This is a genomic window from Pantoea sp. M_9 (genome assembly GCF_008631385.1).
Classification (GTDB): Bacteria; Pseudomonadota; Gammaproteobacteria; order Enterobacterales; family Enterobacteriaceae; genus Pantoea; species Pantoea eucrina.
In genome coordinates this window covers 1-57,671 of record NZ_VWUF01000001.1, presented here as the reverse complement: position 1 = coordinate 57,671, position 57,671 = coordinate 1, and the positions used below count along the sequence as shown (strand labels likewise).

General features: G+C 60.6%; 48 protein-coding genes (1 of these 48 running past the window's edge). 19 read left to right on the top strand and 29 right to left on the bottom strand.

Annotated elements, in window-relative coordinates:
- The 10 genes from F3I15_RS00240 to F3I15_RS00195 form a co-directional block, all read right to left on the bottom strand.
- On the bottom strand, positions 1-220 hold the 5' portion of the coding sequence (locus F3I15_RS00240; RefSeq protein WP_150016106.1) for a DsbA family protein. It extends 500 nt beyond the left edge of the window; 220 of the gene's 720 nt are visible here — the first part of the coding sequence; the start codon lies at positions 218-220; the stop codon falls past the left edge of the window.
- Positions 220-2,223 carry a protein-disulfide reductase DsbD gene (locus F3I15_RS00235; RefSeq protein ID WP_150016105.1) on the bottom strand — a complete coding sequence of 668 codons (2,004 nt, stop codon included), beginning with the start codon at positions 2,221-2,223 and terminating at the stop codon, positions 220-222. The genes F3I15_RS00240 and F3I15_RS00235 overlap by 1 nt, the downstream gene beginning before the upstream one ends.
- 49 nt (positions 2,224-2,272) lie before the next feature.
- Positions 2,273-2,632 (bottom strand): hypothetical protein, encoded by a 360-nt coding sequence (locus F3I15_RS00230; RefSeq protein ID WP_150016104.1) that lies wholly within the window; start codon positions 2,630-2,632, stop codon positions 2,273-2,275.
- Positions 2,633-2,742: 110 nt separating this feature from the next.
- Positions 2,743-5,058: a pyrroloquinoline quinone biosynthesis protein PqqF gene (gene pqqF, locus F3I15_RS00225; RefSeq protein WP_150016103.1), complete on the bottom strand. Its 2,316-nt coding sequence runs from the start codon at positions 5,056-5,058 to the stop codon at positions 2,743-2,745.
- Between the two features lie 2 nt (positions 5,059-5,060).
- Entirely contained in the window at positions 5,061-6,200 is a 1,140-nt protein-coding gene (gene pqqE, locus F3I15_RS00220; RefSeq protein WP_150016102.1) for a pyrroloquinoline quinone biosynthesis protein PqqE, read from the bottom strand.
- Positions 6,187-6,465, bottom strand: coding sequence for a pyrroloquinoline quinone biosynthesis peptide chaperone PqqD (pqqD, locus tag F3I15_RS00215; RefSeq protein ID WP_039384271.1), 279 nt, complete (start codon positions 6,463-6,465; stop codon positions 6,187-6,189). The genes pqqE and pqqD overlap by 14 nt, the downstream gene beginning before the upstream one ends.
- A 5-nt stretch (positions 6,466-6,470) precedes the next feature.
- Positions 6,471-7,232: a pyrroloquinoline-quinone synthase PqqC gene (gene pqqC / locus F3I15_RS00210; RefSeq protein WP_150016101.1), complete on the bottom strand. Its 762-nt coding sequence runs from the start codon at positions 7,230-7,232 to the stop codon at positions 6,471-6,473.
- A complete protein-coding gene (gene pqqB, locus F3I15_RS00205; protein WP_150016100.1) occupies positions 7,226-8,152 on the bottom strand; it encodes a pyrroloquinoline quinone biosynthesis protein PqqB in 927 nt (308 codons plus the stop codon). Before pqqB ends, pqqC begins: the two co-directional genes overlap by 7 nt.
- 55 nt (positions 8,153-8,207) lie before the next feature.
- Positions 8,208-8,279, bottom strand: coding sequence for a pyrroloquinoline quinone precursor peptide PqqA (gene pqqA, locus F3I15_RS00200; RefSeq protein ID WP_010617686.1), 72 nt, complete (start codon positions 8,277-8,279; stop codon positions 8,208-8,210).
- A gap of 139 nt (positions 8,280-8,418) precedes the next feature.
- Positions 8,419-9,444 (bottom strand): dipeptidase, encoded by a 1,026-nt coding sequence (locus tag F3I15_RS00195; RefSeq protein WP_039384263.1) that lies wholly within the window; start codon positions 9,442-9,444, stop codon positions 8,419-8,421.
- Positions 9,445-9,594: 150 nt separating this feature from the next.
- On the opposite strand from F3I15_RS00195, the gene leuA reads away from it, so the two are divergent.
- On the top strand, positions 9,595-11,307 hold the full coding sequence (leuA, locus tag F3I15_RS00190) for a 2-isopropylmalate synthase (protein WP_150016099.1): 1,713 nt from the start codon (positions 9,595-9,597) through the stop codon (positions 11,305-11,307).
- On the opposite strand, the gene F3I15_RS00185 is transcribed toward leuA, so the two are convergent.
- Positions 11,228-12,010 carry a helix-turn-helix transcriptional regulator gene (locus tag F3I15_RS00185; RefSeq protein WP_150016098.1) on the bottom strand — a complete coding sequence of 261 codons (783 nt, stop codon included), beginning with the start codon at positions 12,008-12,010 and terminating at the stop codon, positions 11,228-11,230. The genes leuA and F3I15_RS00185 overlap by 80 nt on opposite strands.
- Positions 12,003-12,875: an NAD(P)-dependent oxidoreductase gene (locus F3I15_RS00180; protein WP_150016097.1), complete on the bottom strand. Its 873-nt coding sequence runs from the start codon at positions 12,873-12,875 to the stop codon at positions 12,003-12,005. Before F3I15_RS00180 ends, F3I15_RS00185 begins: the two co-directional genes overlap by 8 nt.
- Before the next feature lie 205 nt (positions 12,876-13,080).
- On the opposite strand from F3I15_RS00180, the gene pqqU reads away from it, so the two are divergent.
- A complete protein-coding gene (pqqU, locus tag F3I15_RS00175; RefSeq protein ID WP_190314857.1) occupies positions 13,081-15,189 on the top strand; it encodes a TonB-dependent receptor PqqU in 2,109 nt (702 codons plus the stop codon).
- 37 nt (positions 15,190-15,226) lie between these two features.
- Here pqqU and F3I15_RS00170 read toward each other — a convergent pair whose 3' ends face one another.
- Positions 15,227-15,784, bottom strand: a complete 558-nt coding sequence (locus F3I15_RS00170) for an isochorismatase family protein (RefSeq protein ID WP_150016096.1) — start codon at positions 15,782-15,784, stop codon at positions 15,227-15,229.
- Positions 15,765-16,346 carry a helix-turn-helix transcriptional regulator gene (locus tag F3I15_RS00165; RefSeq protein ID WP_150016095.1) on the bottom strand — a complete coding sequence of 194 codons (582 nt, stop codon included), beginning with the start codon at positions 16,344-16,346 and terminating at the stop codon, positions 15,765-15,767. The genes F3I15_RS00170 and F3I15_RS00165 overlap by 20 nt, the downstream gene beginning before the upstream one ends.
- Positions 16,347-16,441: 95 nt before the next feature.
- Here F3I15_RS00165 and F3I15_RS00160 point away from each other — a divergent pair, with 95 nt between their 5' ends.
- From F3I15_RS00160 to F3I15_RS00145, 4 genes are all read left to right on the top strand, one after another.
- Entirely contained in the window at positions 16,442-17,620 is a 1,179-nt protein-coding gene (locus tag F3I15_RS00160; RefSeq protein ID WP_370513318.1) for a benzoate/H(+) symporter BenE family transporter, read from the top strand.
- A gap of 150 nt (positions 17,621-17,770) precedes the next feature.
- The gene (locus tag F3I15_RS00155; RefSeq protein ID WP_150016093.1) at positions 17,771-19,087 is read left to right on the top strand and encodes an SrfA family protein; all 1,317 of its coding nucleotides are present in this window, start codon (positions 17,771-17,773) and stop codon (positions 19,085-19,087) included.
- Positions 19,088-19,089: 2 nt separating this feature from the next.
- Positions 19,090-22,032, top strand: a complete 2,943-nt coding sequence (locus F3I15_RS00150; RefSeq protein ID WP_150016092.1) for a virulence factor SrfB — start codon at positions 19,090-19,092, stop codon at positions 22,030-22,032.
- Positions 22,029-24,395, top strand: a complete 2,367-nt coding sequence (locus F3I15_RS00145) for a virulence factor SrfC family protein (protein WP_150016091.1) — start codon at positions 22,029-22,031, stop codon at positions 24,393-24,395. The genes F3I15_RS00150 and F3I15_RS00145 overlap by 4 nt, the downstream gene beginning before the upstream one ends.
- Here F3I15_RS00145 and F3I15_RS00140 read toward each other — a convergent pair whose 3' ends face one another.
- From F3I15_RS00140 to F3I15_RS00130, 3 genes are all read right to left on the bottom strand, one after another.
- A complete protein-coding gene (locus F3I15_RS00140) occupies positions 24,396-24,665 on the bottom strand; it encodes a barstar family protein (RefSeq protein WP_150016090.1) in 270 nt (89 codons plus the stop codon).
- 2 nt (positions 24,666-24,667) lie between these two features.
- Positions 24,668-25,129, bottom strand: coding sequence for a ribonuclease domain-containing protein (locus tag F3I15_RS00135; protein ID WP_150016089.1), 462 nt, complete (start codon positions 25,127-25,129; stop codon positions 24,668-24,670).
- Between the two features lie 87 nt (positions 25,130-25,216).
- Positions 25,217-25,564, bottom strand: coding sequence for a helix-turn-helix domain-containing protein (locus F3I15_RS00130; protein WP_039384236.1), 348 nt, complete (start codon positions 25,562-25,564; stop codon positions 25,217-25,219).
- A gap of 288 nt (positions 25,565-25,852) precedes the next feature.
- Here F3I15_RS00130 and F3I15_RS00125 point away from each other — a divergent pair, with 288 nt between their 5' ends.
- Both F3I15_RS00125 and F3I15_RS00120 read left to right on the top strand, forming a co-directional pair.
- The gene (locus F3I15_RS00125; RefSeq protein WP_150016088.1) at positions 25,853-27,004 is read left to right on the top strand and encodes an efflux RND transporter periplasmic adaptor subunit; all 1,152 of its coding nucleotides are present in this window, start codon (positions 25,853-25,855) and stop codon (positions 27,002-27,004) included.
- Positions 27,005-27,019: 15 nt separating this feature from the next.
- Positions 27,020-30,172, top strand: a complete 3,153-nt coding sequence (locus tag F3I15_RS00120; protein ID WP_150016087.1) for an efflux RND transporter permease subunit — start codon at positions 27,020-27,022, stop codon at positions 30,170-30,172.
- Positions 30,173-30,254: 82 nt separating this feature from the next.
- Here F3I15_RS00120 and F3I15_RS00115 read toward each other — a convergent pair whose 3' ends face one another.
- Together F3I15_RS00115 and F3I15_RS00110 are read right to left on the bottom strand one after the other, a co-directional pair.
- A complete protein-coding gene (locus tag F3I15_RS00115; RefSeq protein ID WP_039384233.1) occupies positions 30,255-30,740 on the bottom strand; it encodes an Rrf2 family transcriptional regulator in 486 nt (161 codons plus the stop codon).
- 159 nt (positions 30,741-30,899) lie between these two features.
- Complete coding sequence (locus F3I15_RS00110; protein ID WP_150016086.1) at positions 30,900-32,099, bottom strand: MFS transporter; 1,200 nt, start codon at positions 32,097-32,099, stop codon at positions 30,900-30,902.
- A gap of 201 nt (positions 32,100-32,300) precedes the next feature.
- Here F3I15_RS00110 and tus point away from each other — a divergent pair, with 201 nt between their 5' ends.
- Positions 32,301-33,230, top strand: a complete 930-nt coding sequence (tus, locus tag F3I15_RS00105; protein WP_039384232.1) for a DNA replication terminus site-binding protein — start codon at positions 32,301-32,303, stop codon at positions 33,228-33,230.
- 23 nt (positions 33,231-33,253) lie between these two features.
- Here tus and fumC read toward each other — a convergent pair whose 3' ends face one another.
- The gene (fumC, locus tag F3I15_RS00100) at positions 33,254-34,651 is read right to left on the bottom strand and encodes a class II fumarate hydratase (RefSeq protein ID WP_150016085.1); all 1,398 of its coding nucleotides are present in this window, start codon (positions 34,649-34,651) and stop codon (positions 33,254-33,256) included.
- 191 nt (positions 34,652-34,842) lie between these two features.
- Here fumC and manA point away from each other — a divergent pair, with 191 nt between their 5' ends.
- From manA to add, 3 genes are all read left to right on the top strand, one after another.
- The gene (manA, locus tag F3I15_RS00095; protein ID WP_150016084.1) at positions 34,843-36,027 is read left to right on the top strand and encodes a mannose-6-phosphate isomerase; all 1,185 of its coding nucleotides are present in this window, start codon (positions 34,843-34,845) and stop codon (positions 36,025-36,027) included.
- 119 nt (positions 36,028-36,146) lie between these two features.
- Positions 36,147-37,646 carry a YdgA family protein gene (locus F3I15_RS00090; RefSeq protein WP_150016083.1) on the top strand — a complete coding sequence of 500 codons (1,500 nt, stop codon included), beginning with the start codon at positions 36,147-36,149 and terminating at the stop codon, positions 37,644-37,646.
- 154 nt (positions 37,647-37,800) lie between these two features.
- Positions 37,801-38,799, top strand: a complete 999-nt coding sequence (add, locus tag F3I15_RS00085; protein ID WP_150016614.1) for an adenosine deaminase — start codon at positions 37,801-37,803, stop codon at positions 38,797-38,799.
- Between the two features lie 37 nt (positions 38,800-38,836).
- Here add and F3I15_RS00080 read toward each other — a convergent pair whose 3' ends face one another.
- The 5 genes from F3I15_RS00080 to F3I15_RS00060 all read right to left on the bottom strand — a co-directional run bounded on the left by F3I15_RS00080 (position 38,837) and on the right by F3I15_RS00060 (position 44,487).
- The gene (locus tag F3I15_RS00080; protein ID WP_150016082.1) at positions 38,837-39,877 is read right to left on the bottom strand and encodes an oxidoreductase; all 1,041 of its coding nucleotides are present in this window, start codon (positions 39,875-39,877) and stop codon (positions 38,837-38,839) included.
- A gap of 65 nt (positions 39,878-39,942) precedes the next feature.
- Positions 39,943-40,866, bottom strand: coding sequence for an arabinose operon transcriptional regulator AraC (araC, locus tag F3I15_RS00075; protein WP_150016081.1), 924 nt, complete (start codon positions 40,864-40,866; stop codon positions 39,943-39,945).
- A 54-nt stretch (positions 40,867-40,920) separates the two neighbouring features.
- Entirely contained in the window at positions 40,921-41,907 is a 987-nt protein-coding gene (gene araH, locus F3I15_RS00070; protein ID WP_039384220.1) for an L-arabinose ABC transporter permease AraH, read from the bottom strand.
- 17 nt (positions 41,908-41,924) lie between these two features.
- Entirely contained in the window at positions 41,925-43,445 is a 1,521-nt protein-coding gene (gene araG / locus F3I15_RS00065; RefSeq protein WP_150016080.1) for an L-arabinose ABC transporter ATP-binding protein AraG, read from the bottom strand.
- A 58-nt stretch (positions 43,446-43,503) separates the two neighbouring features.
- The gene (locus tag F3I15_RS00060) at positions 43,504-44,487 is read right to left on the bottom strand and encodes an arabinose ABC transporter substrate-binding protein (RefSeq protein WP_150016079.1); all 984 of its coding nucleotides are present in this window, start codon (positions 44,485-44,487) and stop codon (positions 43,504-43,506) included.
- A 367-nt stretch (positions 44,488-44,854) separates the two neighbouring features.
- Here F3I15_RS00060 and F3I15_RS00055 point away from each other — a divergent pair, with 367 nt between their 5' ends.
- Together F3I15_RS00055 and araA are read left to right on the top strand one after the other, a co-directional pair.
- Positions 44,855-46,540, top strand: coding sequence for a ribulokinase (locus tag F3I15_RS00055; protein ID WP_150016078.1), 1,686 nt, complete (start codon positions 44,855-44,857; stop codon positions 46,538-46,540).
- A 12-nt stretch (positions 46,541-46,552) separates the two neighbouring features.
- Positions 46,553-48,055, top strand: coding sequence for an L-arabinose isomerase (gene araA / locus F3I15_RS00050; protein WP_150016077.1), 1,503 nt, complete (start codon positions 46,553-46,555; stop codon positions 48,053-48,055).
- A gap of 593 nt (positions 48,056-48,648) precedes the next feature.
- On the opposite strand, the gene yjfF is transcribed toward araA, so the two are convergent.
- From yjfF to ytfQ, 4 genes are read right to left on the bottom strand one after another with little or no spacing between them, the layout of a single operon-like run.
- Positions 48,649-49,635 (bottom strand): galactofuranose ABC transporter, permease protein YjfF, encoded by a 987-nt coding sequence (yjfF, locus tag F3I15_RS00045; protein ID WP_150016076.1) that lies wholly within the window; start codon positions 49,633-49,635, stop codon positions 48,649-48,651.
- Complete coding sequence (ytfT, locus tag F3I15_RS00040) at positions 49,632-50,633, bottom strand: galactofuranose ABC transporter, ATP-binding protein YtfT (protein ID WP_370513317.1); 1,002 nt, start codon at positions 50,631-50,633, stop codon at positions 49,632-49,634. The genes yjfF and ytfT overlap by 4 nt, the downstream gene beginning before the upstream one ends.
- Positions 50,634-50,640: 7 nt before the next feature.
- Positions 50,641-52,161: a sugar ABC transporter ATP-binding protein gene (locus tag F3I15_RS00035; RefSeq protein ID WP_150016074.1), complete on the bottom strand. Its 1,521-nt coding sequence runs from the start codon at positions 52,159-52,161 to the stop codon at positions 50,641-50,643.
- Positions 52,162-52,215: 54 nt separating this feature from the next.
- A complete protein-coding gene (gene ytfQ / locus F3I15_RS00030; RefSeq protein WP_071668782.1) occupies positions 52,216-53,172 on the bottom strand; it encodes a galactofuranose ABC transporter, galactofuranose-binding protein YtfQ in 957 nt (318 codons plus the stop codon).
- Positions 53,173-53,790: 618 nt separating this feature from the next.
- On the opposite strand from ytfQ, the gene ydgT reads away from it, so the two are divergent.
- The 5 genes from ydgT to rsxC form a co-directional block, all read left to right on the top strand.
- Positions 53,791-54,006, top strand: coding sequence for a transcription modulator YdgT (gene ydgT, locus F3I15_RS00025; protein ID WP_150016073.1), 216 nt, complete (start codon positions 53,791-53,793; stop codon positions 54,004-54,006).
- Between the two features lie 2 nt (positions 54,007-54,008).
- Positions 54,009-54,452 (top strand): DUF2569 domain-containing protein, encoded by a 444-nt coding sequence (locus F3I15_RS00020; protein ID WP_150016072.1) that lies wholly within the window; start codon positions 54,009-54,011, stop codon positions 54,450-54,452.
- Positions 54,453-54,575: 123 nt separating this feature from the next.
- A complete protein-coding gene (gene rsxA / locus F3I15_RS00015; RefSeq protein ID WP_065649440.1) occupies positions 54,576-55,157 on the top strand; it encodes an electron transport complex subunit RsxA in 582 nt (193 codons plus the stop codon).
- Between the two features lies 1 nt (position 55,158).
- Positions 55,159-55,737: an electron transport complex subunit RsxB gene (rsxB, locus tag F3I15_RS00010; protein ID WP_150016071.1), complete on the top strand. Its 579-nt coding sequence runs from the start codon at positions 55,159-55,161 to the stop codon at positions 55,735-55,737.
- A partial coding sequence (gene rsxC / locus F3I15_RS00005) for an electron transport complex subunit RsxC (RefSeq protein WP_150016070.1) occupies positions 55,730-57,671 on the top strand: 1,942 nt, incomplete at its 3' end. The genes rsxB and rsxC, both read left to right, overlap by 8 nt.

Sequence of the window (57,671 nt, the reverse complement as noted above, 5' to 3'; positions counted from 1 at the left end):
GCATATCGCGATTCTTTTCAACCATTTGAGCTACTACGTTCTGCTGCTGTCGCGCGGCTTCCTTATCAAAGGCATCGGCGGCCTCAGCCAGTATGGCGGGATTCTGTACCAGCGTTTCGCGGATCAGCGCTTTGATGCGCGCTTCCTGCTCCGGCGTAAAAGGAGCGGCAGCCAGTACCGGTGCGCTCAGCAGCAGCATTGCAAACAGTGATTTTTTCATTATTTTTTCGCCTTACTCAGTGTGGAAAGCACCGCGTCGCGACTCAGCAGCGGTGACAAAATCTGACCCTGCGGCAGCGCCGGGCCATAAATCTGATTAAACGGAATCGCCGCCCGATCGCGCTGGCGCAGAAAGTCGCCAATGGCCGGATCCGGCTGCGTCCAGTCGCCGCGCAGCAGCACGATATCGTCCGCACTCAGCGCGGCGCGAACGTCAGGCTGGTTCAGCACCCGGGACTTATTGACCTTGCAGGTAATGCACCAGTCAGCGGTGATATCGACAAACACACGCCGGTTCTGCTGCAGCGCCGCGGCGATAGCCTGCTCTGACAGCGGCTGCCAGTGCAGTTCACCGGCATCCTCTGCCGGACGCATCAGCAGGAACAGTGCACCCGCTATCGTCAGCGTGATAGCGACCGCGCCCGCCTGCTGCAGCGCGCGGCGGCGCAGCAGCCAGGTTAGCAGCAGCAACAGCAGCGCGGCAGCCAGCAGGCCTGCTGCACCACGGCCCCAGTGCGGGATCAGCAGTGTAACCAGCCAGAGCGTCGCCAGCAGCATCAGAATGCCCAGCAGCGTACGCAGATGCACCATCCAGCGTCCCGGACGCGGCAGCCAGCGCGCGACGCCCGGCAGCGCGGCCACCAGCAGCCACGGCACGCTCATGCCGATACCCAGCGCCGCAAACAGCAGCCAGAGCTGGGGCAGCGGCGCGGTCAGCGCATAAGCCACCGCCGTGCCGAGGAATGGCGCGCTGCAGGGCGTTGCCAGCAGAGTGGCAAACGCCCCCTGCGCAAAATGCCCCGCTAATCCGTTCCCCTGGTGCGTGGCCAGCCGGGTGTTAAAAGCGGAGGGCAGACGTAAATGCAGCAGATCAAACAGGCTGGCGCTGAACAGAAACATGACGCCGGTCATCAGCAGCAGGAATCCGCTGCTCTGGAACTGTATGCCCCAGCCCAGCGCCTGACCGCTCAGGCGCAGCGCGCTCATCAAAAGTGCCAGCAGCAAAAAGGAGAAGAGGATCCCGGCGCTGGAGGCCAGAAACTGCAGGCGCGTCTGACGGCGTGTCTGACCCTGCTGCTGCACCAGACCGCTGAGCTTGATCGCCATAACCGGCAGTACGCAGGGCATCAGATTCAGCACCAGGCCGCCGAGCAGCGCCAGCAGCAGCACCGACCAGAGCGTTGCGCGCGTCCCGCCGCTCAGCAGCGGCTCCGCACCGAGAGTGACGTGGCTCTGCTGCGCCAGATCCTTATCGCTGATCACCAGCGACAGCTGGCGGCCGCGCAGGTCGGGTGCCGCATCGCCCCATTCATCGGTCACGGCCACGCGCGCGCTGAGCGTATTGCCCTGCACGCTGATCACCGGTGCTGCCAGCATGCTGCCCGCCGGATAGTCAAAGAAGAGTGCCGGGGTGCTCCAGCCCGCCTGGCGTACCGCGCGGATCTGCAGCTCACCGTTAACAAAACTGGCGTTGAGCTGGTCAGTCAGGCCGGAGTCAGGCGGAACCTGCCCCATCGCGCGGGCAAAGTCGCGGTCAAACGCCGCCGCGGCCGGCCGGGTCAGATCGAGGCTGAACGCAAAATCCGTCAGAATACAGACGTCGCTGCACGCAGAGAGCGTCAGCGTGCCGGTAAGCGTATCGCTGCCGGGCGGGCGCTGCAGCACGATCGGCAGCGTGACAGTGCCTTTATAGCCCTGAGTGGTCAGCCCGCTGACGTCAAAGCGCGCCGGTACAGGCCAGAACCACTGAGCGCTGATGCCGGGCGTCTGCCAGGCGATGGCGGGTGCCACACCGCCTTCTCCCGGCGTGCGCCAGTAAGTTTTCCAGCCGGGCTCCAGATGAATATCCAGCAGCAGCCGGGTGTCGCCCGCCTGCGGCGCGGCGCGCAGGCGCACCTCAGCGTGGCTGTTTTGCGCGTTGCGCAGCCAGCCGGTATCCGCAGCCTGCGCACTCAGCACGCAGCCTGCCAGCAGGAGCAGCAGGCTCCTGAGTAAAACAGTCATGATAAATTCTCCGGTAAATAACAGGGGGTACGCGAAACAGCGCGCGGTGTTATTCCCGGAAGACGCAGAGCGTAAGATGTCGCCGTCGCAGCGGCGGACGGTGCGACTGATGACGCCAGAAGAATGAGAGGCGTTGCGGAACGGCCAGCGCGGCGAGCAGCGCCATGACAAGCATCAGCAGCGGCAGCGCCGCATCAAAGACCGGCGTGCTGGCGCTGAGGGATTTTGCGCTCAGCGCACAGGGCCTGTCACTGCTGGCAGAGGCATCCTGCGCGCCGGACTCACTCAACACGGCAGAGACGGTAACAGGCTGAACGGGCATACTGAAGCTGCGCTGTACCAGACAAAATGCCAGCACCAGACAGGCGAGTGCCAGGATCCACGTTGCGCGTTGGGGCGATATCATCATGCCGCAGCCTCAGAGAAAAGTGCGGGCATTTTATGTAACGCCGCCGCAAACGCCAAGTTTTGCCGTGTAAACTTTTGTCGGGGCAGGCAGCGGCACCGGTGTGTACCGGTTCAGTGCCGGTTGATCAGCAGCCGCCAGCGCCGCCGCTGACGCACCAGCTGCCGGAAAAGTTGCTGCATGCGCGGCAGCGTCAGGCCAGAGACCGCCTCAGGTGTCAGGATCGCGCCGCCCGCTTCGCGCCGCAGCAGATCCTGCGCCACCTGCCGGTTAGCGTGCGGCTGGCAGCGTTCCCGCAGCGTCTGCTGCCATGCGTGCAGCGCCCCGACCTCACACTCGCTCAGCGCCGTCTGCATATCCAGCAGAAAGCGCCGGCAGTGGGCCAGCAGGCGTACCCAGTCGATATCGGGCGACTGCAGCGCAAACAGCAGTCCATCCACATCGGCGCAGCGCTCATAGCGGGCCGCGACCACGTAGCCTATCTGCTGATCCACACGCAGCCGCTGAAAAAAGCGCGGCGCCAGAAACAGCCCCAGCGCCTGCAGCGCCGCCAGGCTGATATCATCCGGCGTCGTCAGAGGGATAAACAGCAGCAGCGCCTGGTCGCGCCCCTGGCAGGCGACGGGCGTAATGCCGCGCCGCAGCGGTGGCGGCGCAGAGGGCGCTGTCTGTTGCCTGAGGCTCGCCAGGCTCTGCGCGGCGCAGTGATTGAGGTGCCGATCGTGCCCGCACCACGCCGCCTGCCAGCCGCGGGCTGCCGCCGGATACAGCAGCTGAAATGGCAGCGTCTGCAGCAGCTGGCGGATAACGATGGTCGCGGGTTCAGGCGGGGCGCCGGCCTCATCCGCTGCGCTCAGCTGCGCCGTGATGGCCGGCAGCAGCTGCCAGGCCACGGCGGCGTCGGCCGGAATATCCAGCAGCAGCTGCCAGATCCCCTGCTGCTGCTGCCAGACGCCACGCCCCCCCAGATGACGCAGCTCTGCCAGCAGCGGCCGCAAACGCCGCTGGCAGGCCACGCCTGCGTGGTCAGCCAGCGGCTGGAAGCACGCCGGGCGCAGCAGCAGCGTCTCAGCTGGCTCAACCGGCAGCGCCTGCGGTAACGCGGCTGCGGTGCAGCAGTAACCTGACGCGGCAGCCTGCAGAGCGCGCGGCGGGAACTGCCAGCGCACCGCCGCCGCCGGTACGTCACCGCAAAGCACGCGGGTACTGCAGCGCAGCGTAAATCCCTGCGTGGTGCAGGTCTGAGCGTCGCTCAGCGGCTGCCGGGTCAGCAGGCGCAGGCGGCCAGCCTGCATCAGCTGGCGGATCGCCCGGGCCAGGTCTGGAGGCAGATCGGCCGCGGGCGCTTCTGCACCCGCCCGCAGCCGCAGCTGACGCAGCGGCGTCTCAGCGCGGAAGTCGCGCTGCGCCAGCTGCAGATAGTGCTGATGCTGGCGCTGCGTGTTGTGCTGCACGGCCTGCAGATGCTGCCAGACGCGCTGTTCTATACGCCAGGCCTGTGCGGGTGAGATCGCCGCTGCGCTGAAGCGCAGTGCGAGCAGCGCGTGCCGGGTGTCCTGCCACAGCCAGCTGACCTGCAGCGTGTCACAGAGTCCCTCACTGCGCAGCTGATGCAGCAGGCCGCCTTCAGCCTCATCGAGCCAGTAACTGCGCAGCAGAGTGACACTGTCACTAAATGCGCGATCGAAGGGGATTAAAAGCGTCAGCCAGAATGCGTTCTCACCCGGCAGCTCAAGCTGCGTGAGCACCTGGCTGCCGGGCTGACGGGGCACCACCGGCAGCGCCGGTACCTCGCCGCCCGGCAGGCATTCAAAGGCTGCGGCCAGCGTTGCCAGCTCGTCCAGCGACTGCGGCCCGGAGAGCCAGAGCTCCAGACTGTTTGCCGTAAAGCGGGTCTGATGAAAATCGCGCAGCGCGCGCTGCAGCTCCGTGACGTTGTCACCAAAAGCCGCCCTGCTGCCGGCGCGAAAGCGCCTGAAGCGCCCGCCGAGCGGATGCAGCAGCGCCGCCTCGCTCAGCGTCTCGCTGTGGCTCTGCAGCAGCTGATACTCGGCATCGATAACGGCGCACTCCTGGCGGATGGCGTCAGGCGCGAGGTTCGGGGCGATCAGCATATCCGCCAGCCGCGTGACGCCGCCTTCCAGCGCGGCGGCCGGCAGCTGAAAAAACCATGCGCTGCGGCTGAGTTGGGTGGTGGCGTTGACCTCGCCGCCCTGCTGCTGCACCCACGGCATCAGGCGCTGGCTGCCACTGAAGCGCGCGCTGTCGCAGAACAGCAGATGTTCGAGCAGATGCGCCAGTCCGGGCCAGCGATCGGGCTCATGCAGGCTGCCGGCCCCGACCTGCACCAGCGCCGCGGCTTCGCGGGCGTCAGGCTGGTGATAAAGGTGGCAGCGCAGGCCGCTGGCCAGCGTCAGGGTGCGCTGCATCGTCAGAGACGCTGTTTGACAATCAGCGTTGAGTTGGCCCGGTTGCGGAACTGCAGCTGGGCAATTTTGATATCGCTGCAGTTTGCCTCACGCCGCGCCTCCAGAATCTGCCCGTGATGCGGCGATTTGCTGCAGACCGGATCGGTGTTGTCGGCGTTGCCGGTCAGCATATACGCCTGACAGCGGCAGCCGCCGAAATCTTTATCTTTCTCATCGCAGGAGCGGCACGGCTCCGGCATCCAGTCAAAGCCGCGGTAGCGGTTAAAACCAAACGAGTCATACCAGATCGACTGCAGGCTCTGCGTCAGTACGGAGGGAAATTCAACCGGCAGCTGGCGCGCGCTGTGACAGGGTAACGCCGTGCCTTCCGGGGTTACGCTGAGGAAGATTGAGCCCCACCCGCCCATACAGGGCTTGGGACGCTCTTCATAATAGTCTGGCGTCACAAACAGCAGATTGGTCAGGTTGCCGCTCTCGCTCATGCGCGCCCGGTAGCGTGCGACCGTCTCTTCAGCACGGGCGATCTGCTCCCGCGTCGGCAGCAGCCCTTCGCGGTTCAGGTGCGCCCAGCCGTAAAACTGACAGGTTGCCAGCTCAACGTCATCGGCATCCAGCTCAATACAGAGGTCGATGATTTTATCAATCTGATCGATGTTATGGCGGTGCAGCACAAAGTTCAGCACCATCGGATAGCCATGCTTTTTCACTGCCCGCGCCATCTCAAGCTTCTGCTGAAACGCTTTTTGCGAGCCAGCCAGCGCGGCGTTCAGTGTTTCATCGCTGGCCTGAAAGCTGATCTGGATATGGTCCAGCCCGGCGTCCGCAAAGGCGTCGAGCTTTTTTTCGGTCAGGCCAATGCCGGAGGTGATCAGATTGGTGTAAAAGCCCAGGTCGCGCGCGGCGCGGATCAGTTCAGGCAGATCTTTGCGTACCAGCGGCTCGCCGCCGGAGAAGCCGAGCTGTACGCTACCCATGGCGCGCGCCTGGCGGAACACCTCAATCCACTGGTCGGTGGTCAGCTCTTTCTCCTGCTGCGCAAAATCGAGCGGATTAGAGCAGTACGGGCACTGCAGCGGGCAGCGATAGGTCAGCTCCGCCAGCAGCCAGAGCGGCGCATTGACGGCGGGTTTATTCGGGTTCACGACACTGGATCCATTTCTGTTCAACGGCGGACTGCAGGAAATCTTTCACGTCGTCACCGACGCCGCCAGCCTCGGGAAAACGGGCGTCAAGCGTGCTGACGATCGCGGCCACATCCTGTTTACCGGTCACCAGCTCCAGGATAGCCGCTGCCGTTTCATTCAGTTTCGCCATGCCTTCCGGATAGAGCACGACGTGGCTCTGCTGCGCGGCTTCCCACTGCAGACGATAACCGCGCCGGAAAGCGGGGATCAGGGTATCTTTCATGCGCATTACACCAGTCTTGTTGTGTGCCAGGCCGCCCGATCGGTGACCGTATGATAAGGCGGACGCTGCAGCACATAGGCCATTGTCATGGCATCAAGCATCGTCCAGAGAATATCGAGTTTAAACTGCAGGATCTCCAGCATGCGGTTCTGCTGTTCCGCCGTGGTAAAGCGCTCCAGCTCCAGCGCCAGCGCCAGCCCGTGCTCAACGTCGCGGTTAGCCTGGCTCAGGCGGCTGCGGAAGTAGAAATACCCCTCCTCTTTGATCCACGGATAGTGCTGCGGCCAGCTGTCGAGGCGCGACTGATGGATCTGCGGCGCAAACAGCTCGGTCAGGGAACTGCACGCCGCTTCCTGCCAGTCAGCGCGACGAGCAAAATTGAGATAGGCGTCAACGGCAAACCGTACGCCGGGCAGCACGTGCTGCTCCGACAGCAGCGCCTCACGCGTCAGGCCCACCGCCTCACCCAGCTGCAGCCAGGCTTCAATGCCGCCATCGCGATCGTGGCTGCCGTCGTGATCGAGAATGCGCTGTACCCACTTGCGCCGCGTGGCCGGATCGGGGCAGTTAGCCATGATCGCAGCATCTTTCAGCGGAATGGTGGTCTGGTAATAGAAGCGGTTTGCGACCCAGCCCTGGATCTGCTCGCGCGTTGCCTCACCGTTATGCATCGCTTTATGGTAAGGGTGATGAATATGGTAGTAAGCGCCTTTGGCGCGCAGCGCCTGTTCAAACGCCTCGGGGGTCAGAGCGTCGGTGATCACGATGCGGACTCCTGCAGGTGGATCGCCATCCCGTCCTGGCTCACTTCAATGCCCTGCTGCGTCAGAAACTGGCGCTGCGGCGAGTGTTCGTCGAGGATCGGATTGGTGTTGTTAATATGAATAAGGATTTTGCGCTTTGCCGGCAGCGCGGCCAGCAGCGCCATCAGGCCCTGCTCTTCAGCCAGCGCCAGATGGCCCATCGCACGCCCGGTGTTTTTGCCGACGCCGGTGGTCAGCAGCTCATCATCCTGCCAGACGGTGCCGTCAATCAGCAGGCAGTCCGCTTTCTGCAGCCACGGCATGATCACCGCATCCGGCTCGCCCAGACCCGGCGCGTAGAGCAGCGTCTGTCCGCTGGCGCGGTTTTCGATAAACAGCGCCACGTTGTGCCCCGGCAGCGGCCGGTCGCGGTACGGAGAGTAAGGGGGGGCGTTGCTGAGGATCGGGATCGCAGTAAACTGCAGATCGGGACAGACCGCCACGCTGAACGGCTCAAGCGGCGTCAGCGCATGATGCTTCAGGCCACCGTTCCAGTGCTGCAGCATGGTAAAGACAGGAAAACCACTGGTGAGATCGGCATGCACTTCGGGGGTGCACCACACCTGATGCGGACAGCCTTCACGCAGGCTGAGCAGCCCGGTAGTGTGGTCAATCTGACTGTCGGTCAGAATAATACTGCCGATAGCGGTGCCGCGCAGCACCCCTTTTTTCACCAGCTCAGGCGTCTGTGCAATCTGCTGACTGATATCAGGCGAGGCGTTGCATAACACCCAATCTTCCCCGTTATCACTGACGATAATCGAGGACTGGGTGCGCGCCTGCGCCTGAATGGTGCCGTTACGCAGGCCGCTGCAGTTGGCGCAGTTACAGTTCCACTGCGGAAAGCCACCGCCTGCCGCTGAACCGAGAACGTTAATAAACATGTGAAAGACCGAAGCAGAAAAAGAGAATGCCCGCACGAGCGGCGGGCAGAGAGTCTTAGCGGTTGGAGATGTACAGTGTCACTTCCAGGCCCAGACGCAGGTCAACAAACTCAGGTTTTTTCCACATAGTGTTCTTCCTCATCAATGAAAACGCAGAGCAGGCTCTGCCATAAATGCCGCTGGCGACTGCAGGCAGTACACCAGGCGCGGCGATGTTGCGCCAATGTCGCGCGGAGATCAACCCTGATTCACCAGGGAAACGCGGTTCAGGCCTGCCAGATCTGACGCAGCACGCGCTGCCAGTTGCCCCACGCGAGCTGTTCAGTCAATGCCTGATCATAGCCGAGACTTTGCAATAGCGCATAGAGCCGCGGTAAACCGGTAACATCTTTTAACGTCGCCGGCACGCTGATGCCGTCAAAATCCGATCCCAGCGCCACGTGATCGCGGCCCATAATAGCGATCAGATGCGCGGCGTGTTTAACAATTTCCGTCAGCGCGGTGCTGTCATCGCGTTTTCCGTCACTGCGCAGGAAAGCGTTGCCGAAATTTATCCCCACCACGCCGCCGCTGTCGCGAATAGCGCGCAGCTGATCGTCGGTCAGGTTGCGCGGCTGTGCGCAGAGCGCGTGCGCATTGGAGTGCGTGGCGACCAGCGGCAGCGTGCTGAGCCGCGCCGTCTGCCAGAACGCTTTTTCATTCATATGCGAGAGATCGATAACCATACGCTGCTGACAGGCCAGCGTAATCAGCTGCTCCCCCTCCTCCGTCAGCCCGTCGCCGCTGTCGGGCGATCCGGGAAACGCGCCGGTAACGCCGTGACCAAAGCGGTTAGGCAGATTCCAGAATGGCCCGATGCTGCGCACCCCGGCCTGATAAAACGCCTGCAGATCCGCGCCGGCACCGTCGAAACCGTCGGCGCCTTCGATGTGCGCCACCAGCGCCAGTACGCCATCGCGCCGGCAGGCAGCAATCTCTTCCGCATTCAGGCAGAGCCGGGCGCGACCGCCTGATTCCGCCGCCAGCGTTTTCAGGATCGCGAGCTGCTGCCAGAGAATGGTGAGCGGCGGCAGCTGCTCGCCGGCGCGCTCAGGCGCCACCTCGCTGAGATAGCCAGCCGGCGGCACAAACAGCGCAAACAGCCCGCCGCCAAAGCCGCCCTGCTGCATGCGCGGAAAGTCGAGATGCCCGGTTTCTGTACCGGAAAAAAAGGCGCGCGCCGGATCGTCGCGATGATGCAGCCAGAGCCGCAGTAACAGGTCGTTGTGACCGTCGAACGTAATAAATGACATAGCCTGCCTGAGCCGGAAATCGTGCCGCTATGCTACGCGCCCGCACCGCTTTCGCCAACCTGTCCGTTTCGCACGCGTGGTTGTCCGCTACGCGCAGGCGGGCAGCGATTCACCTGCGTCACACTGCAGGCTCTGCTAAAGGAGACGACGATGCTGACTCACCCTGCTGATAAATATTACCCGACCCCTGTGCTGCCGCTGGCCGATCGCCAGTGGCCGTCGCGCCAGCTCACTCACGCGCCGCGCTGGCTCTCAACGGATCTGCGCGACGGCAATCAGGCACTGGCGGTGCCGATGGACAGCGCCCGCAAGCTGGCGTTCTGGCAGCTGCTGCTGCGCTGCGGCTTCAGCGAAATTGAGGTAGCCTTTCCCGCCGCATCACAGACCGACTATGCGTTTGTGCGGGAGCTGATTGAGAAAGATCACATTCCGCCCCACGTCACTATTCAGGTGCTCACCCAGGCGCGCAGCGATCTGATCGATCGCACGTTTGACGCGCTGACGGGGGTGCGGCAGGCGATTGTTCATCTTTACAACGCCACCGCCCCGCTGTTTCGCGAGCGTGTGTTTTGCCAGAGCAAAGCGGAGATTGTCGCCCTGGCGTGCAGCGCCGCCCGTCAGATCCGCGACCGCTGTGCCGCGCAGCCTGACACGGCATGGACGTTTCAGTATTCACCGGAAACGTTCTGCTTTACCGAGCCGGACTTTGCGCTGGAGATCTGTGAAGCGGTGGCGGCGATCTGGCAGCCTGGCCCGCAGCGACCGATGATTATCAACCTGCCCGCCACGGTGGAGGTGAACACGCCTAACGTCTACGCCGATCAGATTGAATATTTCTGCCGCCACTTCAGCCAGCGTGCGGCGGTGACTATCAGCGTGCATCCGCACAACGATCGCGGTACCGGCACCGCCTGCGCCGAGCTGGCGCTGCTGGCGGGGGCCGATCGCGTTGAGGGCTGCCTGTTTGGCAACGGCGAGCGCACCGGCAACGTTGATCTGGTCACGCTGGCGCTGAATCTCTACACCCAGGGCGTGGCGCCGGGGCTGGATTTCAGCGATATGCAGCAGGTGATTGAGACGGTGACGGCCTGTAATCAGCTGCCGCTGCATCCGCGCCACCCTTATGCCGGTGAGCTGGTCTTTACCGCCTTTTCCGGCTCCCATCAGGACGCCATCCGTAAAGGCTTTGCCGAACGTGCAGCGCGGCAGGAAACCCGCTGGCAAATCCCCTATCTGCCGCTCGATCCGCGCGACATTGGCTGCAGCTATGAAGCGGTGATCCGGGTCAACAGCCAGTCGGGCAAAGGCGGCAGTGCCTGGCTGCTGGAGCAGAACCACGGACTGCAGCTACCGCGCGCGCTGCAGCAGGATTTCAGCCAGCGGGTGCAGCAGCAGACTGACACGAACGGCGGCGAGATGACGCATCATGCCCTCTGGCAGCTGTTTTGCCACCACTACGGCCTGACGCAGCCGGCGCGCCAGCTTGACACGGCGGAGAGCCAGAGTGACGAACGGGCAACGCGTATCCGCCTGCAGTTTACGACGGCATCGGGCGGGCGCATGCTGAATGGCAGCGGCAACGGCCTGCTTTCCGCCGCCGTCAGCGCGCTGCAGCAGCACTACGGGCGCGCAATCGCCATTGAGGATTACCACGAGCATACGCTGGGTAAACGCAGCGACAGTCGCTCGGTTGCCTATATCTGCTGCACTGACGCAAACGGCAAACGCGCCTGGGGTGTCGGCATCGACAGTGACGTGACGCGCGCTTCACTGCAGGCGCTGCTCAATGCGGCGGACGCCTTTCTGCCGGTGGAAAGTAGCCCGCCGGTGAAACGCCCAGCACGCGGCGAAACATCGCGCTGAACGCGCCCGGACTCTCGTAGCCGAGGTCCAGCGCCACCCGCAACACGCTCTCTCCCTGCGCCAGCCGCATCAGCGCCTGGCTCAGCCGGGCGCGCCGCAGCCAGTCGCCAAAGCGCAGTCCGGTTTCGCGGCTGAAATGGCGCGACAGCGTGCGCTCTGCCACGCAGAGTTCCGCCGCGGCCTGCGTCAGGGTCCACGGCTCTCCGGCGCTCTGCTGGATCCGGGTACAGAGCGCCAGCAGGCGCGGGCTTTGCGGCATCGGCAGATCAAACGGCAGCACATTCATTACCCTGATCTCATCGAGGATCAGCTCATAAATGCGTTCGCTGCGGCTGCCGGGAGAGTAGCCCTCCGGCAGCGACAGTGCGCTCACGATCAGTTCACGCAGCAGCGCGGAGATCTGCACCACCTGACAGCTGGCCGGCAGGTCAGCGCGCGCCAGCGGATCGATAAACAGCGTGCGGGCAGCGACCTGGCCGCCCGTCTGCAGCGCGTGTCGCGTGCCGGCTGGCAGCCAGACCCCACGGCTGGGCGGCACCATCCAGCTGCCGTGCGCCGTCTCAACCCGTATCACGCCGCTCAGGGTGTGGATCAGCTGCGCACAGGTGTGATGGTGCCACGGCTCGCGGGCGCCGTGCGCGTAATCGTGCGCAAAGGGTATCAGCGGGCGCCGGGAAAAATCGAAGCTTATCTGTTTACTCATCTCCGCGCTTCAGCCAGGCGTAGACGGAGGCCAGATCCTGTTCGCCGTAGCCCGCCTCCACCGCCTGCTGCCAGAGCTGCGCAATGTTCTCCAGCGCCGGCAGCCGGGTCTCTCCCGCCGCCTCCAGCGCCAGTTTTGCATCCTTCAGCGCCCAGGTAAGCTGCATCTGCGGGGTGTAGTCGTCGCTGGCAATCGCGCCGAGTTTGACCTTCGCGTAGGGAGCCGCCAGCGGACCGCCCTCCAGTACCCGCCAGAGATCGTCAGTGCTGAAACCAAACTGCTCCGCCAGCCGCGTGCTCTCGGCCAGGCTCTGCATCAGGCCAATCAGCCAGCTGTTCACCACCAGCTTCATGCGCGAGCTGGCGCCCGCCTCGCCCAGCCACTGCGTGCCTTTGCCGATCGCGGCAAACACCTGCTCTGCATCCTCAGCCCGCGTGCGGTCACCGCTGGCCAGCACCAGAATCTGGGCGTTTTCCGCCGGCGCTTTGGTGCCGGAGACCGGGGCATCAATAACGTTGATATCGGGACGCGCCGCGGCGATCTGGGCGATCAGCGCGTCGGTTGCCGCAACGCCGATGGTGCCCATCTGTACCAGAGTGGCATTCTGCTTCAGCACCGACGCGACGCGCGCCGCCACGTCGCGGGTGGTATCCCCGTCGGCCAGCATCGTAATCACCACATCCGCCTGCGCAGCGGCGGATTCCGCGCTGTCGCTCAGCTGCAGGCCCGCCGCCTCCAGATCTTCCCCTTTAGACCGGGTACGATTCCAGCCCTGCACGCGAAACCCTTTTTTCAGTAAGCTGGCGGCGAACGCATGGCCCATCGCTCCCAGACCCAGTACGGCTACAACCGGTTGCTGACGCATTTTCTCTCCTGATGATGTAAGCACTTCTCTTTACAGTGACAGAAAGCGTAGTACGCAGCCAGAGGTGCGTGGCGCGGCGATAACGTTTTCATCATACCGGCCACGATCCGCGCAGTTTTTTACGCTTTTCAATCAAATGACATAACCGGTAACATACCGCCCACTGAGCTTTTCTGATTTCTCTCTTTTTCTGACGGTTTTGATTATGAATATTGCTTTACTGCGTCAGGCGCTGCTGCTGCCGGCGCTCCTGCCGCTGCCGCTGCTCGCCGCAGATAACCCGGAGCGTACGCTGGTGGTCAGCGCGGCACCCGCGGCCAGCGGCCTCTCTGAACTCGATACGCCTGCAGCGGTAAGCGTTGTCAGCGGCGAAGATATGCGCCGGGCCGCGCCGCGCGTCAATCTGTCGGAGAATCTCGCCGGCGTGCCTGGCCTGCAGATACTCAACCGGCAGAACTACGCCCAGGATCTGCAGCTCTCGGTGCGCGGCTTTGGCTCACGCTCAACGTTTGGCGTACGCGGCGTTCGTCTTTACGTTGACGGTATTCCCGCTACCATGCCGGACGGCCAGGGGCAGACATCGAATATCGATATCGGCTCGGTGGCGCACGTGGATGTGCTGCGCGGTCCCTTTTCGGCGCTCTATGGCAACGCATCAGGCGGCGTGATTAACGTTGAAACCGCCAGCGGTGAACAGCCTCCCGTGCTGGAAGCGGGCAGCTGGTACGGCAGCTTTGGCAGCTGGCGCAACAGCCTAAAGGCCAGCGGCGCAACGGGCGACGGCACGCAGCCGGGCGATGTCAGCTACACCCTTTCCGCTTCACGGTTTACCACCCACGGTTATCGCGACCACAGCGCCGCACAGAAAAACCTCGGTAACGCAAAGCTCGGCGTGCGCATTGATGAGGTGAGTACCCTGACGCTGCTCTTCAACAGCGTGCATCTGGAGGCGCAGGATCCGGGCGGCCTGACCGACGCCCAGTGGCGCGACAATCCGCGTCAGGTTGCCAGTAACGTCTCCCTCTATGACGCCCGTAAAAGCGTGGATCAGACGCAGGCGGGCGTGCGCTATCAGCGTGAGATGAGCGAGCATGACGATCTGAGCCTGATGGTCTGGGCCGGCGAGCGTGAAACCACGCAGTATCAGTCCATTCCGGTTGTGGCGCAGAACAGACCCGGTCATCCCGGCGGCGTGATTGCGCTGACGCGCCACTATCAGGGGATCGATACGCGCTGGACCCATCGCGACGCGCTGTTCAGCGTGCCGGTGACGCTGACCGGCGGTCTCGACTATGAGACCATGACGGAAAAGCGCAAGGGCTACCGCAACTTTACCCCGGACGGCGCCCTGGGCGTGCAGGGCGAGCGCCGCCGCGATGAGCGCAACCGGATCTGGAACCTCGATCCCTATTTACAGAGCGCCTGGCAGCTGACGGACGCGTGGTCGCTGGATGCCGGCGTGCGCTTCAGCACGGTGAACTTTACCTCGGACGATCGCTACGTTACCGCCAGCGATCCCGACGACAGCGGCAGCCGTCGCTATCACCGCTGGCTGCCGGCCGCCGCGCTGAATTACGCTATCGATTCAGGCTGGAACGCTTACCTCTCCGCCGGACGCGGCTTCGAGACCCCCACGCTGAATGAGCTCTCCTATCGTACCCGCGGCACCAGCGGCCTGAACCTGGATCTGCAGCCCGCCACCAGCGAGACGCTGGAACTCGGCACGAAAAAACGCCTCGGCAACGGCCTGCTCAGCGCGGCGCTGTTTCAGACCGATACCCGCAATGAGATTGTTTCAGCCGGCAGCTACGAAGGACGCGCAACCTTTAAAAACGCCGGTGAGACGCGCCGCCGCGGCCTGGAGCTGGCGTTCGACCAGCAGATTGGCTATGACTGGCAGCTGAAAGCGGCGTGGACGCTGCTGGACGCCCGTTACCGCAGTAACGCCTGCGGTGACGAGAGCTGTCGCGGCCATCGTATTCCGGGCATTGCGCGTAACATGGCCTATGCGGGCATAGCGTATGCGCCGGAACAGGGCTTTTACGCCGGGGCTGACGTGCGCTATCTGAGCGATATTGCGGCCAATGATGAGAACAGCGTGCGGGCGCCCGCCTACACGCTGGCTGGTCTGAACAGCGGCTACAAGTGGCACATCAGCGACTGGACGCTGGATCTGTTTGGCCGCGTAGATAATCTGCTGGATCGCCACTATATCGGCTCGGTGATTGTGAATGAGAGCAACGGACGCTACTACGAACCGGCGCCGGGTCGTAATTACAGCGCCGGCCTTAACGTGAGCTACACCTTTAACTGACCAGCCGGTGCCTGAGCAGATCGGGCACCATCAGCGCTTACTCCGCCAGCAGCGCCAGTACTTCTGCGGTGCTGCCGGTCTCACCCAGCCGCGGGAAAATGCGCGTGACGCTGTTTTCATGCGTGTGCGCATCAAGGCAGGTCATGGCGTCGGTGGCCAGCGTCACGTTATAGCCGAGCGCATACGCCTCGCGCGCGGTCGACTCTACGCCAATGCTGGTGGCAATGCCGCACACCACCACCTGCGTGACGCCGCGCTGCTGCAGCTGCGCATGCAGGTCGGTCTGATGAAATGCACCCCAGGTTTTCTTCGTGACGCAGATATCATCCGCTTCCGGCTGCATCTCCGGCACCAGATCTGCCCAGTCGGCAGGTAAATCAGCGTCGTGGCGCGGCATCTCATTGCGCCCCGGCGCGCCGCCCGCGACGTTAACCCGTACAACCGGCAGATGGCGCGCGTGAAACGCGCCAGCCAGCTCACCGGCGCGCGCAATTACGTCGTCAGCGCTCAGCGGGGCCACTGGCAGACGGACAATGCCGTGCTGCAGGTCGATGATAATCAGGGCGGTGTGTGCATCAAGCGTGGTTAGTGCCATGGGGACTCCTCGTCAGTTCGTTAGCAGAGAGATAGTGTATCAGACTGTGGAAACGCAGCGGCGTGGCGAGCGGATTCGCGTAGCTGTGCGGTTTATCGGCGGCAAACTGATACGCCTCGCCCGCCCGCAGCCGCTGCGCGCCCTGCTCCAGGCCCAGCAGCAGCTCGCCCTCCAGCACTACTACCTGTTCAATGACCCCGGCCTCGTGGGCTGAAGAGCTGCTCTGCGCGCCGCCGGCGAGCGTCACCTCAAGCAGATCAACCCCTACCCGGCTATCAAACGGCAGCAGCGGGCGGACCTGCATCTGCGCGCTGGCCTCGCTGAATACCGTGGTGCTGGCGGAGTGCGGCGCGCCGCCGTGGATAAAGCGGGAGAAAGGCACGTTGAAACCGGTCACGATTTTCCACAGCGTAGCTACCGTGGGGCTCGATTCGCCGCGCTCAATCTGTCCCAGCATCGCTTTACTGACGCCGGTACGGGCGGCTGCCAGCGTCAGGCTCCAGCCCCGCTCCTGACGCAGCTGCTTCAGCGTCTGGCCTAACTCGTGTTGCAGATTATCCATATCGTCTCCTGAAAGCGTACCCTCCAGTGTATCACTTGTCGCGGCGGGGCACGCGTGCCACAATGTGCGTTATAACGCACAACAGGACGTTTTCTATGCATCTGGCTGACACCCGCTCTCTCCCGTTTATTCCGCTGCTGGTGGCCGGTTTTGTCGCCGTGCTGGTCGGCTACAGCAGCAGCGCCGCTATTATCTGGCAGGCGGCGCAGGCGGCGGGAGCCACACCGGCGCAGACCGGCGGCTGGTTTACCATGCTGGGGCTGGCGATGGGGGTGGCCACGCTGGCGCTCTCGCTGCGCACCCGCCTGCCGGTGATTGCGGCCTGGTCAACGCCGGGCGCGGCGCTGCTGGCGACCAGCGTGGAGGGGCTGAACCTGAATGAGGTCACCGGGGTGTTTGTGGCGGTTAACCTGCTGATCCTGCTGAGCGGCGTGACCGGGATATTTGCCCGGCTGATGCGCTTTATTCCGCCCTCGCTCGCGGCGGCGATGCTGGCGGGTATTTTACTGCGCTACGGCATCGGCACCTTTACCGGCCTGGAAAGCAACGCCGCGCTGTGCGGCACCATGTGCCTGGTCTGGCTGCTCTGTCGCCGCTGGCTGCCGCGCTACGCCATTATTCTGGCGCTGATCGCTGGAGCGGGCGTCACGCTGCTTCAGCAAAGCGTGATCCTGCCGCCTGACTCCTTCAGCTTTGCCCTGCCGGCATTTGTGATGCCGCACTTTACGCTCGCCGCCCTGACCGGCGTCGCGCTGCCCTGCTTTCTTATCACCATGGCTTCACAGAATGCGCCCGGTATCGCCACGCTGCAGGCGCACGGCTATCAGCCGCCGGTCTCCATGCTGACCAGCTGGACCGGGGCCATCGCGCTGCTCTGCTCGCCGTTTGGCGGCTTTTCGGTCTGCGTGGGGGCGATCTCAGCCGCTATCTGTATGGGCGATGAGGTTGACCCCGATCCGGCGCGCCGCTGGATCGCCGCCGTCTGCGCCGGGGGGTTCTATCTGCTGGCCGGGCTGTGCGGCGCGCTGATTGCGGCGCTTCTCGGCGCGCTGCCCGCCGTGCTGATTGCGACGCTGGCGGGACTGGCGCTGCTGAATACCCTCGCCGGCAGTTTGCAGCGCGCGCTGCAGGAGCCGGACCAGCGCGACAGCGCCATTATTACCGTAATGATCACCGCCAGCGGCATCTCTCTGGCCGGTATCGGCTCCGCCTTCTGGGGGATGGCGGGCGGCGTGCTGGTCCACCTGCTGCTGACCGCCCGTCGCCGCGGTTAATCCGTAACCATTTGATACCGGAGCCGGGGAAAAACAGCCTGTTTACCCCCTCTTTTCGCGCCTTTGATTTTCCGTATTTGGCTTAAGATCACTTTTACGCCATCAATACACGCTGTTTTGCACGTGACCTCCATCGATAAGGGCCAACGAGTGGCAAAAACTTTTCTGCGCAGCGGCAAGCTGGATTCGGTACTGGCTCTGGGTGAGAGCGGCCAGCCGGTATGGATCTCCGCGCTGCAAATTCGCGAAACGCTGCGGCTGCGTCATCAGGATGCACTCGCCGGCTGTCTCGCTATTCCGCAAGCCAGCGACAGCGGCGATCGCCTTGACTGGTATGCCCCCCACGCGGGTAAGGTCAAATCCTGGCTCGCCGCCAGCGACAGCGAGCGGCGCCGGGCGCTGGAGCTGCTGACGCAGTACCAGCAGGCGCTGCAGGCGCTGAGCGAACGCGCGCGCGCGGCGGACAAGCCGGCGCTGCGTCTGTTTGGTGCGCTGCTGAGCAAAAGCTTTCAGTTTCCCGATCAGCAATATGTCTATCTGGTTGACGCTAAACCGGTGATCACCTTCTGGGGATTTGTGGATCCGCTGGCACGCACGCGCGATGACGCCCTTGCCTGCCTGCGCGATACGCTGGAGCTGACGCTGCCGGCGCTGGTGGCAGAGCCTGAGCCCCCGGTCATACCGGAGCCGGTGCGTGCTGAACCGGTGGCTGAGCCCGAGCCCGAACCTGAAGCCGCTGCGGTGTCTGAGCCGGAACCGCCTGAGGCACCGCCGGCAGCAGAACCGGCAGCGCCCGCTCCGGTTCGTCGCCCCTCCCGCCTGCGCCCGCTCGCCCTGCTGCTGCCGGCGGCGGCAGTTGCCGCGGGCGTCACGCTGTGGATGCAGCACAGCGAAACGCCCGCGCCCGCAGCTGACCTGACGGCAGCCGTGGCCCCCGCCCCGGTCAGCGCGCCGGTTCTGCCGGGCGTGCTGGTCAAAGCCGCGACGCTCTCCGCGACGCTGCCGCAGCGTATGGCCGCGGCTCCCGCGGCACCGGCGGAGGCCGCACCGCCAGAAATTGTGGCGGAACATACCGAGGCGGCAAAGGCGGATGATCTGATCATGACCACGGATGACGCCCGCCTCGGCTCGGTGAAATTTATCGACGGCACCTGGCGCGTGACGCTGCGGCAGACCAACCTGCCTACCGGCAAACCACCCAGCCTGCGTTATAAGATCCGCAATGGCAAAGGCACCGCCTGGATCAGTCAGGGCGACAATATTCGCTGTAAAGCGGATATCACCGCCGCGATGACCAGCGCCGGAACCATGGTGGTGCGCAGCCGCTATACCGCCAGCTGCAGCGACAAGTCGCGCTATCGTATGCCGGAGCTGATCTGCAAAGCGGGCGACGGTATTGCCAGCTGTAACGCACAGTATGGGGCCGAGCAGGCCTTCCCGTTGACGATTAAGCGTGAGAGTAAGTAACCATGTTGGCTCCTCTGATTGATGACAAACAGAAAATCACGCTGATTGAAGCGAGCGGCGTGCAGTTTCTCGATTTTGGCCTGCGCCTGCCCTCCGCCCAGGCGCGCCGCCAGTTTGTGCGCCAGACCGCCAACGGTCCGCTGCTGCGCCTGCACGTCGATGGCAATAACGGTAAATTCCTGCTCTACCCGGAGGAGGGCGGCGCGGCCGAAGTGGTACGCCCGGAGTCAGATGTCGCCCTGACCGACTCCCTCGCCCTGCTGGCTAATCAGTGGCTGCCGCTGCCGGTGCTGCGCTGCACCAGCGGTCGCCGCTTTATCGGCGGTCCCGATAACTGGGCGCGCGCCCGCCTTGCGCCGCTCAGCGAACCGGATGCAGTGGGCCATACGCACCGCATTACCCTCGCCTTTGACACCCGGCTGGTGCCGGAAGCAGAAGGCGGTGAAGAGCTCGGTCTGAGCGCGGCCGACGCGCAGAACGGCGTGAGTTTTGCGCTGGCGTGGCACAACTATGAGCTGGGCGAGTTTCTCGACCTGACCTGGGTCGACGGCTGGCTGCGTGAGACCTTTGTGCAGCGGGCGGTTGCGCTGGAATCGCGCGGGGAGCTGGCGCTGACGCAGGCGCTGCGCGAGTTTGAGTATCAGGCGCACTATCTCAATCTGCTGGAGCTGCTGGGCGAACAGCTCGACCTGGCGGAGATCGCTATTCAGGCGGCGTCGCTGCAAACTCCGGCGGTCAGTGTGGATCTCATTCTCGATGTCGGCAACTCGCATACCTGCGGCATTCTGGTGGAAGATCACCCGGAAGAGAGCAACGGCCTGCGTCAGACGTATGAGATGCAGCTGCGCGATTTATCACAGCCGCACCGCGTCTATAACGAACTGTTCGACAGCCGGCTGGAGTTCGCAGAGGCGAGCTTTGGCAAAGCGAGTTTCTCGCTGCAGAGCGGGCGCGATAACGCATTTATGTGGCCCTCGCTGACCCGCGTAGGGCGCGAAGCGAGCCGTCTGGCGCTGCAGCGCGCCGGCACAGAAGGCAGCACCGGTATCTCCAGCCCGCGGCGTTATCTGTGGGATGAGGCGCGCTATCAGCCAGGCTGGCGCTTTAACGCTGGCGGTCAGAGCGAAGAGGCGCAGGCTATTGCGCTGCCCTTTACGCTGATGATCAATGATGAGGGAGAACCGCTGCGGGCGCTGGCTGAAGAAGATCGCCTGCCGGTGTTTTCCGCCAGCTACAGCCGCAGCGCGCTGATGACCTTTATGCTTTGCGAGCTGCTGGCGCAGGCGATGATGCAGATGAACAGCGTGGCACAGCGCCAGCGCATGCCGCAGAGCCAGGCGCCGCGCCAGCTGCGGCATGTGATCCTGACGCTGCCCTCCGCGATGCCCAAGCCGGAGCGGGAGATATTTCGCCGCCGCATGCAGGAAGCGCTCGCCCTGGTGTGGCAGGCTGAGGGGTGGGACGCTGCATCCGCGCAGCGCCCGCTGCCGGATGTGCAGATGGAGTGGGACGAAGCCACCTGCGGCCAGATGGTGTGGCTGTTTAATGAAACGCAGGTGAACTTTGCCGGACGGGCAGAAGATTTTTTCAGCAGTATGGCGCGTCCCGATCGCCCGCGTGAGAGTGACGAGCTGCCGGGCAAAAACCTGCGCATCGCCTCAATCGATATCGGCGGTGGCACCACCGACCTCGCGATCACCCAGTACCGGCTGGATGATGGTCAGGGCAATAATGTGAAAATTACGCCGCGCCTGCTGTTTCGCGAAGGCTTTAAGGTTGCCGGCGATGATATTCTGCTGGATGTGATCCAGCTCTGGATCCTGCCGGCGCTGCAGCAGAGTCTGCAAAAAGCGGGCGTCACCCTGCCCGAGCCGCTGATGCAGAAGCTGTTTGGCCACGACAGCCGGATGGATGGTCAGGCGACGCTGCGTCAGCAGGTCACCCTGCAGCTGTTTATCCCGCTGGCGCAGGCGGTGCTGGAGCGGTATGAGAACTGGGATCCGCTCGACAGCCACAGCGAAATTAACGCCCCGTTTGGCGAACTGGTGCCGCAGCAGCCGGCAGACGCGGTGCTGGCGTTTGTGAATGGCGAAATTCAGCGCACGCTGGGCAGCGAGAGCCGGTTTGATCTGCTGCAGGTGCCGCTGGTTGTCAGTATGGCGCAGCTGCACGGCGAATTTCTGCAGCACCGTATGGCTATTATCCCGGCGCTGCGCGCCATGTGCGAAGTGGTGTCGCTCTATCAGTGTGATGTTCTGCTGCTGACCGGCCGGCCGTCGCGCTTTCCCGGCATCCAGGCACTGGTGCGTCATCTGCAGCCGCTGCCAGGCAGCCGTATCCTCTCGCTGGAGGGGTATCACACCAGCGACTGGTATCCGTTTAATAAACAGGGACGCATCGATAACCCGAAATCAACCGCGGCGGTGGGCGCGATGCTCTGCCTGCTGGCGCTCGATCTGCGTCTCAGCAGCTTCTGGTTCCGGGCCGGTGATTTTGAGCCCTATTCCACCATTCGCTATCTTGGCGTTCTGGATGAAAATGCCACGCTCAGCGATGATAACCTCTGCTACAGCGAAATCGATCTCGACAGCAGCAGTTTTGCCCTGGATCGCAAAAGCAGCTTTCGCATTCGCGGCAATGTCTGCCTCGGTTTTCGTCAGCTGGAGAACGACCGCTGGCCGGCGTCGCCGCTCTACAGCCTGAGCATCACCGACCCGCAGCTGGCGCGTAAAGTTGCGGGTGAAAGCGTGCTGCGTATTAAACTGGCAGCAGAGCCGGGACCGGATAATAACGGGCCGGAGCGGCTGATCCTCAGCGACGCGCGGCTGGATGATGGCACGCGGGTGCCGCTGGAGCAGCTGAGCCTGAAGCTCAATACCCTTTCCGGCAGCGGCAATGCCAACGCGCAATACTGGATTGACAGCGGGAGCGTCTGTAAACGATGAGAACGACCAGAAAAACCACCGCCACCCCGGCCAGGCGACTGAGCCTGCTGCGGGAAACGCTGGACAGCGCGCTCGGCTGGATCGATGCCCAGCAGCCGCACTCGCCACGCCTGGCGCTGGAAGCGGATACGCTGCGCCTGCAGCTGCGCCGCGCGCGCGCTGAGAGCCAGGCGCTGGCGCTGCAGCTGGCGCGCCCGGTTACGCTGGCGCTGTTTGGGCAGTCGCAGGCGGGTAAAGCCTGGCTGCTGAGTGAAATGGTGGGCGACGCGCAGGGTCAGCTGATGACCCGGCTCAGTGACAAAGTGCTCAACTACTTTCAGCATATCAATCCCGGTAATCTCGATTTCGCTGCGGCCACGCGCTTCAGTCATCAGCGTGAGGCAGCCTCCGGCGTCTGGCCGGTTGAGCTGACGCTGCTTAATGAAGCGGAGCTGATCCGCCTGCTGCTCGCCAGCGCCCGCATTGAGCGTGACGGCGCGGATATCCGCACCATTGAGACCACGCTGCAGCGCCTGCAGCGTCACCGGCTGAACGAGCCGCAGCCTGGCGCAGAGAGCGACGCGCTCATCACCCTGTGGGGATGGAGCCGCCGTCATCGTCGTCACGCTGAAGCGCTGGATCGCCATTTCTGGCCTCAGGCCGCCGAGCTGGCGCCCTGGCTGAGCGTCGATGATCGCGTACAGCTTTATGCCCTGCTCTGGCCCGGCCAGCCCGCCCTGAGCGAGACGCTGCGTCCGCTGCTGCACCTGCTTCAGCAGCTGCGCCACGCGCCGCGCGTGCTGGCCCCGCTTTCGCTGCTGGTAGATGATGCGCAGCTGCCGGCTGAAAAGCTGATTGGTCACGACGCCGATCTGCAGGAGATGATTGAGGTCTGTCCGGTGGTAGCCAGCCGCAGCGGTAAGCCACAGCGGGTCGCGCTCGGCGAGCTGGCGCTGCTGACGCTGGAGCTGACCATACCGCTCAGCTCCACGCCGCGTCAGGCGCTCTATGATGAGGCGGACATGCTGGATCTGCCTGCACCCGGCACGCTTCCCGATCGCCAGCTGCAGGAGGAGCAGGCACAATTGCGTCTGCGCGATCCGCTGCGTGCGCAGCTGCTGGAGCAGAAGCGCGCCCTGCTGCCCGGTTTTTACGCCACGCGCCAGGGTATTGACCTGATGCTGATCTGCACCGCCGCCAGCCAGCGGCACGACGCCGATCCCGCCGCCAGCGCGCTGCGCGAATGGCAGATGCAGCAGAACGCAAGCAGCGGCAGCGAAAAACCGCGTCTGATCTGGGCGATAACCCCTTACGATGCGCGCTATCAGGCGCAGCAGATCAATGTTGATGAGGCGGTACAGCGTCAGATCGGCCAGCCGGGTCAGAGCTGGGGCTCAATGCTGGCGCAGGATCGCGCTGGCGTCGATCGCATGAGCAGCTGGCTGCAGGAGGAGATGCAGCCCGAGGCGCGTCGCGACCGTCTGGCGCTGCTGACGGGCGCGCTGCAGCAGAAAGTTGCGGCCCGGCTGCAGCCGTGGACAGAAGCGAGCGCCTCACCCGAGCAGGCGCTGCGTAAGCAGACCATCGCCGATACGCTGCTGAAATGTCTGCAGCACCGCACCGGCCTGCACGGTGAGCTGCTGGAGCGGCTGCAGCCGTCGCGTGATGCCGTGCGCCAGCTCTGGCTGAGTCAGAGCAGCGGCGCGGTAACGGCGGCGCACAGCGGCAAGCCCGCTGCGGAGCAAAGCTATTTTGGTATCGGCTTTGAATTCGATCTGTTCAGCGACGCGCCCGCTCCCGCCGGCGAGCCGCAGCATACGAGCGTCCGCAGCGATCAGCAGTTTCCGCAGCAGGTTCTGACGCTGTGGCTGGCGCATCTGCGTCAGCTGCCTGAGAACCGCAGCCTGCTGGCGCTGCTGAACGTCGACAAGTCCACCATGGAGCTGCTGACTGAGGAGCTGATTGCGGCCAGTTTTCGTCTTAAGCTGCTGGCAAGGCTGCAGAGCGCGCTGAATGAGCCGGACAGCAGCACGCATGAAGCACGCACCGATCGTCAGGTTTCGCGCGCCATGACGGTGCTGGGTGATTTTGTCGCCTGGCTCGGTTTTTTACAGCGCCCGGAGAGCGAGCGGCCTGAAAGCCGCGTAAACCGGGGGCAGACGATTTTCTCCCGTCCGCCCGCGCCGAGCGTCAGCTTCTCGTCAGGCCAGCGCCTGACGCGGCTGACGGCTGCGCCCGCTAATCATACGGCGTTCTATATCTATGACTGGCTGGTCGGACTCAACCAGCTGATTGTGGAGAATAATGGCTATACGGGCGGTAGCGATCTGCCCGCCGGCGCGCGGCAGACGCTGTCGGTGCTGCTGCTGCCGCTGCACGCCTGATCAGCGCCAGACCAGGCGCAGCTCGCCCTCCAGCAGCTGCGCCGCCTCCTCAAGCAGCGCCAGAACCGGCGCAAACTCCGCCTGCTGCGCAGCCTGCTCTGCATGTATCAGGCAGAGCGTTGCCGGCAGCGCCATGCCGCCGGTCAGCCAGTCCCACAGCGCGTCCAGATTTTCGCCCGCAGCAGCAGGCGCACCGCTCTGCGCATTCAGCGCCTGATAAAACGCCGCGCGATCGCGCAGCGTGGCGAAGTCGATATGTATAGTCAGCACGCTCAGTGCACCTTTCTGAAACTGCGATAGTGATCGCGCGTGAGGTAGATCAGCCCGTCGGAGGAGTAGATCAGACGGTCAGCGCCGCGTCGCCCGCAGCGGTAATTGACGTCCGCCTCATACCACTGCCGTCCCGCCTGACGCGGCAGCTGCTGTTCGCGATTGCTGAAACGGTCACCGCCGATGGCGCGCCCTGGCAGAACCTCGCACAGATTGCCTTTATCCGGCTCCCATCCCTGACGGCGCGCGGCCGCTTTGGTCAGGTAAAAATCGGGCAGGCGCTGATGCTGTACCAGCCAGTCCGCAACGCGTTCGGCCTGCGTCAGCGCATCAATGGTGGCAGAGGAGGAAGCCGTGACGTGGCCAGCCGTGGGATTGGCAGGCGGCGTGCTAAGCTGTGGTCGCAGCGCGATCCAGCAGACAATGACGATCGCCAGCAGGCCGATCCAGCGTAATGTTGACATTGAGACACCCCTGAAAAAAGGAGGTCAGCATAGCAGATTCAGGCGGGAAATTGACGCGGGCCAGCGTGGCTGGCCCTGGCGGAGAACTTACTGCATGGCACCGGGTGCATGTGAAGCGTGACGACGCCACGCGCCGGGCGCTACGCCATACTGGCGCTTAAAGCTGCGGTTAAACGACTGCTGGGAATCAAAACCCAGCGAAATCGCTACGTTCAGAATAGGCTCGTTGGTCGTGGTGAGCCGGTCCGCTGATTTTTTCAGCTTTTTCGCCCGGATATATTCGCCCAGCGGATAACCGGTGTGCTCTTTGAACATACGCTGCAGGTGCCATTTGGAGTAGCCCGCCCGGTCAGCCACGGTATCAAGATCCAGCCGTGCTTCGATATTGTTATCGATCCAGTCAATCAGATCGTGCATAAATGCGTCGCTCATCATCCCATTCTCTCCCGTCGCCGTTACGAACAGTATCAGTATCAGTTGCAGTTACACTTTAAGGGTGACTGACTATCGCACTTAATGCAAGTTTTATTATTACATTAAATGCCGCACATAAAGCAGGGTTTTTCTCTCTGCGCTGAGCGCCCGTCAGACCGCACATAAAGTGTATCAGATATTCTTGCAGATGCACTTCGCCGCGACCTACACTCCTCCCGATTAATGCAATCGTTAAAGTTGCATATTTTTACGTCGTCTTTCGTGCTTCATCAACGTGGAATAACAATAATGTCCGGAAAAAAAGACAGGGTTCGTCAGGCTATTGGCCTGGCAGGCGCGGCGCTGCTGGCAGGTTTGCTGGCGGGTTGCGATCGCGGCGTGGCGCAAAACGCCCCGCCGCCGCCGGAGGTGAGTGCGGCACAAGTGATCCGGCAGCAGGTCAGCGAATGGGATAACTTCAATGGCCGGATCGAGGCGGTCGAGAGCGTTCAGCTGCGCCCGCGCGTTTCCGGCTATATCGACCGGGTAAACTATCGCGAAGGCGATGAGGTTAAAAAAGGTCAGGTGCTGTTCACCATTGATGACCGCAGCTACCGTGCCGCGCTGGCGCAGGCTGAGGCGCAGCTCGCCGGTGCGCGCACGCAGGCGGCGCTGGCGCGCAGTGAATCGGATCGTACCGATAAGCTGATCAACAGCCAGGTGGTGTCCCGCGAGATCTGGCAGCAGCGTCGTTCGGCCACGCAGCAGGCGCAGGCAAGCGTACTGGCGGCGCAGGCGGCGGTTGATATGGCCCGCCTCAACCTGAGTTTTACCCGCGTGACCGCCCCGATTGATGGCCGCGCCAGCCGCGCGCTGATCACCGCCGGTAATCTGGTCACGGCAGGCGACAGCGCCAGCGTGCTGACCACACTGGTTTCCCAGGATCGGATGTATGTCTGGTTTGATGTCGATGAGGCAACATTTCTGCACTATCAGCAGCTGGCGCGCCAGGGCGAACAGCGCGGCGCCCTGCCGCTGCAGGTTTCCCTGACCGGCGAACACGGCTATCCGCATCGCGGCACGGTGGATTTTCTGGATAACCAGCTTACTGCCAGTACCGGCACCATTCGCATGCGCGCGCTGCTCGATAACCCGCAGCGCGAACTGACGCCGGGGCTGTTTGCCCGCGTCCGGCTGCCGGGTCGTGCCGATTTCACCGCGCTGCTGATTGATGATAAGGCGATTCTCACCGATCAGGACCGCCGCTATGTCTACATTGTTGATGCCGAAGGCAAAGCGCAGCGGCGCGATATCCAGCCTGGCGATCTCTCCGGCGGACTGCGTATTGTTCAGCAGGGTCTGCAGCCAGGCGATCGCGTGATCGTAAACGGTCTGCAAAAAGTCTTTATGCCCGGCATGCCGGTACAGGCTCAGTCAGTCGCGATGCGCCCCGCTCCTTAACCGAGACCCTACTCTATGGATTTCTCTCGTTTTTTTATCGACCGTCCCATTTTTGCGGCGGTGCTGTCGATACTGATTTTTGCCACCGGGTTAATTGCGATCCCGCTGCTGCCAATCAGCGAATATCCGGACGTGGTGCCGCCCAGCGTGCAGGTACGCGCCGAATATCCCGGCGCTAACCCAAAAGCGATCGCGGATTCTGTGGCGACCCCGCTGGAAGAGGCGATCAACGGCGTTGAAAACATGATGTACATGAAGTCGGTGGCTGGCTCCGATGGCGTACTGGTCACCACCGTGACCTTTCGCCCCGGCACCGATCCCGATCGGGCGCAGGTACAGGTGCAGAACCGCGTGGCGCAGGCTGAGGCGCGTCTGCCGGAAGCGGTACGCCAGCTGGGGCTGACCACCCAGAAAATGTCGCCCACGCTGACGCTGGTTGTGCATCTTTTCTCCCCGCACGGCAAGTATGATTCGCTCTACCTGCGCAACTACGCCACTCTGAAGGTGAAAGATGAGCTGGCACGCCTCCCCGGCGTCGGCCAGATTCAGATCTTCGGCGCGGGTGAGTATGCGATGCGCGTCTGGCTCGATCCCAACAAAGTTGCCGCGCGCGGCATGACGGCCGCAGAGGTGATGACCGCCATGCGTGAGCAGAACGTACAGGTTTCCGCCGGACAGCTTGGCGCGGAACCGACCCGCAAAGCCAGCGATTTCCTGCTCTCTATCAATACCCAGGGTCTGCTGGAGAGCGAAGAGCAGTTTGGTGACATCATCCTGAAAAGCACGACTGACGGCTCTCTGGTCCGGCTGCGCGACGTGGCGCGTATTGAAATGGGCTCCGGCAGCTACGCCCTGCGCTCTCAGCTGAATAACAAGGATGCGGTCGGCATCGGTATTTTCCAGGCGCCAGGCGCGAACGCTATCGATCTCTCCGACGCGGTGCGGGCCAAAATGAACGAGCTGGCCACGCGCTTCCCGGAGGATGTGCAATGGGCTGCACCTTACGATCCCACGGTGTTTGTCCGCGACTCAATTCACGCCGTGGTGCAGACGCTGTTTGAAGCCATTGCGCTGGTTGTCCTGGTTGTGATCCTGTTTCTCCAGACCTGGCGCGCGTCGATTATTCCGCTGCTGGCGGTACCGGTTTCCGTGGTTGGCACCTTTAGCGTGCTCTGGCTGCTGGGTTTCTCACTCAATACGCTCAGCCTCTTCGGGCTGGTGCTGGCTATCGGCATCGTGGTGGATGACGCCATCGTGGTGGTGGAGAACGTTGAGCGCAATATCGAACAGGGTCTGACGCCGGTGGTGGCCGCGCACCAGGCGATGCGCGAGGTGTCCGGTCCGATTATCGCCATTGCGCTGGTGCTCTGCGCGGTGTTTGTGCCGATGGCGTTTCTCTCCGGCGTGACCGGGCAGTTCTATAAGCAGTTTGCCGTGACCATCGCTATTTCAACGGTGATCTCCGCCATTAACTCGCTGACGCTCTCGCCGGCGCTGGCGGCTAAGCTGCTGAAAGCCCATGACGCGCCTAAAGATCTGCCGGGCCGGCTGATTGACCGCCTGCTTGGCTGGCTGTTTCGCCCGTTCAACCGCTTTTTCCAGCGCAGTGCAACGGGCTATGAATCCCTGGTGGGCACCACGCTGCGCCGGCGCGGCGCGGTGTTTGCGGTTTATCTGCTGCTACTTGCCGGCGCAGGCCTGCTGTTTCACAGCGTGCCGGGCGGTTTTATTCCCACGCAGGATAAGCTCTATCTGATCGGCGGCGTAAAAATGCCGGAAGGCGCTTCGCTGGCGCGCACCGATGCGGTGATCCGCGAGATGAGCGAGATTGGCATGCATACTGACGGCGTCGCCTATGCGGTTGCGTTTCCCGGCCTGAACGCGCTGCAGTTTACCAATACGCCTAACGCCGGCACGGTGTTTTTTGGCCTGAAACCGTTCAGCGAACGAACGCGCAGCGCGGCAGAGATCAACGCGGAGCTGAATGCAAAAATCGCTAAGATTCAGCAGGGTTTTGGCTTCTCGATTATGCCACCGCCAATTCTGGGCCTGGGCCAGGGATCGGGATATTCGCTTTATGTGCAGGATCGCGGTGGCCTCGGCTATGGCGCACTGCAGGAGGCGATTAACACCCTCTCCGGTGCCGTGATGCAGACGCCGGGCATGATGTTTCCGATCTCCTCCTATCAGGCCAATGTTCCGCAGCTGGATGTGCAGGTCGATCGCGATAAAGCCCGCGCACAGGGCGTGGCGTTACCCGATCTCTTTACCACGCTGCAGGTCTATCTCGGCTCCGCGTACGTGAACGATTTTAATAAGTTTGGCCGTACCTGGCGCGTGATGGCGCAGGCGGACGGTGATTTCCGTGACAGCGTTGAGGATATCACTTTGCTGCGTACCCGTAATGACCGGGGCGAAATGGTGCCGGTCGGCAGCATGGTGCATGTCGCCACCACCTACGGCCCCGATCCGGTGATCCGCTATAACGGCTATCCCGCTGCGGATCTGATTGGCGATGCCGATCCGCGCGTGCTCTCTTCCGCGCAGGCGATGACGCAGCTGGAGATGATGTCAGCGCAGAGGCTGCCCAACGGCATGAATATCGAATGGACTGACCTGAGCTATCAGCAGGCGACCCAGGGCAACAGCGCATTGATCGTTTTCCCGGTTGCGGTCCTGCTGGCGTTTCTGGTACTGGCAGCGCTCTACGAGAGCTGGACGCTGCCGCTGGCGGTGATCCTGATTGTCCCGGTCACCATGCTTTCCGCGCTGGCGGGCGTCTGGCTGACCGGCGGTGACAATAACGTGTTTGTCCAGGTCGGGCTGGTGGTGCTGATGGGGCTGGCGTGCAAAAACGCCATTCTGATTGTGGAGTTTGCACGTGAGCTGGAGATGCAGGGTAAAAGCGTGACCGCTGCCGCGCTGGAGGCGTGTCGTCTGCGCCTGCGGCCGATTGTGATGACCTCAATTGCCTTTATCGCCGGTACGGTTCCGCTGATTCTGGGTGAAGGGGCTGGCGCAGAAGTGCGCGGTGTGACCGGTATAACCGTGTTTGCCGGGATGCTTGGCGTGACCCTGTTTGGCCTGTTCCTGACGCCGGTGTTCTACGTTACGCTGCGCAAGCTGGTAACGCGCCGCACGCGTGCGGAAAGCGCAACGTCACTTTAACAGCGGTACAAATGGAAAAGCCCGGCTGAAGCCGGGCTTTTTTATATCTTCCTGACCGTCGGACGCGCATGCAGCGCCGGTATCAACGGGTTTTCTGGCAGAGCCCGGCGGGTTCAGCATCCGGCAGCGGTTCGCAATTGCTGGTATCGTTGCTTTTCAGTTCGTTCAGCGCATCCGCCACGGTGCGCGTCTCCAGCACTTTCAGCGATGCCTCTTCCGCTTCCTGAGCAATCGATTTGAAATACCAGCAGAGGTTGGCGCTGACCAGACAGCGCGGCGCAACATCCGGCCGCGACGCCCACAGTTTTTTGTCTTCAATGACTGACGTATAGATATCGCGTAGCGTGATCTCCGCTGCGGGCCGGCCCAGGTGAATGGAGCCGGTACGACCCAGCGTCGAAACAATAATGCCGTCGCGCGTCAGCGGAACCATCAGTTTACGAATAAAGCTGGGATTCGCCTCCAGACCATACGCCAGAATAGCGCTGGTCGAGCGTTTTCCCAGTTGCTCCGCCATCGCGACGCTTAAAACCATCTGCAGAGCTGTCGGGAAGCGATAATCTAACATTTCAATATCCTGAGTTGCGGCTTATCTTTTTGTTTTTATAGCGCGTCAATGAGTGAACAATGAGCAATAAATATAACAAACACTGTTGCTTTTTAGAAGCAACCCCCACCGCACAGGGCACGGATTCCCCATCTGCGGCCCGGTTAGCGCACAAGCTGCTTAGTTTTGCACGGACGACGCCTGCGCCGGTAACTGCTGCTTAAGCAGCGCCACCAGCACAACGTTTATACCCGCCAGCCCGCACAGTACCCAGAGGGTCACGTCAGCGCCGGCATGCTCAGCCAGCCAGCCTCCCGCCAGCGGCGTCAGCGCCTGTCCGATCAGCGCCGGGCGCGCCATACGACCGGTGATAACGGCATACTGTTCCGGTCTGACAACGGCCAGCGGCAGCGTACCGCGAACGATGGCCCGCAAACCGTTTCCGGCGCCATACAGTACCATAGCGACCAGCGCCATTGCCGGAAACAGCGCCAGCAGCAGCAGCCCTGCTGCCACCAGTCCCACAGAGAACAGAGCGGTCCATATAGGATGGCTACGCTTAAACATCACATCCAGAAGCCGCGATCCGATCTGACAGGGACCGAGAATGGCGCTCAGCGCCAGCGCTGCGCTCAGCGAATAGCCGCCGGACTGAAGCAGCGTAATAAGCTGAACCGAGATGGCGGTCATAATAACCGAAGCGAGGGTAAAAATGGCGCACAGCAGCCAGAAAAGTCGCGGCGAGAGAGCGCTCTGCAGAGTATCAGAGGCTGCGCCAGTCCGGCCTCCCCTGCTCCCGGTTTGCGCGACCGGCGCCGGCAGCGCATAGCGGTAGGCGGGAAAGACCAGCAGAGTAAGCAGCGCAGCAATGATGAAACAGGCATCACGCCAGCCGGCGAGCGCAATCAGCCATGCTGTTCCCGGCCAGACCAGCGTGGTGCATAAGCCCGAAATCAGCGTTACGCCGGTGATAGCGCTGCGCGCCTGTCCGCCATAGAGCGTGCCGAGCGTTGCAAACAGCGCATCGTAAAGGCTCATGGCCATTCCTGTGCCAATCAGCAGCCATGCGGCAAAAAACCAGCCCGGCTGGTAGCTCAGACCCATAACCACCAGCCCTGACGCCATTACCACACCGCCGCCTGCCAGTATCAGCGGCCCGTAACCACGGGCGATCAGTCGGCCACTGAGTGGCGCCAGCAAGCCCGAGACCAGGATACCGAGCGACAGCGCTCCATAAACCCACTGCTGAGACCAGCCGGTTTCAGCAATAATCGGCGCGGCCATCACTGCCATCAGGTAGAACGACCCACCCCATGAAAGGATCTGGACCGCACCCAGCGTAATAACAGCGGGTATCGCGGGTTTTGAATGATAGTGCACGGGCGCTTTCCGTATCAGGTAAAGCGTTGTTATAACATGGATATTCTGCAGGCTGAACTCTCTTCCTGTCAGGCCAGTGTTGATCTCCGTGGCCTGATCCCGGCAAAAACTGAATTTTATAAGTTTGTTGTAACTAAAATAGAGGCTTGTCAGCGGTGTACGCACAGGTACATTAAGGATGTTGTAACAAAGGAGGAGAGTATGGCTCGCTACGATTTAGTCGCTGACTTACATGAGTGCGTTAATACGCTGGAACAGCGCCTTGGTGCGCTGCGCACCAGCATTGAACAGCAGCCGCTGCTGGTGGCGCGCGTGTTCAGCCTGCCGGCCATTGAAAAAGGTCACGAACATGATGAGATTGATAAAATAGCGGTGACGCAGCACCTGGGCAAAAGCGCGCGCGAGATGGCCCTCACCCACTACTGCCGGCTGTTTATGCAGCATCAGTCAGAAAAGATCAGTACCAAAGCGGCCGTGCGGCTGCCGGGTGCAATCTGTATTGAGGCGGACGAGCAGGCCGCTGAGCAGATCACGCAGCAGGTCAGCGAAATCAACGCGCTCAAACAGCGGCTGGAGCAGCTCATCACCGTGGAGTCCGGCTTGCCGAGCGAAGCCCGCTTTGAATTTGTGCATCAGCATCTGCGCGGGCTGATTACGCTGAACGCCTACCGCAGCGTGCCCCTGCTCAATGCGCCGGATACGCTGCGCTTTGGCTGGGCAAACAAAAACATCATTAAAAATCTGACGCGGGAAGCCGTTATTGAGCAGCTGGAACGCAGCCTGAAAGCGAATCGCGCTCAGGCGCCCTGGACGCGCGAGCAGTGGGCAGAAAAAGTTCAGCTGGAGCTGGAGCTGGTGCGATCGCTGCCCGCAGGCGCAAAGCTGAAAATCAAGCGGCCGGTCAAAGTGCAGCCAATTGCCCGCGTCTGGCGCGCCAGCGAGAAGAAACAGACGCAGCTGGCCTGCCCCTCTCCGCTGCTGGTACTGTGCCGTGACAAAACGCAGGTGCCGGTACTGGGCGAACTGCTGGATTATGATGCAGAGAATATCGCCCACCGCTATAAACCGCTGGCACAGCCGCTGCATCTGATCATCCCGCGCCTGCACCTCTGGAGCGACCGCCTCGCCTGACGAAACGGCCGCCACCTGCAGGATTACGCTTTCATGCTGCCAACCATCTCTTCCGGGCGCACCCAGGCATCAAACTGCGCCTCATCGAGATAACCGAGCTGCAGCGCGGCCGCCTTAAGCGTCAGCCCTTCTTTATGGGCCTTTTTAGCAATTTCGGCCGCTTTGTCATAGCCAATGTGCGTGTTCAGCGCGGTCACCAGCATCAGCGACTCATTGAGCAGCTGATCAATACGCTCCCGCACCGGCTCAATACCGGTTGCGCAGTGGTGATTAAAGCTGTCCATGCCGTCGGCCAGCAGCCGTACCGACTGCAGGAAGTTATGGATGACCATAGGCCGGAATACGTTCAGCTCAAAGTTGCCGGATGCACCGCCCATATTGATCGCTACGTCGTTACCCAGCACCTGACAGCAGAGCATGGTCATCGCCTCGCACTGGGTCGGATTGACTTTGCCCGGCATAATGGAGCTGCCCGGCTCATTTTCCGGGATGCTGATTTCGCCGATGCCGCAGCGCGGGCCGGATGAGAGCCAGCGAACGTCGTTGGCAATTTTCATCAGCGACGCCGCCAGACCTTTCAGCGCACCGTGCGCGTGTACCAGCGCATCGCAGGTCGCCAGCGCTTCAAATTTGTTGGGTGCGGTGATAAATGGCTGACCGGTCAGCGCGGCCAGCGCCTGCGCCACGCGGACGGCATATTCAGGATGCGTATTCAGGCCGGTGCCTACGGCGGTGCCGCCCAGCGCCAGCTCAGTCAGATGGGGAATGCTGTTTTCAACGTGCTTCAGATTATGCTCCAGCATCGCCACCCAGCCTGAGATCTCCTGCCCCAGCGTCAGCGGCGTGGCATCCTGCAGGTGCGTACGGCCAATTTTCACAATATCGCTGAATGCATCCGCTTTACCGGCCAGCGTGCTTTTCAGCACCTTCAGCTGCGGAATGAGCTGCTCGCGCAGTGCCGTAACGGCCGCCACGTGCATAGCGGTAGGAAAAACGTCGTTAGAGCTCTGGCTTTTGTTGACATCATCATTAGGGTGCACCAGCCGCGCCATACCGCGCTCGCCGCCGAGGATCTCGCTCGCGCGGTTAGCCAGTACTTCATTCATATTCATATTGGTCTGCGTGCCGGAGCCGGTCTGCCAGATTGCCAGCGGAAAATGATCGGCGTGCTGGTTTGCCAGTACTTCATCCGCCGCGCGGATAATTGCTGTCGCGCGATCGTCCGGCAGCAGCTGCAGATCGCGGTTAACCTCTGCCGCTGCCCGCTTGGTCTGCGCCAGGGCGCGGACCAGCTCAACCGGCATTTTCTCGGTTGAGATGCGAAAATGCTCCAGCGAGCGTTGCGTCTGTGCGCCCCAGAGTTTATCTGCCGGCACATCAACAGGACCCATTGAATCTTTTTCAGTGCGACTGGCTGCCATAGCCCTCTTCTCCTTTCTCAGTAATGAAAGCAATCCCCGGGCGCGGTCTCTTACCGCCCCGCTTCAGGCCGGATTGTTATCCGAATCAATAAAACAGTATGCGGGCACATCGCGTTTCCTGCACACAGGTCGCGCTAATTGCTGAAATTTTCTGCTTTACTGGGCAATAACTGTTCAGCTGAGGGTGCAACATGCATAAATTGAACAACTCACTGCAGTACTACGACTGGGGCAGCACAACGGCGTTAACGGAGCTTTATGGTATTGCCGATCCGCAGGGCCGGCCGCTGGCAGAGCTGTGGATGGGCGCGCATCCGAAAAGCCCGTCCACGCTGATTGTTGACGGCCGGCACGCTTCGCTGCGCGATCTCATCGCGCGCGATCCGGTCGCCATGCTGGGAAGCGCCGTTGCCAACCGGTTCGGTGAACTGCCGTTTCTGTTCAAAGTGCTCTGCGCGGCGAAAGCGCTCTCGGTGCAGGCACATCCCGATAAGCGCGCAGCTGCCGCCGGTTTTGCCCGTGAAAACGCAGCCGGCATCCCGGTGGATGCGCCGCAGCGCAGCTATAAAGATGCCAGCCATAAACCGGAACTGCTCTATGCGCTGACCCCTTTTCAGGCGCTGAACGGCTTCCGCGAGCGACCCGAAATGGTATCGCTGCTGAGCGCGGTAGCGGGCGCCCATCCGCATATCGGGCACTTTATTGAGCAGGACGGCCCGGACGCCCTTGCCCGCCTGTTTGCCACGCTGTTCTCGCTGCAGGGGGATGAAAAAAGGCGCGCGCTGGCGATCCTCTGTTCAGCGGCTGCGGCGCGCGATGAGGAGCCGTGGCTGACTGTGCGGCAGCTGGCGGCTGATTACCCGGACGATAACGGTCTGTTTGCACCACTGCTGCTTAACCTGCTGCTGCTGCAGCCCGGCGACGCGATGTTTCTCTCTGCCGGCACGCCGCACGCTTACCTGCAGGGCACTGCACTTGAGGTCATGGCTAACTCAGATAATGTGCTGCGCGCCGGCCTGACGCCAAAATTTATCGATATGCCGGAGCTGCTGGCTAACCTGAACTTTACCCCCCGCGCCGCCGATACGCTGCGGCTGCAGCCTGAGCGCGACGCGCAGGCATTCTGTTTTCCGGTGCCGGTCAATGATTTTTCCTTTGCCATCCACCAGCTTTCCGCCGTGGCGCAACCGCTGGCACCGGCCAGCGCCGCCCTGCTGTTCTGTATTGAGGGGGAAGCGCGGCTCGCCAGCGCGGATAGCCAGCTTGTCCTGCAGCCCGGCGAGTCCTGTTTTGTCGCTGCCAGCGAGCCCCCGATTGCGGCCTCAGGCAGCGGACGCCTGGCGCGCGTCTTTAGCATGCTCACTGCAGACGGCTGACGCTGCGCGCGTTAACTGCTATCCTTTCAGACTATTACTTTAAACGCCTGCGGGCGTTTTTCTTCACCCGGCGCGTCACCCCGACGGGACGCGGACGCAAGGATAAGGATGACTCAGCGATGAAAAAGACTCAGGTTGCAGCAGGTGTGATTGTCGCGCTCGGTGTGGTTTGGACCGGCGCAGCGTGGTTTACCGGCAAGCAGATTGAGAGCCACAAGGATGAGATGCTGCAACAGGCCAACAGCCAGATTAACGCCTGGTCCCCCAACAGCCGCCTGACGCTGAGCTATCAGGACTATCAGCGCGGTCTGTTCAGCAGCAGCACGAAACTGGTTATTCAGGCGAGTTCACAAACGGTGGATAATCCGCTGCTTAAGCCGGGCCAGACCATTGTGCTGAATGAGACCATCGATCACGGTCCTTTCCCCTTTGCGCAACTGAAGCGCGGCAACATTCTGCCCGCGATGGCCTCGGTGCATTCCGAGCTTGCTAATACCGATGCGGTGAAAAAGCTGTTCGCGCTGACCGACGGCAAATCACTGGTCGCCGCCGATACGCGCATTGGCTACAGCGGGGCTACCGATACGGCACTGACGCTGTTGCCGGTGGATTACAGCAATGCGCAGACCGGTGACCGGCTGGCCACCAACGGCGGTAAGCTCGACGTCAGCGCCGACAGCAAAGGCGATAAAGTCAGCCTGAAAGGTGAGTTCTCCAGCATTGCCGTTACCAGTAAAAACCAGCTGGAGCAGCCGGTGCTGTTTACGCTTAACGGTCTGGCGCTGGGCGGTGATACTCACCTGAGCCCGGAAGGCGTGCGCGTGGGCGATCAGACCATCACGCTGGATAAACTGGAAGCCAGCATCAACGGCCAGCAGGGAATGACGCTGCAGAAAATCGACGGTAAATCCTCTTTTGACAATAAAGAGGGCAAAATTGGCGGCACTATCGATTATAAAGTGGGTGATATCAACCTGCAGCAGCAGCCGTTTGGTGAAGCGCGCCTGGCGATGAAATTTTCGCAGTTTGATGCGCAGGCGGTGAAAACCTTCTCCGACACCTACAACGCGCAGATGCAGGATCTGCTGCGCCAGCCGGGTGTTGCCGACGATCCGATTCGCTATCAGGCCAGCGTGCAGACCATTCTGCGTAACAACCTGCCGCTGCTGCTGAAAGGCGCGCCGGCGGTCAGCATTGCGCCGCTGAGCTGGAAAAATGATAAGGGTGAGAGCACGTTCAACCTGAACATCGGCTTCAACGATCCCGCTGCCGTCAGCGGCGAGGCGCAGAGCCTGGGTGCTGCGGTAGATCGTATGCTGAAAACGCTGGATGGCAAACTGAATATCAATATGCCAATGGCGACAGAAGCGATGCGTCATGTCGGCCTGGCCGAGGGATATCAGGGCGACGATGCGCAGAAGCTGGCGGATCAGCAGGTTAAAGGCGTGGCGGCGATGGGTCAGATGTTCCGTCTGACGCAGCAGCAGGATAATAACATTGTGACCAGCCTGCAGTATGCAAACGGGCAGGTAACGATGAACGGCGACAAGATGTCACTGGAGCAGTTCCTCTCCCGCTATATGCTGGGTATGCCAACCAGTGAAGGTATGCCGCAGTAACCGGCACTGCGCGCCGCTTCATCCTGCGGGAAGAAGCGGCGCTTTACCGCTTTAATATTCACCATCTGCATCCTGCTTTGCGCAAATCGCTGGCGCAGTTGCGCAAGATATTTTTATAATGCTCTGCACTTTATTCCTGACAAGCGAGTGCGCCATGATCGACCAGCAGCTTCCTCTTACCGATATTCACCGCCACCTTGATGGCAATATCCGCGCCCAAACTATTCTCGATCTCGGCCGCCAGTTTAATCTCTCTCTGCCCGCCAGCTCTCTTGACGCGCTGCGCCCTCACGTGCAGGTCACCGCAAACGAGCCCGATCTGGTGAGTTTTCTGCAAAAGCTCGACTGGGGCGTCAAAGTGCTGGGCGATCTTGACGCCTGCCGCCGCATTGCGCTGGAAAATGTCGAAGATGCGGCGCGTGCCGGTATTCACTATGCAGAACTGCGCTTCTCGCCGGGCTATATGGCGATGACCCATAACCTGCCGGTGGCGGGCGTGACAGAAGCGGTGATTGACGGCGTACGCGCAGGCGTGAAGCAGTACGGTGTGGATGTTAATCTGATTGGCATTATGAGCCGCACCTTTGGCGAAGAGGCGTGCCTGCGCGAGCTGGAAGGATTGCTGGCCCATCGCGACGGCATCACCGCCGTGGATCTGGCCGGCGATGAGCTGGGCTTCCCCGGCAGTGAGTTTCTGAGCCACTTCAACCGGGCGCGTGACGCCGGCTTCCGTATCACCGTACACGCCGGCGAAGCGGCGGGTCCGGAGAGTATCTGGCAGGCGATTCGTGAACTGGGCGCGGAGCGTATCGGTCACGGCGTTAAAGCGATAGAGGATCGCGCGCTGATGGATTTCCTGGCTGAGCAGCGTATCGGCATCGAATCCTGCCTGACCTCAAATATTCAGACCAGCACCGTCTCCTCGCTGGAGAAACACCCGCTGAAAGCGTTTCTGCAGCACGGCATTCTGGCCACGCTGAATACTGACGATCCGGCGGTTCAGGGCGTGGAGCTGGCGCATGAATATGAGGTTGCGGCCCCTGCGGCAGGTCTCACGCCGGCAGAGATCCGCCAGGCGCAGGAGAATGGCGTAGCGATTGCGTTTCTGAGCGAAGCGGAGAAAACGGCGCTGCGCCAGCGCGTAGCGGGCTAAAGCTGAAACACGCGCCGCCGCAGGGCGGCGCGAAACATCAGCGTGGTGACATTGTCTGACGCTTCTCTGCAGACTGCAGACCCAGCTCAATCAGCTCCATGACCTGTATCGCCTCTTCAGCCCGCACCGGGTTCTGCCCCGTGCCGGCTATCGCATCGCGGATTGCCGCATAGTAGGCCGGATAGTTACCCGGCTGCGTCAGCAGCTCCTGTTCTACCAGCATATCGCTTTCTGCCAGCGTCAGCGTGCCGTTGCGCATGTCGTAGCCCCACTCCTGCTGCGGCGGTCTGGCGCCCGATTTCAGACGATCCTCCTGCGGATCGAGGCCATACTTTACGTAGCTGCCACGCGTGCCATGTACCACAAAGCGCGGTGACTCTGCTGCCACCAGCATGCTGGCATGCAGCACCACGCGACGCGTCGGATAGGTCAGCACCGCGTGAAAGTAGTCAGTGGTTTGCGCGCCCGGGCGCAGCTCTGCCATGTCCACATTGATCGCCACCGGCATGCCAAACAGCTGCAGCGCCTGATCCAGCACGTGCGGGCCGAGGTCAAACCAGATACCGCTGCCCGGCCCTTTCATTTCGCGCCAGCGCTGGCGCACTTCCGGGCGGAAGCGGTCAAAATGCGACTCAAGATAGCGTACCTCGCCCAGCGTGCCCTCGCCGAGCAGCGTTTTTAGCGTCAGAAAATCGCTGTCCCAGCGGCGGTTATGGAAGACCGAGAGCAGCAACCCTCTCGATTTTGCCAGCTGATCAAGCTCACGCGCCTGCGAGAGCGTGACGGTAAATGGTTTATCAACAACCACATGCTTGCCGGCATTCAGGGCCGCTTTGGCCAGCGGAAAATGGGTGTCATTGGGGGTGGGGATCACAATCAGCTGCAGGGTGGGATCGTCCAGCAGCGCCTGCGGATCGGCAACGACCTGTACGGAGGGCCAGTCAGCGTGCACTTTACCGGCATCACTGCTGGAGATCGCTGCCAGTTCCATTTCAGCTGTTCCGGCGATTAAGGGGGCATGAAAGGTTTTACTGGCGAAACCATAACCCATCAGGCCGACACGTAGTTTATCGCTCATTCTCACTCCTTTTGTCATATACCCGACTGATTTAAGACGAATCAGCCGGTGAGAACAAGGCGGAATCAGCTGAAAGAGATCGCCCGGCCGGGTTCCGGCCAGTTCTGCTGCGCTTCGAGCGCGTCGTGCGCATCCTGACTGCGGCGGCGGAAATCACTCGGGCTGACGCCTGTGCGTTTACGGAATACGCGCGAAAAGTAGAGCTGATCGTCATAGCCCACCTCCCGCCCCACGGAGGCGATAGGCTCCTGTGTGGTCTGAAGCAGCAGCTTGGCGCGTATCACCCGCTGATCTTCTCGCCAGCGCAGCAGATTGATGCCCATCTGTTCGCGAAACAGATGCGCCAGCCGTGAAGGAGATAAACAGACATGCCGAGCCACCTCTTCAATTTTGACTTCGCTGGCAAGGTGGTTGGTTACGTACTGGCAGGCTTCAATCACGCGCGGATCGCGGATTTGCTGATGGCTGCGCGGATCCTCTTCCACCGCACGCAGCAGCAGACGCTCCAGCAGGTTCATTGCCAGCTCTTCAGCAAAGCGGCGACCGGAATTATGGGTCTGCTCAATACTGGCAAACAGGCGATCGAACTCGCCGCATAACGCTTCGGTCAGACGCAGCCGGCCCACGCCCTGCTTCTGCTCCTGCCACTCCAGCCAATCAATCCAGTAGGCGCGCGGCCGGAAATAGACCCAGCGATGGTGCCAGCACGGGCTATCGGGCGCCCGTCCATAATAATGGGGCGTTTTCGGCTGAAACAGCAGCAGATCGCCCGGCTCACAGTCAAAGGCGGATTCGCCATCAAAGACCCGGCCTTTACCGCGAATGGTGAGGTTAAGAATATAGCCCTTCATCCCCAGCGGACGGTCGATAAAAAAATCGAGCGGCTCCTGCGCGTTAATCGGCGTAAGTCCCGCGACCAGCCAGGCGTTAAACGGGTAGCCCGGCAGCAGGGGGTTCTGTTGTTCACTGGGGGGTTCGCGATGGTACATAGTGCCCTCACTCTCTGCATGACGCGCGGCGCAACACCCGTTGCGCCGACGGAATCAAACGGCTCTGTTTTTCTGTTTGTAGCGATCGAAAATCACTGCGGCTAACAGTATCAGACCACGCACAACATACTGTGAGAATGGCGAGATATTCAGTAAATTCATCGCATTCTCTACGGTGCCCAGGATCAGCACCCCCGCTACCACATAAGAAATCTTACCGATGCCGCCTTTCAGCGAGACGCCGCCCAGCACGCAGGCAGAGATCACAATCAGCTCATAGCCCAGCGAGGTCATGGGCTGACCGCTGGTCATACGCGAGGCCAGAATAATGCCCGCCGCCGCTGAAACCAGCCCGGAAAGGATAAAGATAATGATGCGGGTCCGCACCACCGGCACGCCGGCCAGCCGGGCGGCTTCTTCATTGCCGCCAATCGCCAGCGTGTTGCGGCCAAAGGTGGTTTTATTCAGCAGGAAGCCAAACGCGATCATGGTAGCAATCGTGAGCCAGATAGGCGCCGGCACGCCCAGCCAGTTGGCATAACCCAGCGCAAAAAAGCGCTCATCTTCAATCCCTACCGCTTTACCGTCAGAGAAGATATAGGCCAGGCCGCGCACAATCTGCATCGTTGCCAGCGTGGTGATCAGGGCATTGATTTTCAGCCGGGCGATAACGAATCCGTTAACAAAACCGGTTGCCATACCAAGCAGCAGCCCGGCAGCCACGCCAATCCACAGGCTTTCGGTCATGTTGATCACCACCGCCGTCACTACGCCGGCGCAGGCGATAACCGAGGCGATGGAGAGATCAAAGTCTCCCGACGCCAGGCAGAACAGCATACCGCAGGCCACCATGCCGGACATCGACATCGCCAGGCCCAGCCCTTTCATATTGATAAAGGTGCCGAAGTTCGGCACAAAAATGGCGCAGACAATAAACAGCAGTGCAAAAACCACCAGCATGCCGAAATTATCCCAGATACGCCCCAGCTGCAGGCCGCTGCGCTGCACCGGTGGCGTGTTGGAAGTGGTAGATGAAGCCATTGTTGCTCTCCTGTACATCAGGCCACGGCGGCCGTTTGAGGGGTTTTCGGCATCGCCAGACTGAGCGTCAGCTGTTCGGTTGCCGTGTCGTGCGTCAGTTCTCCGGCAATTTCACCTTCGCGCATGACAATAATGCGGTCGGCGAGGCCCATGACTTCGGGCAGATCGCTCGATGCAAACAGCACCGCAATCCCTTTGCCTGCCAGTTGATAAATCAGGTTGTAGATCTCATGTTTTGCGCCAACGTCAATACCGCGCGTCGGCTCATCCAGCATGATCACGTTCATCTCTTCTGAGAGCCAGCGGCCCAGAATCGCCTTTTGCTGGTTGCCACCGGAGAGATTCATGATCAGCTGGTGCGGGCCAGGCGTTTTGATATTGAGTGAACGGATATGGCTTTCTGCGTTTTTCGTCTCCCAGCCGGGCCTGATCAGGCAGCCCGCCGTAAGGTTATGCCGCCGCGCGCTGATATTGATGTTCTCCCGCACGGAGTGCACCGGAATAATGCCTTCCGCTTTGCGATCTTCGGGACAGAGCATAATGCCCGCCCGGATAGCGTCGATCGGCTGACGGATCGCGAGCGGCCTGCCATCAAGCGAAACCGTGCCGCTGCGCAGCTGCGTGGCGCCAAACAGTCCTTTCATCAGCTCGCTGCGTCCGGCGCCCACCAGACCAAACAGTCCTACAATTTCTCCTGCGCGCACGCTGAACGAGATGGGCATGCGCACCCCTTTCGCCTCGACCTGGTCGAGCTGAAGACGCACCGCGCCCAGCTCGCGGGGCGCATAGCCATAGATGTCACCCAGGTTGCGCCCGACCATCGCCTCGACCAGATCGTCATGATGGGTGTTGGGCATATCCGTAAAGGTGCGCACATAGCGGCCATCTTTAAACACGGTAATCGCATCGCTCAGGGCAAAAATCTCCTCCATGCGGTGCGACACATACAGCACCACCCGTCCTTCAGCGCGCAGCTGACGGATAACGCGAAACAGATGCTCAATTTCACGGGCTGAGAGTGAGCTGGTCGGCTCATCAAAGGCGATAATGCGGGCATTGCGCGCCAGCGCCTTGGCGATCTCCACCATCTGCCACTGCCCCAGCGACAGATATTTCAGCGGCATGTCGGGATCGATATCCATCCCGAGATTTTTCAGCTGCAATCCCGCTTCGTAGCGCAGCAGCTTGCGGTTTACCAGGCCGCGTTTATGCGGCAGCTGGCCGAGATAGATATTCTCCGCCACGCTCATTTCCGGCACCAGGTGCAGCTCCTGGTAGATGATAGCGACGCCGGCATCCAGCGCCTCAACCGTATTACTGAAGCGCTTCGCCTCGCCTTTGATACGGATTTCACCACTTGTAGGCTGGTAGCTGCCGCTGAGAATTTTCAGCAGCGTCGATTTTCCCGCGCCGTTTTCGCCCATCAGCGCGTGCACCTCACCGGCGCGGCACTCAAAACCGATATCCTGCAGGGCTTTTACGCCAGGAAAGGTTTTGCTGATGCCATGAAAAGAGAGAAATGCCTGATCGGTCTCCATGGAAACTCCTGATAGTGCCTGTCGGATTTCAGGTGCGCATAAATGCGCACCCTGTGCGTTACATCAATCCTTTCTTCGCCAGTTCGGTTTTGAAGTTATCGCGGGTGATCAGCACCACATCCGTCACCTCAGTAAATCTGGCGGGCTCTTCGCCTTTAGTGACCCAGTTGTAGAGCATCTGGCTGCTCTTATAACCGTGAACGTCCGGGCTGGGCAGCAGCGAACCATAGAAACCGGTCGCAGAGCCTTTAGAGAGTTCGCTGATCGCATCCACGCCGTTGATGCCGATACCAATCACATCTGGCGCTTTAAAACCCTGGCCTTCAGTGGCGCGCACGCCACCCAGTACGGTGTTATCGTTCATACCGACAATCAGCCAGTGTTTGACTTCCGGGTGCTGCACCAGCAGGGAGTTACCGGCATCAAACGCGCCGGGAATATCGTTGGATTTGGTAGGAACCTGATAAATCTGCTTCTCAGGGAAGCCTGCTGCTTTCAGGGCCGCCATAGAGCCACCGGTACGGCGACGCGCCGTATCCAGCTCGTTAGCGGTGATCGCCATCACCGCGGTCTCTTTAACGTCCCAGCCGCGCTTCTGCATCTCTTTATAGAGTTCCTGACCCTGACGTTCGCCGATCTTCGTTGCCGCCATCATCACCAGCGGAACGGTCTCCATTGGCTTGCCTTTCGCTGTGACAAACTGGTCATCTACCGCAATCACTTTAAGATCGTAGCTGCGCGCTTTTGCCATAATGGCCGACCCGAGTTTGGGATCGGGGGTGCAGATGACAAACCCTTTTGCGCCGCTGGCCGCCAGGCTGTCGATGGCGTTAAGCGTTTTTTCACCATCCGGTACAGCAATTTTAATCACCTCAAAACCCAGATCCTTGCCCGCTTTGTCGGCAAATTTCCATTCGGTCTGGAACCACGGCTCCTCTGGCTGTTTAACAAGAAAACCGAGCTTCATCGTCTCGGCGATAGCGGAATGTGACATAACCGCGGCGAGGCTGACGGCCGCCAGCGCTTTAGTGAATTTATGCATGATGCTCTCCGGCACAATGGTGTTTTATCGCTGTTATTAACGTTTTTGTGTAAACGCTACCATCTGAATTCTGCTTTCGGGTACAGCGCAAAATCAGCGCGTTAGCTCAAGGGTTGCTGAAAGGCTGTGCAAACGCTGGGCTAGTTGTAGCGAGAAACGCGGCGCAAAATGTAGAGCGGTATCACATAGCAAAACGAAGGCAAAAATATCCATATATTCAGCAAAATTAATCGGTGCCTGACTTTTGCGGCCGATCACACAACCTCTCCGATGACAGAAAAGTACATATTCTCAGCCGCTGATGACTAACGGCTTATGGCATTGCCTCGCAGGATAGAACCCAGATAACTCACACAGGAGAATCCCGATGGGTGCTGGCGCCATAACAATTGGGCTGGATTTTGGCAGTGACTCGGTGCGTGCGCTGGCGGTTGACTGCCACAGCGGCAAAGAGCTGGAAAAAGCGGTGGTCAACTATCCGCGCTGGGCGCAGGGCGAGTTTTGCGACGCGCACGCCAACCGGTTTCGTCATCATCCGCAGGACTATATCGATGCGCTGGAACAGGCGCTGGTCAGCGTGATTCAGGCGTTAACGCCCGCGCAGCGCGCCGCGGTTGCCGGGATCGGCGTGGATACAACCGGATCAACACCGGCCCCAGTCGATCGCAACGGCAATGTACTGGCGCTGCGTCCGGAATTTGCGGCGAATCCCAACGCCATGTTTGTGCTGTGGAAAGATCACACCGCGATCGAGGAAGCTGAAGAGATCACCCGTCTCTGCCACAGCGGGCGCTTTACCGATTACACCCGCTATATCGGCGGCATTTACTCATCGGAATGGTTCTGGGCCAAAATCTTACACGTCTCGCGGGAGGATGCGGCCGTGCGGGAGGCTGCGGTCTCCTGGGTTGAACTCTGCGACTGGGTGCCGGCGCTGCTAAGCGGCACGACCGCCCCCGATAAGCTGCGCCGCGGGCGCTGCGCTGCCGGGCATAAATCGCTCTGGCATCCGGAGTGGCAGGGCCTGCCGGACGTGGCCTTCCTCAACGCGCTTGATCCGATGCTGACAGAACAGCTCGACTCGCCGCTGTTTACCGATACCTGGACCGCTGACCTGCCGGTTGGCACGCTGAGCGCTGAATGGGCTGCCCGCCTTGGGTTATCTGAACAGGTGGTCATCTCTGGCGGCGCCTTTGACTGCCACATGGGTGCGGTTGGTGCCGGTGCTCAGCCCTACACGCTGGTTAAAGTCATCGGCACATCAACCTGCGACATTCTGATTGCAGACAGCGAAACCGTCGGCGATCGCGCTATCCGGGGCATCTGCGGCCAGGTCGACGGCAGCGTCGTCCCCGGCGCCATTGGCTGCGAAGCGGGCCAGTCTGCTTTTGGCGATATCTACGCCTGGTTCAGCCGCCTGCTCGGCTGGCCACTGCAGCAGGCTGCGCAGCGCCACCCTGAGCTGCAGCCGCAGCTGGCTGCGCTGCAACAGGAACTGATCCGCGAACTCACCGAAGCGTGGGCCGCTAATCCGCAGCTCGATCATCTGCCGGTGGTGCTGGACTGGTTTAACGGACGCCGCACCCCGGATGCAAACCAGCGGCTGAAAGGTGTGATCACCGATCTCAACCTGGGCACCGATGCGCCGGCTTTGTTTGGCGGTCTGATCGCCGCCACGGCGTTTGGTGCGCGGGCGATTATGGAGTGTTTTGAGCAGCAGGCGATTCCGGTAAAGAGCATCCTGACGCTGGGGGGGATTGCCCGCAAGTCCCCTGCCATTATGCAGGCGTGTTGTGATGTGATGAACCGTCCGCTGGATATTGTCGCCTCAGACGAGTGCTGCGCGCTGGGCGCGGCAATTTTTGCGGCCGTGGCGGCGGAAGTCTATCCCGACGTACCTGCCGCGCAGCAGGTGATGGCCAGCCCGGTTGCTGTCACGCTGCAGCCCGACGCACAGCGCGTAGCGGCATATCAGCAGCTCTATCAACGTTATCAAAACTGGTGTGAGGCAGCTGAACCACAGTACGCGCCGCGCACCCTATCCGCACAGTAAAGGAGTGGTTTAATGGAACAGCATAACGCACAGCAGGTGTGGTTTGTTATCGGTACACAGCACCTCTACGGCGCGGAAACATTGCGCCAGGTGGAAGAGCACGCCCGTCAGGTGATGGAAGGACTTAATCAGGCTGGCACGCTGCCGGTGCCGCTGGTGCTGCAGCCGCTGGTCAAATCGCCGGATGAAGCGCTGGCGCTCTGCCGGGCAGCGAATCACGACAATCAGTGCGTCGGCATCATCACCTGGCTGCACACATTTTCGCCGGCAAAAATGTGGATCGGCGGACTGAGCGTTCTCAATAAGCCACTGCTGCAGTTCCATACTCAGTTCAACGCAGAGATCCCGTGGGACAGCATGGATATGGATTTTATGAACCTGAACCAGACCGCACACGGCGGCCGCGAGTTCGGTTTCATCGGCGCCCGCATGGGATTGCAGCACAACGTCATCACCGGCCACTGGCAGGATCGTACCAGCCAGCAGCGTATCGCCCGCTGGATCAACGCCGCGCTGGCAAAACAGGCCAGCCAGCAGCTTAAAGTCGCCCGCTTTGGCGATAACATGCGGGAAGTTGCCGTAACCGAAGGCGACAAAGTTGCCGCACAGATCCAGTTTGGCTACGCCGTTAACGGCTGGGGCGTGGGCGACCTGGTTGAGGTGATCAATGGCGTCAGCGACGGTGACGTCAGCGCGCTGATCGATGAGTATGAAAGTCAGTATCTCTTCAGCGAGGCGGCAGCCGTTAACGGCGACAAGCGGCAGAACGTGCTGGACGCAGCGCGCATTGAGCTGGGCCTGAAGCGCTTCCTGGAGGATGAAGGCTGTAAAGCGTTCACGACCAACTTCCAGACGCTGCACGGTATGACGCAGCTGCCGGGGCTGGCGGTGCAGCGTCTGATGGGCCAGGGCTACGGCTTTGCCGGCGAAGGCGACTGGAAGACCGCAGCGCTGCTGCACATTCTCAAAGTGCAGGCGGGCACGCGTGCAGGCGGCACCTCTTTTATGGAGGATTACACGTATCATTTCTCTCCAGGCAACTATCTGGTGCTGGGTTCGCATATGCTGGAAGTCTGCCCTTCTATTGCCAAAGAGGAGAAGCCGCTGATTGACGTTCAGTTCCTGGGAATTGGCGGTAAGGCCGATCCGGCGCGTCTGATTTTCTCCACGCCTGCCGGACGCGCGATCAATGCCAGCGTAATTGATCTGGGCGATCGTTTCCGCCTGCTGGTTAACGTAGTGGATGCGATTGAACAGCCTGAACCGCTGCCGAAGCTGCCGGTTGCCCGTGCGCTGTGGCGTGCCCAGCCCTCGCTGGCAACTGCGTCAGAAGCGTGGATCCTCGGCGGCGGCGCGCACCATACGGTATTCAGCCAGGCGCTGGATCTGGAGGATATGTATCTCTACGGCGAGCTGAACGGCATTGAAGTGATGGTGATCGATGAAGAAACCCGCCTGCCTGCGTTTAAGGACGCGCTGCGCTGGAACGAAGTTTATTACCGTTTAGCCCGCTGATTTTGATTACTGCCCCAACCTTGAGCCGCGCACCGTCGCGGCTTTTTAATGCCTGAAATCCGCGGGTTAAAACCTGCCAGGGAGCCGATCTCGGCCAAGGGCGCATTAATGCGCCCCCTACGGGGAGAATGGTGATGGTATGTTGTAGGGGCGGCATTAATGCGCCCCCCTACGGGAGAGAATGGTGATGGTCTGTTGTAGGGGCGGCATTAATGCCGCCCTGGTGGCAGCGGATACCTGATGTGTGAAGATTGGGCTCTGGCAACGAGCGAGGGTGCTGGCAGGCCGGTGAAGTCCGGGGCGGAGAGCAAAGCGTCCGCGCCAGGGATGGCGCGGCCGATCGGCAGGACGCCGGGTTCCTTTGCGATCGCCCCGGGCTTTACCGGCCGTGGTAGTCGGCCAGGGGCGCATGAATGCGCCCCCTACGGGGAGAATGGTGATGGTGTGTTGTAGGGGCGGCATTAATGCCGACCTTGTGCATAACATATGGCCAGGGAGCCGATCTCGGCCAGGGGCGCATTAATGCGCCCCCTAGGGGACCGAATGGTACTGAATGCGCGCCCGGCGGGGCAGAATGGTGCTGAATACGCCCCCTACGGGGTGAGGCGTTTTACCGGGGCGTTTTGCTGACGATCCCACATCACGGTTAACATGCGCTGCAGCGCGATAAACGCAAACAGCAGGATGCCGATAGCAATCTTGGTCCACCACGAACTCAGCGTGCCGTCGAAATTAATCCACGTCTGGATCAGTCCCTGAATCAGTACACCAAACAGCGTGCCGAGCACGGTGCCAACGCCGCCGGACAGCAGCGTACCGCCAATCACTACCGAAGCAATCGCATCCAGCTCTGTGCCCAGCCCGGCCAGCGCGTAACCGGCGGAGGTATAGATAGAGAACACAATACCGGCCAGGGTTGCCAGCGTTGTAGAGAGCATATACACCTTAATGGTCGTCGCGCGGGTCGAAACGCCCATCAGCTGCGCCGAGGTAAGATTGCCGCCAATGGCGTATACCTGATTTCCAAATCGGGTACGGTGCGCCAGAATAATACCGCCTGCGACCACCACCAGCATAATTACCGCCAGCAGGCTCAGCCGCCCGCCGCCGGGGATTTTCCACGCCAGGCCTGACAGCGTTGCGTAAAGGGGATGATCAATCGGAATGGAGTTCTCTGACACCAGGTAACTGCAGCCGCGCAGAAAAAACATCCCTGCCAGCGTAATAATAAACGCCGGGATCTTCAGCGCATCAATCAGCCAGCCCATCATGGCGCCAAACAGCGCCCCCAGCGCAAGAACCAGGGCAAACGCCAGCAGCGGATCAAGATGGAAATCACCGATAATGCGCGCCAGAAACACGCCGGTAAAGGCGATTACCGCGCCAACGGAGAGGTCGATCCCGCCGGACAAAATCACAAAGGTCATGCCCACGGCGATAATGCCAAGAAACGCGTTATCCGTCAGAATATTGCAGATAACCCGTGTTGATGCGAAGCCCGGAAACTGGCTCAGACAGAACAGATATCCCGCCACAAACACCAGCAGCGTAATCATCAATGGCAAATGACGCTTTATCATTTTGAACGCCTCCCCTTCAGCATGGCGATAAACCGCGGCGACTGCAGCAGCAGCACGCACATCACAACCACCGCTTTCACCACCTGGTTCAGTTCCGGCGGGAACCCTGACAGCAGTATCCCGGTATTCATCGACTGTATAATCAGTGCGCCAATCAGCGACAGCACCAGATTAAAGCGACCGCCCATCAGCGAGGCTCCGCCAATCACCACGGCCAGAATGGCATCCAGCTCCAGCCACAGGCCGGCGTTATTGGCGTCAGCACCCCGGATATCAGCCGCGACAATCAGCCCGGCCACCGCTGCACATAAACCGCTAATCACATAGGTCGACATCACCACCAGCCAGCCGTTGACGCCTGCGTTGCGCGCCGCGCGCAGGTTGATACCTACCGCTTCGATAAACAGGCCCAGCGCTGTTTTGCGCGTCAGCAGCCAGACAGCCAGCGCCACCAGCAGCGTGATCCAGACCGGCACCGGCAACCAGAGCAGCGAACCGCTGCCAAACCACGCCAGGCTTTCGCTGTTAAACGTCACGATCTGCCCCTGCGTAATCAGCTGCGCTACGCCCCGCCCCGCTACCATAAGAATAAGCGTGGCCACAAACGGCTGAATTTTCAGCAGCGCCACCAGCACCCCATTCCACAGGCCACATAGCAGGCCGGTTCCGAGCGTTGCCAGTACAATCACGCCCAGGCTATGTCCCGCAACGGTCAGCGTGGCTGCGGTTGCGCCTGCAATAGCCATTACTGCGCCCACAGAGAGATCGATCCCGCCGGTAGCGATGACCAGCGTCATGCCCACGGCGAGTAGCGCCACCGGCGCGGCGCGGTTCAGAATATCGATCGGGCTACCAAACAGACGACCATCCTGAATATGAATGGCAAAAAAGTTATTCGCGACCAGGCTGTCAATCAGCAGCACCAGAATCAGTGCCGCAAGCTGTGGCATACCCGGTGGCAACTTCAGCTTACGTCTTTCAGGTTTTGACTGTGTCATAGACGATTCAGGCATGTTGTGCACCTCCCTCGGCGATAGCGTTCACAATGGACGCCACGGAGAGCTGCTCGAGTGGAATTTCAGCCACCTGCTTCAGATCGCGCATAATCAGGACGCGATCGGCGTAGCCAACCAGCTCTTCCAGTTCAGAAGAGATGACCAGCAGCGCCAGACCATCCGCGCAGAGCGACTCGATCAAACGAATAATCTCAGCGTGCGCACCGACATCGATGCCGCGCGTTGGCTCATCCAGGATCAGAAACTGCGGTTTGGTCACCAGCCAGCGCGACAGCAGCACCTTCTGCTGATTGCCGCCTGACAGCAACTCAATCGGCTGGTCGGCATGCGGCGTACGGATGCCGAGGCTTTTAATAAAACGTTCGGCAATCGCCTGCTGCTCGCGGCGCTTAATCGGACGCAGCCAGCCGCGCTGCGCCTGCAGCGCCAGAATAATATTCTCACGCACGGAAGCCGCACCAATAATGCCATCCGTTTTGCGATCTTCAGGACAGAATCCCATACCCAGACGGGAGGCCTGCGCCGGCGTACGAATAGTCTGCAGCTTGCCTTTAATACGCGCGGTGCCGCGATCGGCACGCCGGATACCAAACAGCACCTCTGCGGTTTCAGTACGGCCTGAACCCAGCAGGCCCGCCAGACCAACCACCTCACCCGGCCTGACCTGCAGGCTGAAAGGTTCAATAGTGCCTTTTTTGCCATAATCCTCAAACGCCACTACCGGCTGATCGCTGCGCAGGGTGCTGCCCTGTCGCTGCAGCGCGGTCTCCAGCAGCTCGCGCCCCAGCATCAGCTTAATCAGCTCTATCTGCGGTAGCGAAGCGGTATCACGCGTGGCGATAAACTGGCCGTTGCGCAACACGGTAATGCGATCGGTAATACGGTACACCTGGTCAAGAAAGTGGGTCACAAAGATCAGACTCATGCCTCTGGCACGCAGCTGCGCCATAAGCGTAAACAGCATTTCCACTTCACTGGCGTCCAGACTGGCCGTAGGCTCATCCAGAATCAGTATCTGTGCCGACAGATCGACCGCGCGGCAGATAGCGATAATCTGCTGCATGGCGACAGAGTAATGTCCAAGCGGGCGCGTCACATCCAGCGCGAAGCCGTAATTGCGCATCAGCGTATCGGCATCACGGTTCATTTTCCGGCGATCGACCATGCCAAAGCGCTGTGGCTCGCGGCCGATATAGAGGTTGTCCGCCACCGACATATTTGGCAACAGGTTAACCTCCTGATAGACCGTGCCGATCCCGGCGCGCTGCGCATCCGCCGTACTGTGGGGCGTGATAGCTTCTCCGTTAAGGGTGATGCTACCGGCATCGCGTGAATAGACGCCGGTCAGCACTTTAATCAGCGTTGATTTGCCGGCGCCATTCTCACCCAGCAGCGCCATAATCTCGCCTTTGCGGATAGTGAATGAGACATTATCCAGCGCTTTTACGCCGGGAAATCTTTTACTGATGCCGCTCAGCGTGAGCAGCGGTGTATCATTGATGGTGCTCATCAGGCTCTACCTCGCTGATGTCAGCAGAGCCGCCCCGCAGGGCGGCTGCGGGGATCAGTAACCCATGTTTTTCTTTTTATCGAGTTCTGTCTGGGCATCCGCCGGCAGGAAGAGCTTCGACTCCGTTTTAATGATTTTAGGTGGCATGGTGCCATCTTTCTTAAACTTCTCCAGCGCATCAAACGCCGGTCCGGCCATATCCGGCGTCAGCTCGACGTTGGCATTTGCCTCACCAGCCAGCATCGCTTTATAGATATCCGGTACGCCATCGATTGAACCAGTCAGAATATCTTTGCCTGGCTTCAGGCCCGCTTCTTTTATCGCCTGAATGGCACCGATTGCCATATCATCATTGTGGGCATAGACCATGCAGATATTTTTGCCGTTATTTTCAGCTTTAATAAAGCTCTCCATCACCTCTTTACCTTTACTGCGGGTAAAGTCACCGGACTGAGAACGGATCACTTTAATGTTATTATGTCCGGCTATCGCTTCGGCAAATCCTTTTTTACGATCGATAGCCACACTGGCGCCGACCGTTCCCTGCAGCTCTACGACGTTACACTGTTTGTCGCCAACGGTTTTTACCAGCCAGTCGCCAATCAGCTTGCCTTCCAGCACGTTGTCCGCTGTCACCACTGCCATATAGAGAGATTTGTCCTTCACGACAATGGCGCGATCCAGCAGGAAGACCGGAATTTTGGCATCTTTTGCTTCTTCAAGTACCGGTTCCCAGCCGGTCTGCACTACCGGCGCGATGAAGATGGCGTCCACTCCCTGAGCAATAAACGAACGTACTGCTTTAATCTGGTTTTCCTGCTTCTGCTGACCATCAGCAATTTTCAGCGTAATACCGCGCTTTTTAGCTTCGCTTTTCGCGACGCTGGTTTCAGCTGCACGCCAGCCCGATTCCGAACCAACCTGCGAGAATCCCACTGTCATATCAGCGGCCAGCACCGGCGTGCTGAGCGCGGCGCTCACCATGGCGGTAAGGAGTAAACGTTTCCACATAGTTTTCATTCCTCTGAAGGGAGTGTGTAGTCGGGGTACAAACGCAGATTAAGCCTGACGTAATTCAGCTAAAACTAGCGCGACATAACTCACAAAACAGAATGATTTAAAGGAGTTACGCCCATATGGCATCATCAGAGTGCATCAGGTTTATGGATAAAACAGCTGAGTTTTAATATCTGAAGGGGCAAATAACTGTAATAAACAGAACTGGTTAGATTTGAACGGGCTGGAAGCGATTACAACCGCTGCGTAAAGAATGGTTATGCTGTTGTTCATAAAGCAATAAGCAATTTTGTGATAACCCGCACACTCCGCCAGCGGCTACGCTGGCCTGATTAACTTATTCAGCCGTTATGACTTAATTATTGTCAAAAAATAAACGCAATAAATGTTGCCGTTCTCACCTGTTAGATTTTCTCACAGCATAGGGAATAAGGTGTCTGTGGAATAGATGTTTTGCTGTTATATCCCGAAATTTCACTCAAAAAATCGCAGCTGATGAAGTAATTACTCCGCCTGGTCTGAATTTTAAATTTTTTTAACACCGATATATAGACAGCAGCGGCGCGCTCCCTATACTTGAGCCTTCTTTCGTTCTTCTGTTCAATGGCAATCATGACTGCGCTGGATTACCTGCTAAAATTTCGCAAAGTGAATAATCTTGAGAGTCTGGAAAAACTCTACGATCATCTCAACTATTCGCTGACTGATGATAATGACCTCATCAATATGTATCGTGCTGCCGATCATCGCCGTGCTGAACTGGTCTCTGGTGGCCGACTATACGATCTGGGCTGCGTGCCTAAATCAGTGTGGCGCTATGTGGTTTAATTATGTCTGAATCTGTTCACTCACCGCGCATTGGGGGCTGGCTGTTACTGCCGCTGGCCTGGCTGATTATGACCATGCTAACCAGCGCGCTGGTTGTCGCGCTTTATCTGCGCCCGCTGTTTGACAGCGAGCTGCGTACCACGCTGTTTTCACACGCTAATCTGCTGTTATCACAGTGGCTGGTCTCCCTGCTGACGGCCGCTGCGGTCTGGCTCTACAGCATCTGGGTATGCTGGATATTCTGCAGACGTTCGCGGCGCCTGCCACGGCACTACACCCTGTGGCTGCTGATGACCGTCGTGCTGGCGCTGAAAACCTTTGCCTTCACGCCGGTTGCAGACGGCAAAGCGCTGCAGACCCTGCTTCTGACGCTGCTGGCCGCGGCCCTGTTTGTGCCCTACTTCAAGCGCTCCCGGCGGGTTAAACAGACCTTCACTGCCCCGTAATGCTGCGTAATTCGTCAGGAATTTAATTCTGCGTGCTTTCAGAGCTGCTCTCGCCGGGGTAAAGGTTGAGATGTAGCTCTCATTTCCGGATAATAAACGCCTTTAGGCTTCCCAGGTTAAACCATGACCGATTACTTGCTTCTCTTTATTGGCACAGTGCTGGTGAACAACTTCGTGTTGGTCAAATTCCTCGGCCTTTGTCCGTTCATGGGCGTGTCAAAAAAACTGGAAACGGCCATTGGCATGGGACTCGCCACCACGTTTGTTATCACGCTCGCTTCGGTGTGTGCCTGGCTGGTTAACCATCTGATTCTGATCCCGCTGGATCTGGTTTATCTGCGCACGATGGCCTATATCCTGGTGATTGCCGTCGTGGTGCAGTTTACAGAGATGGTGGTGCGGAAAACCAGTCCGTCACTCTACCGGCTGCTGGGGATCTTCCTGCCGCTGATCACCACCAACTGTGCGGTACTGGGTGTGCCATTACTGAGCGTTAATCTTAACCATACGTTTCTGCAGGCTGCGCTCTACGGTTTTAGCGCCTCGCTGGGCTTTTCACTGGTGATGGTGCTGTTTGCCGGCATGCGTGAACGTCTGGTGCTGGCTAACGTGCCGGCACCGTTTAAAGGTAACTCTATCGCCCTGATCACCGCTGGCCTGATGGCGCTGGCGTTTATGGGCTTTACCGGTCTGGTGAAATTCTGATATGACCGCTATCTGGATAGCAATCGCTGTGCTCAGCGCGCTGGGACTGATTTTTGGTGGCCTGCTCGGCTACGCTTCGCGCCGCTTTGAAGTTGAAGAAGACCCTATTGTCGAACAGATTGATGCCGTACTGCCACAAAGCCAGTGCGGTCAGTGCGGCTACCCCGGATGTCGTCCCTATGCGGATGCTGTCGGCAATAACGGAGAAGCGATCAACAAGTGCGCTCCGGGTGGCGAGCAGACCATGCTCAGGCTGGCGGAGCTGCTGAACGTTGAGCCGCAGCCGCTCGATGGCGGTGCCGAAACCCTTACGCCGGTGCGTACCGTGGCGTGGATCGACGAAGAGAACTGTATTGGCTGCACTAAGTGCATTCAGGCGTGTCCGGTGGATGCGATTGTCGGCGCCACGCGCGCCATGCACACCGTGCTCAGCGACGTTTGCACGGGCTGCGACCTGTGTGTGGCTCCCTGCCCGACTGACTGCATTGAAATGCGCCCGGTCGCCACTACCCCAGCAAGCTGGAAGTGGGATCTCAACACCATTCCTGTAAAAGTGATCCCGGCAGAACATCATGCTTAATCTGTTAAATCTGTTTCGCAAAGAGAAGCTGTGGGATTTTCAGGGCGGTATTCATCCGCCGGAAATGAAAACACAGTCCAACGGTACGCCGCTGAGCACGCTGCCGCTGCCTGAACAGTTTGTTATTCCCCTGAAGCAGCATATTGGCCATGAGGGTGAGATCTGTGTCTCGCCGGGCGACCGCGTGCTGCGCGGCCAGCCGCTCACCTTTGGCAGCGGACGCATGCTGCCGGTACACGCGCCAACGTCAGGCACCGTAGAGGCTATCGCGCCGCACATGACGGCGCACCCGTCCGGGCTCTCAGAGCTGTGCATTTTCCTGCGCGCTGACGGCGAAGACCGCTGGATCGAACGTGATGCGCAGCCCGACTACCGTGCGCTGAGCCGGGAAGAGGTTACTCGACGCATTCACAGCGCTGGCGTAGCGGGCCTGGGCGGCGCCGGGTTTCCCACCGCCACTAAACTGCGTGGCGGCCTGCAGGGTGTCAAAACGTTAATCATCAATGCCGCAGAGTGCGAGCCTTATATCACCGCTGACGACCGGCTGATGCAGGATTACGCCGCTGAAGTGCTGGAAGGCTGCCGGATCCTTGCCTGGGTACTGCAGGCAGAACGCGTTCTGGTCGGTATTGAAGATAACAAGCCTGAAGCGATTGCCGCCCTGAAACAGGCCCTGCGCGGCGAGCGCGATATTGAGATCCGGGTTATCCCGACAAAATACCCCTCTGGCGGGGCCAAACAGCTGACCAAAATCCTGACCGGGCGGGAAGTGCCGCACGGCGGACGCTCAACGGATATTGGCGTGCTGATGCAGAACGTCGGCACCGCCTGGGCGGTTAAGCGTGCGATTATTGATGGTGAACCCATCACCGAGCGCGTGGTCACGCTGACCGGCGACGCGATTGCGCAACCGCGCAACGTCTGGGGTCGTCTTGGCACCCCGGTGAGTCATCTGCTGCGTCAGGTCGGTTTTCAGCCGGGGCCGCGTCAGATGGTGATCATGGGCGGGCCGCTGATGGGCTTTACCCTGCCCTCCCTCGACGTGCCGGTTGTGAAAATTACCAACTGTATTCTGGCACCTGCCGCCAGCGAAATGGCTGCGCCGCAGGAAGAGCAATCCTGCATTCGCTGCAGCGCCTGCGCCGACGCCTGTCCGGCGAAGCTGCTGCCGCAGCAGCTTTACTGGTATAGCCAGGGCGGCGATCATGAAAAAGCGCGCGCGCATAATATCGATGACTGTATTGAATGCGGTGCCTGCGCCTACGTCTGCCCGAGCAATATTCCGCTGGTTCAGTATTACCGGCAGGAAAAAGCTGAGCTGCGCGCCATCGATCTTGAAGCGAAGCGCACGGCAGAGGCTAAGGCACGCTTTGAGGCGCGTCAGGCACGGTTAGAACGCGAGAAACTGGCGCGCGAGGCGCGTCACGAAGAGGCGAAGCAGCGCGTTGCGCGCAGCGATAAGGGCGAACGCGACGCCGCTGCGGCACGTATTAAAGCGCGTCAGGCGAAAACGCCAGAGCAGGAAATAGCTGAACGCGAAGCGCGTCACGCACAGGCGCTGGCGCAGCAGGCAGCAACCCAGGCAGAGACGCAGCCGGTTACCCGTCAGACAGGCGACCCGCGTAAAGCGGCGGTGGAAGCCGCAATCGCCCGGGCGAAAGCGAAAAAAGCGGTTCAGCCAGAGAGCGAGGCTACGGCAGAGAGCGACCCGCGTAAAGCGGCAGTAGAAGCAGCGATTGCGCGGGCGAAAGCGAAAAAAGCGGCAACTGAGCGTCCTGAGGCCACTCCTGCTGCGATGCCGGCAGCAGAGGCATCTGAGCCGGCAATGGAGGAGGATCCGCGCAAAGCCGCCGTCGCCGCCATTGCACGCGCCAAAGCGAAAAAAGCGGCCGCGCAGGCCACAACCGCAGAGGAGCCGGTCGCCGAAACGCCTG

Excerpts from the sequence above, each read along its gene's own strand:
- pqqU (WP_190314857.1), top strand. The coding sequence starts at position 13,081 with ATGAATATTGCTTTACTGCGTCAGGCGCTGCTGCTGCCGGCGCTCCTG.
- F3I15_RS00130 (WP_039384236.1), bottom strand. The coding sequence starts at position 25,564 with ATGATGAGCGACGCATTTATGCACGATCTGATTGACTGGATCGATAAC.
- manA (WP_150016084.1), top strand. The coding sequence starts at position 34,843 with ATGCATAAATTGAACAACTCACTGCAGTACTACGACTGGGGCAGCACA.
- F3I15_RS00185 (WP_150016098.1), bottom strand. The coding sequence starts at position 12,010 with ATGAGTAAACAGATAAGCTTCGATTTTTCCCGGCGCCCGCTGATACCC.
- ytfT (WP_370513317.1), bottom strand. The coding sequence starts at position 50,633 with ATGACACAGTCAAAACCTGAAAGACGTAAGCTGAAGTTGCCACCGGGT.
- F3I15_RS00055 (WP_150016078.1), top strand. The coding sequence starts at position 44,855 with ATGGGTGCTGGCGCCATAACAATTGGGCTGGATTTTGGCAGTGACTCG.
- pqqF (WP_150016103.1), bottom strand. The coding sequence starts at position 5,058 with ATGCAGCGCACCCTGACGCTGGCCAGCGGCCTGCGCTGCCACCTTTAT.
- F3I15_RS00125 (WP_150016088.1), top strand. The coding sequence starts at position 25,853 with ATGTCCGGAAAAAAAGACAGGGTTCGTCAGGCTATTGGCCTGGCAGGC.
- F3I15_RS00160 (WP_370513318.1), top strand. The coding sequence starts at position 16,442 with ATGCATCTGGCTGACACCCGCTCTCTCCCGTTTATTCCGCTGCTGGTG.
- F3I15_RS00090 (WP_150016083.1), top strand. The coding sequence starts at position 36,147 with ATGAAAAAGACTCAGGTTGCAGCAGGTGTGATTGTCGCGCTCGGTGTG.
- F3I15_RS00170 (WP_150016096.1), bottom strand. The coding sequence starts at position 15,784 with ATGGCACTAACCACGCTTGATGCACACACCGCCCTGATTATCATCGAC.
- pqqB (WP_150016100.1), bottom strand. The coding sequence starts at position 8,152 with ATGTTTATTAACGTTCTCGGTTCAGCGGCAGGCGGTGGCTTTCCGCAG.
- F3I15_RS00060 (WP_150016079.1), bottom strand. The coding sequence starts at position 44,487 with ATGCATAAATTCACTAAAGCGCTGGCGGCCGTCAGCCTCGCCGCGGTT.
- add (WP_150016614.1), top strand. The coding sequence starts at position 37,801 with ATGATCGACCAGCAGCTTCCTCTTACCGATATTCACCGCCACCTTGAT.
- pqqD (WP_039384271.1), bottom strand. The coding sequence starts at position 6,465 with ATGAAAGATACCCTGATCCCCGCTTTCCGGCGCGGTTATCGTCTGCAG.
- F3I15_RS00165 (WP_150016095.1), bottom strand. The coding sequence starts at position 16,346 with ATGGATAATCTGCAACACGAGTTAGGCCAGACGCTGAAGCAGCTGCGT.
- rsxA (WP_065649440.1), top strand. The coding sequence starts at position 54,576 with ATGACCGATTACTTGCTTCTCTTTATTGGCACAGTGCTGGTGAACAAC.
- ydgT (WP_150016073.1), top strand. The coding sequence starts at position 53,791 with ATGACTGCGCTGGATTACCTGCTAAAATTTCGCAAAGTGAATAATCTT.
- araH (WP_039384220.1), bottom strand. The coding sequence starts at position 41,907 with ATGGCTTCATCTACCACTTCCAACACGCCACCGGTGCAGCGCAGCGGC.
- ytfQ (WP_071668782.1), bottom strand. The coding sequence starts at position 53,172 with ATGTGGAAACGTTTACTCCTTACCGCCATGGTGAGCGCCGCGCTCAGC.
- F3I15_RS00180 (WP_150016097.1), bottom strand. The coding sequence starts at position 12,875 with ATGCGTCAGCAACCGGTTGTAGCCGTACTGGGTCTGGGAGCGATGGGC.
- F3I15_RS00195 (WP_039384263.1), bottom strand. The coding sequence starts at position 9,444 with ATGTCATTTATTACGTTCGACGGTCACAACGACCTGTTACTGCGGCTC.
- araG (WP_150016080.1), bottom strand. The coding sequence starts at position 43,445 with ATGGAGACCGATCAGGCATTTCTCTCTTTTCATGGCATCAGCAAAACC.
- F3I15_RS00230 (WP_150016104.1), bottom strand. The coding sequence starts at position 2,632 with ATGATGATATCGCCCCAACGCGCAACGTGGATCCTGGCACTCGCCTGT.
- F3I15_RS00150 (WP_150016092.1), top strand. The coding sequence starts at position 19,090 with ATGTTGGCTCCTCTGATTGATGACAAACAGAAAATCACGCTGATTGAA.
- F3I15_RS00035 (WP_150016074.1), bottom strand. The coding sequence starts at position 52,161 with ATGAGCACCATCAATGATACACCGCTGCTCACGCTGAGCGGCATCAGT.
- F3I15_RS00020 (WP_150016072.1), top strand. The coding sequence starts at position 54,009 with ATGTCTGAATCTGTTCACTCACCGCGCATTGGGGGCTGGCTGTTACTG.
- araC (WP_150016081.1), bottom strand. The coding sequence starts at position 40,866 with ATGTACCATCGCGAACCCCCCAGTGAACAACAGAACCCCCTGCTGCCG.
- leuA (WP_150016099.1), top strand. The coding sequence starts at position 9,595 with ATGCTGACTCACCCTGCTGATAAATATTACCCGACCCCTGTGCTGCCG.
- F3I15_RS00145 (WP_150016091.1), top strand. The coding sequence starts at position 22,029 with ATGAGAACGACCAGAAAAACCACCGCCACCCCGGCCAGGCGACTGAGC.
- F3I15_RS00135 (WP_150016089.1), bottom strand. The coding sequence starts at position 25,129 with ATGTCAACATTACGCTGGATCGGCCTGCTGGCGATCGTCATTGTCTGC.
- yjfF (WP_150016076.1), bottom strand. The coding sequence starts at position 49,635 with ATGATAAAGCGTCATTTGCCATTGATGATTACGCTGCTGGTGTTTGTG.
- fumC (WP_150016085.1), bottom strand. The coding sequence starts at position 34,651 with ATGGCAGCCAGTCGCACTGAAAAAGATTCAATGGGTCCTGTTGATGTG.
- rsxB (WP_150016071.1), top strand. The coding sequence starts at position 55,159 with ATGACCGCTATCTGGATAGCAATCGCTGTGCTCAGCGCGCTGGGACTG.
- F3I15_RS00120 (WP_150016087.1), top strand. The coding sequence starts at position 27,020 with ATGGATTTCTCTCGTTTTTTTATCGACCGTCCCATTTTTGCGGCGGTG.
- tus (WP_039384232.1), top strand. The coding sequence starts at position 32,301 with ATGGCTCGCTACGATTTAGTCGCTGACTTACATGAGTGCGTTAATACG.
- F3I15_RS00115 (WP_039384233.1), bottom strand. The coding sequence starts at position 30,740 with ATGTTAGATTATCGCTTCCCGACAGCTCTGCAGATGGTTTTAAGCGTC.
- F3I15_RS00235 (WP_150016105.1), bottom strand. The coding sequence starts at position 2,223 with ATGACTGTTTTACTCAGGAGCCTGCTGCTCCTGCTGGCAGGCTGCGTG.
- araA (WP_150016077.1), top strand. The coding sequence starts at position 46,553 with ATGGAACAGCATAACGCACAGCAGGTGTGGTTTGTTATCGGTACACAG.
- F3I15_RS00080 (WP_150016082.1), bottom strand. The coding sequence starts at position 39,877 with ATGAGCGATAAACTACGTGTCGGCCTGATGGGTTATGGTTTCGCCAGT.